At 72.9% G+C, this 43,054-nt stretch carries 39 protein-coding genes and 1 tRNA gene (1 of these 40 running past the window's edge); 25 read left to right on the top strand and 15 right to left on the bottom strand.

Going from position 1 to position 43,054, the window contains the following annotated elements; translation table 11 throughout:
* Window positions 1-1,641, top strand: the 3' portion of a protein-coding gene (locus ACIRO3_RS05555) for a PP2C family protein-serine/threonine phosphatase (RefSeq protein WP_404132770.1). The gene continues 78 nt to the left of window position 1, outside the view; the window shows 1,641 of its 1,719 coding nt (coding positions 79-1,719); its start codon lies beyond the left edge, outside the window; its stop codon occupies window positions 1,639-1,641.
* 82 nt (window positions 1,642-1,723) lie between these two features.
* Here ACIRO3_RS05555 and ACIRO3_RS05560 read toward each other — a convergent pair whose 3' ends face one another.
* The 3 genes from ACIRO3_RS05560 to ACIRO3_RS05570 form a co-directional block, all read right to left on the bottom strand.
* A complete protein-coding gene (locus ACIRO3_RS05560) occupies window positions 1,724-2,239 on the bottom strand; it encodes a DUF3618 domain-containing protein (RefSeq protein ID WP_404132773.1) in 516 nt (171 codons plus the stop codon).
* Window positions 2,236-2,664 carry a phage holin family protein gene (locus tag ACIRO3_RS05565; RefSeq protein ID WP_404132777.1) on the bottom strand — a complete coding sequence of 143 codons (429 nt, stop codon included), beginning with the start codon at window positions 2,662-2,664 and terminating at the stop codon, window positions 2,236-2,238. Before ACIRO3_RS05565 ends, ACIRO3_RS05560 begins: the two co-directional genes overlap by 4 nt.
* A gap of 143 nt (window positions 2,665-2,807) precedes the next feature.
* Window positions 2,808-4,007: a YihY/virulence factor BrkB family protein gene (locus ACIRO3_RS05570; protein ID WP_404132780.1), complete on the bottom strand. Its 1,200-nt coding sequence runs from the start codon at window positions 4,005-4,007 to the stop codon at window positions 2,808-2,810.
* A gap of 170 nt (window positions 4,008-4,177) precedes the next feature.
* Here ACIRO3_RS05570 and ACIRO3_RS05575 point away from each other — a divergent pair, with 170 nt between their 5' ends.
* Window positions 4,178-4,600, top strand: a complete 423-nt coding sequence (locus tag ACIRO3_RS05575; protein WP_361781824.1) for a secondary thiamine-phosphate synthase enzyme YjbQ — start codon at window positions 4,178-4,180, stop codon at window positions 4,598-4,600.
* A gap of 54 nt (window positions 4,601-4,654) precedes the next feature.
* Here ACIRO3_RS05575 and ACIRO3_RS05580 read toward each other — a convergent pair whose 3' ends face one another.
* Window positions 4,655-6,610: a protein kinase gene (locus ACIRO3_RS05580; protein ID WP_404132783.1), complete on the bottom strand. Its 1,956-nt coding sequence runs from the start codon at window positions 6,608-6,610 to the stop codon at window positions 4,655-4,657.
* A 302-nt stretch (window positions 6,611-6,912) separates the two neighbouring features.
* On the opposite strand from ACIRO3_RS05580, the gene ACIRO3_RS05585 reads away from it, so the two are divergent.
* Together ACIRO3_RS05585 and ACIRO3_RS05590 are read left to right on the top strand one after the other, a co-directional pair.
* A complete protein-coding gene (locus ACIRO3_RS05585) occupies window positions 6,913-7,674 on the top strand; it encodes a hypothetical protein (RefSeq protein WP_404132785.1) in 762 nt (253 codons plus the stop codon).
* Window positions 7,675-7,907: 233 nt separating this feature from the next.
* Entirely contained in the window at window positions 7,908-9,092 is a 1,185-nt protein-coding gene (locus tag ACIRO3_RS05590; RefSeq protein WP_404132788.1) for an epoxide hydrolase family protein, read from the top strand.
* 119 nt (window positions 9,093-9,211) lie between these two features.
* On the opposite strand, the gene ACIRO3_RS05595 is transcribed toward ACIRO3_RS05590, so the two are convergent.
* Window positions 9,212-9,460: a hypothetical protein gene (locus tag ACIRO3_RS05595; RefSeq protein ID WP_404132791.1), complete on the bottom strand. Its 249-nt coding sequence runs from the start codon at window positions 9,458-9,460 to the stop codon at window positions 9,212-9,214.
* A 111-nt stretch (window positions 9,461-9,571) separates the two neighbouring features.
* Here ACIRO3_RS05595 and ACIRO3_RS05600 point away from each other — a divergent pair, with 111 nt between their 5' ends.
* Both ACIRO3_RS05600 and ACIRO3_RS05605 read left to right on the top strand, forming a co-directional pair.
* On the top strand, window positions 9,572-10,165 hold the full coding sequence (locus tag ACIRO3_RS05600; RefSeq protein ID WP_404132794.1) for a TetR family transcriptional regulator: 594 nt from the start codon (window positions 9,572-9,574) through the stop codon (window positions 10,163-10,165).
* A gap of 156 nt (window positions 10,166-10,321) precedes the next feature.
* Window positions 10,322-11,839, top strand: coding sequence for a hypothetical protein (locus ACIRO3_RS05605; RefSeq protein WP_404132796.1), 1,518 nt, complete (start codon window positions 10,322-10,324; stop codon window positions 11,837-11,839).
* Between the two features lie 116 nt (window positions 11,840-11,955).
* On the opposite strand, the gene ACIRO3_RS05610 is transcribed toward ACIRO3_RS05605, so the two are convergent.
* Window positions 11,956-13,554 carry an FAD-binding oxidoreductase gene (locus ACIRO3_RS05610; RefSeq protein ID WP_404132799.1) on the bottom strand — a complete coding sequence of 533 codons (1,599 nt, stop codon included), beginning with the start codon at window positions 13,552-13,554 and terminating at the stop codon, window positions 11,956-11,958.
* 71 nt (window positions 13,555-13,625) lie between these two features.
* Between ACIRO3_RS05610 and ACIRO3_RS05615 the strand changes: the two genes are divergently transcribed.
* Complete coding sequence (locus ACIRO3_RS05615) at window positions 13,626-14,312, top strand: TetR/AcrR family transcriptional regulator (protein WP_404132802.1); 687 nt, start codon at window positions 13,626-13,628, stop codon at window positions 14,310-14,312.
* A 12-nt stretch (window positions 14,313-14,324) separates the two neighbouring features.
* Window positions 14,325-14,495, top strand: a complete 171-nt coding sequence (locus tag ACIRO3_RS05620; protein ID WP_404132805.1) for a hypothetical protein — start codon at window positions 14,325-14,327, stop codon at window positions 14,493-14,495.
* A 248-nt stretch (window positions 14,496-14,743) separates the two neighbouring features.
* Here ACIRO3_RS05620 and ACIRO3_RS05625 read toward each other — a convergent pair whose 3' ends face one another.
* Both ACIRO3_RS05625 and ACIRO3_RS05630 read right to left on the bottom strand, forming a co-directional pair.
* Complete coding sequence (locus ACIRO3_RS05625) at window positions 14,744-15,967, bottom strand: beta-ketoacyl-[acyl-carrier-protein] synthase family protein (protein ID WP_404132808.1); 1,224 nt, start codon at window positions 15,965-15,967, stop codon at window positions 14,744-14,746.
* 310 nt (window positions 15,968-16,277) lie between these two features.
* Window positions 16,278-17,108: a ribosome-inactivating family protein gene (locus ACIRO3_RS05630; RefSeq protein ID WP_404132811.1), complete on the bottom strand. Its 831-nt coding sequence runs from the start codon at window positions 17,106-17,108 to the stop codon at window positions 16,278-16,280.
* 444 nt (window positions 17,109-17,552) lie between these two features.
* Between ACIRO3_RS05630 and ACIRO3_RS05635 the strand changes: the two genes are divergently transcribed.
* From ACIRO3_RS05635 to ACIRO3_RS05655, 5 genes are read left to right on the top strand one after another with little or no spacing between them, the layout of a single operon-like run.
* Window positions 17,553-18,122: a bacilysin biosynthesis protein BacA gene (locus ACIRO3_RS05635; protein ID WP_361781795.1), complete on the top strand. Its 570-nt coding sequence runs from the start codon at window positions 17,553-17,555 to the stop codon at window positions 18,120-18,122.
* Complete coding sequence (locus tag ACIRO3_RS05640) at window positions 18,119-19,408, top strand: DUF6421 family protein (RefSeq protein ID WP_404132814.1); 1,290 nt, start codon at window positions 18,119-18,121, stop codon at window positions 19,406-19,408. Before ACIRO3_RS05635 ends, ACIRO3_RS05640 begins: the two co-directional genes overlap by 4 nt.
* A gap of 38 nt (window positions 19,409-19,446) precedes the next feature.
* Window positions 19,447-20,544, top strand: a complete 1,098-nt coding sequence (locus ACIRO3_RS05645; protein ID WP_404132817.1) for a DMT family transporter — start codon at window positions 19,447-19,449, stop codon at window positions 20,542-20,544.
* Window positions 20,541-21,827, top strand: coding sequence for an ATP-grasp domain-containing protein (locus ACIRO3_RS05650; RefSeq protein ID WP_404132819.1), 1,287 nt, complete (start codon window positions 20,541-20,543; stop codon window positions 21,825-21,827). The genes ACIRO3_RS05645 and ACIRO3_RS05650 overlap by 4 nt, the downstream gene beginning before the upstream one ends.
* Window positions 21,824-22,699, top strand: coding sequence for a branched-chain amino acid aminotransferase (locus tag ACIRO3_RS05655; RefSeq protein ID WP_404132821.1), 876 nt, complete (start codon window positions 21,824-21,826; stop codon window positions 22,697-22,699). The genes ACIRO3_RS05650 and ACIRO3_RS05655 overlap by 4 nt, the downstream gene beginning before the upstream one ends.
* A gap of 90 nt (window positions 22,700-22,789) precedes the next feature.
* Here ACIRO3_RS05655 and ACIRO3_RS05660 read toward each other — a convergent pair whose 3' ends face one another.
* A complete protein-coding gene (locus tag ACIRO3_RS05660) occupies window positions 22,790-23,398 on the bottom strand; it encodes a DinB family protein (RefSeq protein WP_404132824.1) in 609 nt (202 codons plus the stop codon).
* A gap of 150 nt (window positions 23,399-23,548) precedes the next feature.
* Here ACIRO3_RS05660 and ACIRO3_RS05665 point away from each other — a divergent pair, with 150 nt between their 5' ends.
* A complete protein-coding gene (locus tag ACIRO3_RS05665; protein WP_404132827.1) occupies window positions 23,549-24,622 on the top strand; it encodes a helix-turn-helix transcriptional regulator in 1,074 nt (357 codons plus the stop codon).
* A gap of 36 nt (window positions 24,623-24,658) precedes the next feature.
* Here the strand turns inward: ACIRO3_RS05665 and ACIRO3_RS05670 are convergent, their stop codons facing one another.
* Window positions 24,659-26,086 (bottom strand): amidase, encoded by a 1,428-nt coding sequence (locus tag ACIRO3_RS05670; protein WP_404132830.1) that lies wholly within the window; start codon window positions 26,084-26,086, stop codon window positions 24,659-24,661.
* Between the two features lie 137 nt (window positions 26,087-26,223).
* Between ACIRO3_RS05670 and ACIRO3_RS05675 the strand changes: the two genes are divergently transcribed.
* Window positions 26,224-26,862, top strand: coding sequence for a TetR/AcrR family transcriptional regulator (locus tag ACIRO3_RS05675; protein WP_404132832.1), 639 nt, complete (start codon window positions 26,224-26,226; stop codon window positions 26,860-26,862).
* A gap of 123 nt (window positions 26,863-26,985) precedes the next feature.
* Here the strand turns inward: ACIRO3_RS05675 and ACIRO3_RS05680 are convergent, their stop codons facing one another.
* Complete coding sequence (locus ACIRO3_RS05680) at window positions 26,986-28,443, bottom strand: sensor histidine kinase (RefSeq protein WP_404132835.1); 1,458 nt, start codon at window positions 28,441-28,443, stop codon at window positions 26,986-26,988.
* 85 nt (window positions 28,444-28,528) lie between these two features.
* Entirely contained in the window at window positions 28,529-29,206 is a 678-nt protein-coding gene (locus tag ACIRO3_RS05685; RefSeq protein ID WP_361781766.1) for a response regulator transcription factor, read from the bottom strand.
* Between the two features lie 135 nt (window positions 29,207-29,341).
* On the opposite strand from ACIRO3_RS05685, the gene ACIRO3_RS05690 reads away from it, so the two are divergent.
* Window positions 29,342-30,034 (top strand): hypothetical protein, encoded by a 693-nt coding sequence (locus ACIRO3_RS05690; RefSeq protein ID WP_404132838.1) that lies wholly within the window; start codon window positions 29,342-29,344, stop codon window positions 30,032-30,034.
* Between the two features lie 378 nt (window positions 30,035-30,412).
* Here ACIRO3_RS05690 and ACIRO3_RS05695 read toward each other — a convergent pair whose 3' ends face one another.
* Complete coding sequence (locus ACIRO3_RS05695; protein WP_404132840.1) at window positions 30,413-31,555, bottom strand: M20 family metallopeptidase; 1,143 nt, start codon at window positions 31,553-31,555, stop codon at window positions 30,413-30,415.
* A gap of 53 nt (window positions 31,556-31,608) precedes the next feature.
* Window positions 31,609-32,016: a RidA family protein gene (locus tag ACIRO3_RS05700; RefSeq protein WP_404132843.1), complete on the bottom strand. Its 408-nt coding sequence runs from the start codon at window positions 32,014-32,016 to the stop codon at window positions 31,609-31,611.
* A 125-nt stretch (window positions 32,017-32,141) separates the two neighbouring features.
* Here ACIRO3_RS05700 and ACIRO3_RS05705 point away from each other — a divergent pair, with 125 nt between their 5' ends.
* The 8 genes from ACIRO3_RS05705 to ACIRO3_RS05740 all read left to right on the top strand — a co-directional run bounded on the left by ACIRO3_RS05705 (window position 32,142) and on the right by ACIRO3_RS05740 (window position 40,421).
* Entirely contained in the window at window positions 32,142-32,522 is a 381-nt protein-coding gene (locus ACIRO3_RS05705) for a winged helix-turn-helix transcriptional regulator (RefSeq protein WP_404132846.1), read from the top strand.
* Window positions 32,523-32,719: 197 nt separating this feature from the next.
* Window positions 32,720-34,147, top strand: a complete 1,428-nt coding sequence (locus ACIRO3_RS05710; RefSeq protein ID WP_404132849.1) for a carotenoid oxygenase family protein — start codon at window positions 32,720-32,722, stop codon at window positions 34,145-34,147.
* Window positions 34,148-34,319: 172 nt separating this feature from the next.
* Window positions 34,320-34,394, top strand: a tRNA-Gly gene (locus ACIRO3_RS05715).
* 120 nt (window positions 34,395-34,514) lie between these two features.
* The gene (locus ACIRO3_RS05720) at window positions 34,515-34,760 is read left to right on the top strand and encodes a hypothetical protein (protein ID WP_404132852.1); all 246 of its coding nucleotides are present in this window, start codon (window positions 34,515-34,517) and stop codon (window positions 34,758-34,760) included.
* 286 nt (window positions 34,761-35,046) lie between these two features.
* Window positions 35,047-35,259, top strand: coding sequence for a hypothetical protein (locus ACIRO3_RS05725; RefSeq protein ID WP_404132855.1), 213 nt, complete (start codon window positions 35,047-35,049; stop codon window positions 35,257-35,259).
* Between the two features lie 469 nt (window positions 35,260-35,728).
* Window positions 35,729-37,111, top strand: coding sequence for an acetyl-CoA carboxylase biotin carboxylase subunit family protein (locus ACIRO3_RS05730; protein ID WP_404132858.1), 1,383 nt, complete (start codon window positions 35,729-35,731; stop codon window positions 37,109-37,111).
* Window positions 37,108-39,108, top strand: a complete 2,001-nt coding sequence (locus tag ACIRO3_RS05735) for a PEP/pyruvate-binding domain-containing protein (protein ID WP_361974982.1) — start codon at window positions 37,108-37,110, stop codon at window positions 39,106-39,108. Before ACIRO3_RS05730 ends, ACIRO3_RS05735 begins: the two co-directional genes overlap by 4 nt.
* Before the next feature lie 47 nt (window positions 39,109-39,155).
* On the top strand, window positions 39,156-40,421 hold the full coding sequence (locus ACIRO3_RS05740; RefSeq protein WP_404132862.1) for an MFS transporter: 1,266 nt from the start codon (window positions 39,156-39,158) through the stop codon (window positions 40,419-40,421).
* Here the strand turns inward: ACIRO3_RS05740 and ACIRO3_RS05745 are convergent.
* Window positions 40,412-41,494, bottom strand: a complete 1,083-nt coding sequence (locus ACIRO3_RS05745; RefSeq protein ID WP_404132865.1) for a helix-turn-helix transcriptional regulator — start codon at window positions 41,492-41,494, stop codon at window positions 40,412-40,414. The two genes, ACIRO3_RS05740 and ACIRO3_RS05745, sit on opposite strands and share 10 nt — an antisense overlap.
* A 312-nt stretch (window positions 41,495-41,806) precedes the next feature.
* Between ACIRO3_RS05745 and ACIRO3_RS05750 the strand changes: the two genes are divergently transcribed.
* Window positions 41,807-42,874, top strand: a complete 1,068-nt coding sequence (locus ACIRO3_RS05750) for a chitinase (protein ID WP_404132868.1) — start codon at window positions 41,807-41,809, stop codon at window positions 42,872-42,874.
* Window positions 42,875-43,054 lie beyond the last annotated feature (180 nt).

Consider the following 43,054-nt stretch of genomic DNA (forward strand, 5'->3'; position numbering starts at 1 on the left):
GCGCGACGCGCTGCCGGGCTGTGGCAGGACGGGGAGCCGTCGCGCCCCGCGGCCGAAGCGCCCGCGCAGCCGTGCCCCTGCGGTGGGGGTGACGGCCCCGGACACGGCTGCGGTGACGACGCCGACGGCCACGACCCCTGGGCCTGTGTCTGCGCCACCCTGCCCGCCATCCCCGTGTCGGCCGCCCTGCTCGCACCCGTACGGGACGCCGACGGCCGTACCGTCGACTTCACGGTCAAGGCGGGGAACCACGTGCGCTCCGCGCAGTGGCTCGACGCCCCCGACCGGCAGGTCGGCCGGCGCCTGCTGGAGGTCCAGCCGGGCGCCGCGGCGGGCGGGCTCCTGAGCGCGCTCGCGGGCGTACTGGGCACCGGACGCGCGCTCAAGGCCCATGCCGTGGACTACACCGAGCAGCGCAGCGACGGGCTCCACCGCACGAGGCTGTTGTACGACGCCGCGTCGTGCGGGGACCAGGTGCTGGCCACCTGGAGGGCCGCCCGCAACCCGTCGGAGCTGCTCTCGCTCGACGCGCAGTACATCGCCTCGATGGGCTGGGGCGCCTGGGATCTCCTCTCCGGCGTCGTCACCTGGTCGGAGGGCCTGTCCGCGATCTTCCGCACCGGTCCCGATCGGCAGCTCTCCCTCGCCGAACTCAGCGACTCGGTGCTGCTGGAGGACGTTCCGCGCTTCGGCAGACTGCTGACGGCCCTGCTCGACGGGGAGGAGCCGCCCGGCGCCGAAGTGCGGTTCAGCGTGCTCGGCGAGGTCCGCACCCTCCACCTGGTGGGGCATCCCGTCATCGCGACGGACGGGATGCCCTGGGCCCTGCACCTGATCGCGCGCGATCTCACGGCGGAGGTCCGCAGCCGACAGCGGCTCGCGGAGACCCGGCGGCAGTCCGAACAGTTGCGCAAGGAGGCCGCCGCGGAGCGGCGCGTCGCCTCGGCGTTACGGGAGGCCCTGCTGCCGACGCACTCGGCGGAACTCGCCGAGCTGGGAGTCACGGTCGCCGCCGCGTACCTGCCGGCCGAGGAGGACGCGGCGGTGGGCGGCGACTGGTACAAGTGCAGGCTGTTGCCGGACGGGCGGATCCTACTCGCCATCGGCGACGCCTGCGGTCACGGTCTGAGCGCGGTCGCCCGCATGGCCCAGCAAAGGCACGCCCTCGCGGGGCTGGCCCACGCGCCGCGTACCGACGCGGGACGGCTCACCACGTGGATGAACGAGCTGCTGTGCGGTGACCCGGCCGCCCAGACGGCGACCGCGATCATCGGCCACATCGACTCGGAGCGGAACCTCGACTGGGCCTGCGCCGGTCATCCGCCGCCCCTGCTGCTGCGCGGTTCCGAGGCCACGGCACTGGACACGGGACACCGGGGACCGCTGTTCGGGCTGCTGCCCGGCCACGAGTACACGAGCGCGACCGTCTCCCTGCGTCCGGGTGACCTCCTCCTCCTCTACACCGACGGCATGGTCGAGCGGCGCGGCGAGGACATCACGCGGGGAATCGAGGTCCTGCGCAGGACCTTGGCCACGTGCGAGGGGCTCGAAGCCGATCAGGCCCTCGATCGCATCATGGCCGCGTACACGCCCGAGGCGAACGAGGACGACACCTGTCTGGTGGCGATCCGCATCGACTGAGGGCGGCGGGGGGCCCGGAGCCGGACCGGGGGCAGGTCCGGGCCCGGGCCGCGGACCCGCGCGGACGGCAGCGTCCGGGGGGTCACCGCCCCTGGCGTCCCCTGTACCGGCGCACCAGGCCGTACGCGAGGACGGCGCACCCGGCCGCCACCAGCGCGGGGTGGCGGCGTGCGACCTCGGCGGCCCGGCTCGCCTCCGCGCGTCCCCTGTCGGGGGTGACGTCCCGGATCCCGGCTTCCAGGGCGCCGGTCAGGGACGCCGCCTTTCGTGCCACGGGCTCCGGGATCCTGTCCTGCGCCGCGTGGACCACGGCCGAGACCTTCTCCTGGGCGCCTGCCTTCACCTCGACGGCCGTGTCGTGGGCCCGGGCCTTGAGTTCGGCGGCCTTCTCCTGCGCGCCCGCCTTCACCTCGGCCGCCTTGTCCCGGGTTTCGGCCTTGAGCTCGGCGGCCTTGTCCTGGGCGCGGGCCTTGACGTCCGCCTTGGCGGCCAACGCCTCCACGGTCCGGCCCAACTCGTCACGGGTCGTCTCGATCTGTGCGCGCAACTCGTCCGGGGTGGCCGGATCCTTGTCCGCGTGGGTGTGGTCGTCGGTCATCGATGTGCCCTTTCCTTGATTTCGGCCACGTCGGCCTTCACGCTGTCGATGGCCTGCTCGGGCGCGGGCGGGGTGGCGCGGACCGCCTGCTTCTTGCCGGCCGCCGCCAGGACGGCCGCGATCACGGCGAGGACGCCGGTGACGATCAGGGCCGCGGCCCACAGCGGCAGGACGAGGGCCAGGGCGACGATGCCGGTCGCGGCGAGGCCCTGGAGCGCCAGGATGCCGAAGAGACCGGCTCCGCTGAGGAGGCCGGCGCCGAGACCCAGGCCCTTGCCCTTCGCGCGCATCTCGGCGGTGGCCAGGTTCAGTTCCTGGCGGACCAGCAGGGTCAGTTGCTCCGAAGCCTGCTTGACGAGGGCGCTCGTCGAGGCGGAAACGGTGTCGTCGTGGTCGTGGGGTGAGTGGTCGGCTGAGGAGTACATGGTCGGAGATCTGCCTTCCTTGCGCGGGCGGGCCGGTGGCGTCGCCCGGTACGTCGTGTGGCCTCGGTTTCGGTTGCGGAGGCGGCTCGTCTCGTACCGGTGGCGTCTTCCCCGTCTGGGGGCGCGCACTCGCCGGTGAGCGCTCAGACCCGGGCGCCTTCCGCGTGCCCGTCCGGCCCGTCGCCCGGCACCGGATGGTGCTCGGCGCGTTCCCGTTCCTCCCGGCTCCACGCGCGGGTGTCGCGGGGGCGTACGTAGGGCTCCTCGTCGGCCGGATGACCGCCCATGATGGCGCGCCGGCGGGACATCTCGGCGTCGAATTCCAGGCCGAGGAGGATGGCCAGGTTGGTGATCCACAGCCAGACGAGGAAGACGACCACGCCCGCGAGGGTGCCGTAGGTCTTGTTGTAGGAGGCGAAGTTCGCCACGTAGACGGCGAATCCGACCGAGGCGGCGAGCCAGATCAGCAGGGCGAGCAGACTGCCCGGCGTGATCCACTTGAAGCCGCGGCCCTTGGCGTTCGGGGTCGCCCAGTACAGCAGGGCGATCATGCTCGTGACCAGAACGACCAGGACGGGCCACTTGGCGATGGACCAGACCGTGAGCGCGGTGTCGCCGAGGCCCAGCACATCGCCGGCCCGGCGGGCGACGCCGCCGGTGAAGACGACGATCAGGGCGCTCGCGACGGCCATCACCATCAGCACGACCGTCACGCCGAGCCGCACCGGCAGCACCACCCAGACGGGCCGTCCCTCGGGCATGTCGTAGACGGCGTTGGCGGCGCGGATGAACGCGCCGACGTACCCGGACGCGGACCAGACGGCCACCACCAGGCCGACGACGGCGACCACGGACCCGATGCCGCTGCGGCCCTGCAACTGTTGCACCGCGTCGGCCACCACGTCGCGGGCGGAGGCGGGCGCGAGCTGCTCCAGCTGATCCAGTGCGCGCTGCGCCGTGGACGGGCCGGCCAGCCCGAGCAGGGAGGTGAGGACGAGCAGCGCCGGGAAGAGCGCGAGGATGCCGTAGTACGTCAGCGCGGCCGCCCGGTCGCCGAGTTCGTCGTCGCCGAACTCCTTCAGGGTGCCCTTCAGTACCTTGCCCCAGGCGTGCTTCGGCATCTCCGTGGGCCGGTCGGGCTCGTCGCGCTCCACGCTCGGATCCGGCCCGACCCGGCCACGCGCCGGCTCCTGCCCGGGCGCCCCGCCCGGACTGTCGCCGCGGTCGCCGGGCGGGGCCGCGGGGGGCGGTTCCCGGTCGACGTCCGCGGCCGCGGGCCGGTGCGGTAGCCGCCCGTCCTTCCGCTCCGGCTCGTGGTGCTTGCGTTCCCATAGCGCTGCCATACCGAGCGGATGTCCGCGATACGCGGCCTCAATCAGCGCGTCGGATCCCCGCCTGGGTGCGCTCCGCTCCCCCGGGCGGCCCGGGCCACGGACCGCCCGGGGGACGGGTTCTCGTACCGGAGGCGGTGGGGCGGCGGCCCGCGTTCGCGGCGGGGGGAGAGGATGACTGCGTGACAGACACCTTCACCACCCGGACCATCGACGTGACCACCGGCTCCGCGGAGACCGTGCACGACCTGACCTCGGCCTGCGCGGCCTTCCTCCGGGACGCCGCCCGTGGTCGCGACGGACTGCTCAACGTGTTCACCCCGCACGCGACGGCCGGACTGGCCGTCATCGAGACGGGCGCCGGCAGTGACGACGACCTGTTGGAGGCCCTGCGTTCGCTGCTGCCCGCCGACGACCGCTGGCGCCACCGGCACGGCTCGCCGGGGCACGGCCGTGACCACGTGTTGCCGGCCCTGGTACCGCCGCACGCCACGCTGCCCGTGGTGGGGGGCGAACTGGCGCTGGGGACCTGGCAGTCGGTGGTCCTGGTGGACACCAACCGGGACAACCCCCGGCGCACGGTACGGCTCTCCTTCCTGGCCTGAGACCGCGCCTTCTCCATCGAACCCATGGCGACCCGGCTCGGGAGCCCCACCGCCTCACCCGGTCTGCTTCGTCCAGCGCTGCGACGCGTCCCCGCCGCAGGTGCTCGTGATCAGACCGCTGCTCATGCCGAGGTCGAGGCAACCGCCGCCGTAGTCGCTGCGGAGGCTGCCGCCCGAGCCGGTACGCCACAGCCGGCCGATGTCCTGGGCGCAGTCGCCGACGAAGACGGCCTGGCCGAGGCCGTTGGAGTAGAGGCACTGGCCGCTCTGCTGGTTGACGAGTTTGAAGCTGCCGTTCGACGCGCTGCGGACGGTCCACCGCGCGGAGGAGTCGGAGCAGTCGCCGTGGTCCGACGCCCCGAAGACCTGGGTGATGCACTCTCCCTTGTTGCCGTTCCGGTAGCGGTAGGTGCCGGAGTCGGGGGTCTTGGGAGGTACGGGGGCGGTGGACGAGCCCCCACCGGGGGGACGCGGGCCGTCGGCACCGCCGGGGTTGCCGCCGTTCGCGGAGCCGCCCGCGCCGTTCACGGAGCCGCCGGCGCCGTTCTGTGCGCCGCCCCCGGGGCCCGGGCCGGGCACGGGGCCGGGTCCGGTTCCCGGGCCGGTTCCCGCGCCGCCGACGGCCGCGGGCCGGGGGGCGCCCGTTCCCGCCTGCCCGGCGTTGGCGGCCACCCCGCCGGGGTTCGCCTGGGCCGGGGACTGCCCTGGGGAGGCTTGGCTCGACGGGGCGCCGCCCGATGTCGGCGGCTTCCCGTCGGGGGACGCCGCGGCCGGGGCCGACCGGTCGCCCCGGGCGCCGGCCTGCGGCGGCGAGGACGTGTACGGCAGGTGTTGGAGGGCCAGTGTCGTGCCGCCCGCGACCACGACGACGGGGATGACGGCGAGCAGGACCCTGGTACGGCGCCGTGGCCGTTCGGCGGGCCGCGGGTCCTTCGCCGGCTCGACTTCGCCTTCGGGTGCGGGCACGGGCTCGGGGTCGGGCACGCGTTTCGCGTCCGCCTTCGGGGCGGTGTCCGCGCCGGGCTTCGCGGCGGGGTCCGTGGGCGGCTCCGGCTCCTGGCCGGTGAGCGGCAGCGTCGGTACGTCGATGTCCGGCACGTTGGCGGCGAAGGCGGCCCGCTCCCGCAGGCTCGCCGTGATGGCCGCGGGCCACAACGGCTCGACGAACGGGCCCCGGCGCACGGCACGTTCGTGCAGTTCGTCGGCGGTGGGACGGCCCTCGGGGTCCTTGTCGAGGCAGGCCGCGACGAGGTCGGCGAGTTCGGGGTCCCGCTCCCGCAAGGAGTCCAGTTCCGGTTCCTCGTGGACGATGCGGTACAGGACGCCGTGCCCCGACTCCTCGCCGAAGGGCGGCCTGCCGGCTGCCGCGAACGCGAGTACCGAGCCCAGGGCGAACACGTCGGTGGCGCCGCTGACCTCGCGCTTTCCCGAGGCCTGTTCCGGCGCCATGTAGGCGGGCGTGCCCACCACCATGCCGGTTCTGGTCAGTTGGCTCTGTTCGGCGGCCCGGGCGATGCCGAAGTCGATGAGGGTGAGGCCGGCCAGGGTCAGCATGACGTTGGACGGTTTGAGGTCCCGGTGCACCATCCCGAGCCCGTGTACCGACTTCAGCCCGGCGGCGGCCTCGCGCAGCAACAACCACAGCGCGTCGGCGGGGAGCCCGCCGCCGTACGACTCGACGGCCTTGCTCAGCGTGACCCCGGGAATGTACGCGGTCACGAACCACGGGGGCCGGGCGGTCCGGTCACTGGCCAGCAGCGGCGCGGTGGCCTCGTCGGGCAACCGGGAGAGGTTGTCCAACTCGTGCCCGAAACGGCGCAGGAAGTCCTCGTCCTCGCCCACGACGGAGGCCAGCAACTGCTTGACGGCGACGTACCGGCCGTCATGGACCCCGAGGTACACCCGCCCCATGCCGCCGGCGCCGAGTCGCCCCGCCAACGGAATGGAACCGATCCGCCGCGGATCCCCCGCCTCCAGCGGCCCGGCCCCACTCCCGCTCAGCTCTAACACGTCAGCCCCATCGAATTGGAATTGTTTCCAGAAACCTACCCGAGCGACCCGGACCGGCAACAGGTCAAGTCCCCCCGTCCGGCGGCCGTTCCGGCCCCGCGCCCCGGCCGGACCCGGCCACCCGGGACATCCCGGACTCGCCGTGTGGGGCGCCGTCGTCCCGGTGGCGGCCGAAGCGGGCGGCCGGAGCCGGGGGCGGCGGCGTGGGCGGCCGGGCGGGGGGGGCGGGGGGGCGGGTCCCGTGCGGTGCGGATACCTTCAGCGCACCGCGAAGCGAACGAGAGCACGACAGAGGGACGACCATGCCCGCCAGAACACACGCCACCACCACAGCGGTAGCCTGCCTCGCCGGGCTCGCCCTCGCCGCCTGCGGCCCGACCGGGTCCGACCCCCGGGCGGTCCCCGCGGCCCCGACCTCCGCTGCGGCGTCGCCCGACGTCCCCGCGTCCACGCTCCTGGTCCGCGGCTACGAGACCACGCAGCGGGCCCACCCGAAGAAGCTCCGCTCCGAGACGGTCGTGGAAGGCGTGAAGGTGACGGCCTCGCTCGCCCTGGACACGGACACCGACAGCGCGGGGGAAGTGGTGTACGCGGGAATCGGCCGGTCGGAGATCTTCGTGACGGTCGACCACGTCTACACCAAGAGTGACGAGGGCTTCATCCGGCACGGCTTGAAGGACTCCCCGCGGCAGGTCTCGGACGCGGCGGTCGCGAGGTTCGCGGGCCGCTGGGTGAAGCAGAGCCGATACACCGCGGCGAGCGCCGACATCGCGGCCGTGCGCGAACTGGCCCGACCGTTCACCGAGTTCCTGGAGGACCGCCGGGACCAGCCGACCGCCCGGTTCGTCCGGCGTGACGTCCTCGACGGCACGCCGGTCGACGTCGTCACCTCCCAGGACGCGCGGGGGAACACCGCGACGAGCTACATCGCCGTCGAGGGCCGTCCGTACCTGCTCAAGCGCACGGAGGCGGGCGCCGAGCCGGCGGAGTACTCCTACGGCGACTTCCTGGAACCCAACCCCGTCGTACCCCCCGCGGAGGAGGAGGTCCTGGCCGTCCGCTGAGGCGGTGCTCCCGGCCGATCGACTCCCGCCACACCGGCTTGGCCGGGCACCCGTCGGCGGAGCGGCGGCGTCGGCCACCATGGCCGTGGGGGCGTACGTCGGCGACTTCTTCGGCCTTCACCTGCGCGGGATCCCCGCGCCGCGCGTGGACGGACCGACGCCGGCCGGCCCGGAGGTCGTGTTTCCACCGCCGCTGCCGGCCGGGGCGTGGTGCGGCTCGTACGATGGGCCCCATGTCGGACGCCTCTCCCCGCCCCGAGCCGTTCGTCCTCCGGACCGCTCCGGCGGCGCTCGAGGACCTCGCCGCGCGGCTGCGCGCGACACGGTGGCCGGACGAAGCCGAGGACGCCGGATGGTCGCTCGGGACCGACCTCGGCTACCTGCGCGAGCTCGTCGCCCACTGGGCGGACGGCTTCGACTGGCCCGCGCGGGAGGCGGAGCTCGCCCGACTCCCCCACCACCGTGTGGCGCTCGGCGGGCTGGGAGTCCACTTCGTGCACGTCAGGGCCGTGGAACCGGCGGGTTCCGGCCGGCCCGCCCTGCCTCTCGTCCTCAGTCACGGCTGGCCGGACTCGTTCTGGCGCTACTCCAAGGTCATCCCCCTCCTCACCGACCCCGGTGCGCACGGCGCCGATCCCGCCGACGCGTTCGACGTGGTCGTGCCCGACATGCCGGGGTTCGGCTACTCGGACCGCCCCGTCGGGCCGCCCCTCGACGCCATCGCCGTGGCCGGCCTGTGGGCCGAGCTGATGGGCGTACTCGGTTACGAGCGGTTCGGCGCGGCGGGCGGGGACATGGGCAGCCACGTGAGCCGCTACCTCGGGCTCGACCACCCCGAGCGGGTCGTGGCCGTCCACCGCACCGACGCCGGGCTGCCGATCCACACCGGCGACCCGGCAGACCTCACACCCGAGGAACGCGCCTGGTTCCACGACGTCGCGTCCTGGGGCGCCGCCGAGGGCGCCTACGCCGCCCTGCACCGGACGAAGCCGCAGACCGCCGCGTTCGGCCTGACCGACTCGCCGGCCGGGCTCGCCGCGTGGATCGTCGAGAAGCTGCGGGGGTGGAGCGACTGCGGCGGTGACGTCGAACGGCGCTTCACGAAGGACGAGGTCCTGACGAACGTCATGGTGTACTGGCTCACCGGGACCATCGGCTCGTCGATGCGCATGTACCGCGCGAACGCCGCGATCCCGCCCGCGCAACACGCCCGCCGGGTCGAGGTGCCGTCCGGGTTCTCGCTCTTCCGGGGTGACATCGTCCGCCCGCCGCGGGCATGGCTGGAACGCACGGCGAACGTCGTGCGCGTGACCGAGCCCGCGCGCGGCGGGCACTTCGCGCCGTTCGAGGAACCCGAGCTGTACGCCGAGGAGCTGCGCGCCTTCTTCCGTCCGTACCGGGCGGCGGCGACGGGCTGACGGCGGCCGGCGGTTCCGTGGAGCCTGCGGACGACGAGCTTGCGGACGACGCCTCCCGCCGCGGGGTCGGCGGCGGGCGACGGCGTCCCGGTGGGGCCCCCGGGTCCTGTCGGTCCCGCTCAGTTCCGGCGGCGGGAAACGCGGGCGAGGAGCCGGACGCGGGCGACCTGGAGCCGGGGCATCAGAACGTAGACCACGGTCAGTACGACGATCGCGCTCAGCACGAGCGTCCGCAGGACCATGGGCAGGCGCTGGAGCCGGTCGTGCAGGAGCAGTTCCAGCACCGTGAGGGTGGGGAAGACCGCCATCCAGATCATGAGGGCCATGTGGTGCTTGGGGGGCGGGCCCGCGGGCGCGGTGTGGGACATGACGAATCGACTCCTTGCTCGTCGCGACAACTTCCAAACAGACGGTTGGAGATTAGGCACACCAACCGACGATCTCCAAACGACTGTTTGGAGATGGCGTAGGGTGGCCCCATGGCCTGGGACACCGCACGTACGCGACAAGCGCTGCTGGACGCCGCCGTCGACGAGTTCTCCGAGCACGGTTTCGATGGTGCGCGCATCGAGCGCGTCAGCACCCGGGCAGGAGTGAACAAGGAACGGATCTACCAGTACTTCGGCAACAAGCAGCAGCTTTTCGGGCACGTCCTGGAGGCGGAGCTGGAGCGGATCGCGACGGCCATTCCACTGACCGTCGACCAGGCCGCCGATCTGGGCGAGTACGCCGGCAAGCTGTACGACTACCACCGCTCCCACCCGCAGTTCATCCGGCTCCTGCACTGGGAGGGCCTCAAGGACGGCGGCGCCCCCGCCCTGTTGGAGACCGAGCGGACCGCGACCTACGGGGCGCGCGTCGCGGCCCTCGCCGAAGCCCAGGCCAACGGAACGCTCGACCCCTCGCTCGAAGCCGACGACCTCTTCTACGCGGTTCTCGCCCTGGGGGCCTGGTGGTTCAGCGTGCCGCAGGCCGTACGCATGATCTTCGGCGGACCCGCGGAGCCGGAGTCCGAACGCGCCTCGATGGTGCGGCTGGTGCGCAGGCTGGTCGGTCAGGAGCCGGTCGGCTGAGGGCGACCGGCCGGCTGAGGGCTACCGGCCGGCTCCGGCCCGACCGGCTCCACCGGCGCCGACCGGCGGGACCCGGCACGGGTTCGGTCGCAGGACTGTCAACTCCCCCCGCACGGAAGCAGAATGGAGGTCGGGGCAACAGGGGGAGGCGCGCCGATGGGTCGGGCATTGCGGGTGGCACTGGCCGTTTGCTTCGCGGGATTCGTGCTGTGGTACGCCTCGTACTACACCACGATCATGGTGTGGGAGGGCCGCAAGATCCTCTCGTGGCTGGCTCCGCCCGTGTTGGTCGCCGGGCTTGGCGCGCTGCCGTGGCTGGTGCGGTCGCTGCGCTCCGCGGGCCGGGAGGGGGCCGGATCCGCCGCGCGGGCCGTCGGCTGCGTCGGCGCCGTACTGGCCCTCGGCATCGCGGTCGGCTGGCTGGTCTACGGTTCGTACCAGCAGGACCGGGCCTACATGGAGAGCACGCGGATCGTCGCCGAGCCCGTCCCCGAACTCACCGCCCGCGCCCCGTACCTGGTCGGCAAGGCGCAGGCCGCCCCGAACCTGGGTGATGTGACGGGTGAGATAGCGGACGTCACCTACCTGCCCGACTCGGACCGGTTCTCCACCCTCGTGGAACGTCGCGGCTGGCTCTCGGGCTACGAGGTCGGCCTGGTCCAGGACGTGCCCCTCGGCGGCACCGGGCGCAACCAGCAACGCTGCGCCTTCGACACCGACGTCGCCGACGCGCGGATCAGCGGCTGGTTCACGCACAACCTCGGGCGGAAGATCTCCGCGAAGAAGCGGTGGGTCCGCTTCGAGGCTTCGGACTCCTACGTCACCTGCTCGGGCGACACACCCACGGTCGTGGTCCCGCTCAAGCGGCAGACCGGCTTCTTCGTGATCACGGAGCGGCCCGCCGGGGTGGCGCTGTACAACGGGCGCACCGGCGCGCTGACCGTCGTCGAGGACTCCACGGCCGTCCCCGGCCCCTCGTACCCGCTGAGTCTGGCGTCCCGGCAGCGCGAGGCCACGGCGGCGGTCGGCGGTTTCTCCGACTGGCTCTTCGAACGGAGCGGTTGGGACGAGTCCGAGGACGGCGCCAACGAGGGCAACGAGTCGGAGTTCACCCTCCGCTACCGTGACCAGGGCGGGCGCAGCGCCTACGTCACTCCCCTCACCCCGCAGGGCGAGGCGAGTTCGGTCGTGGCCGTGTCGACCGTCCCGACCCGCCACCGGGGCGGCGGGCTCGCCCCGCTGACCGTGCACCGGCTCGATCCGACCTGGTCCTCGCCGCAGACGATCGTCGCCCTCGTCAAGGCCGAGTACCGGGACGTCTGTTGCTACAACGACGACCGGGTCTTCGAGGTCGTCCCGACCGGCGGGAGCACCTGGACGGCCACGGTCGGCAGCGAGCAGAACATCCGCTACCGGGTGGAGGGCAGGGGCCAGATCGGCGGCCGCGAGGCGACCTGTCTCAAGAGCGCCGACGGCACGCTCATCCGCTGTGCGTACGCGGCGCCCGGCTCGCCGGAGGAGAAGGAACTCAAACGTCAGGAGGAGGAGAAACGCAAACGTGAGGCCTCGTCCCCACCCGCCGGCGAGGACCTGTCGAAACTCAGCCCCCAGCAGTTGGCGGAACTCCACCGGCGCGTGACCGAGGAGGTCAACCGCCGTCTGACGGGCGGGTAGGGCGCACCGGACCCCGGGCGGGAGCGCGCCGGGCCCGGCGTGCGCCGGCCGTCGACGCGGGCGGGCCCGGCGGGGACCCGGGCCCCCACCGGGCCCGCCCGTGGGTGGCCGGCGGGTCAGTCCAGGAGGACGCCCGGGTTGAGGATGCCGTGCGGGTCCAGGGCGCCCTTCGCCGCGCGCAGCGCGAGGGCGAAGGGTTCGGGGCGCTGGAGGTCGTAGCCCGGGCGGTGGTCGCGGCCGACGGCGTGGTGGTGGGTGATCGTGGCGCGGTGGCGGTGCAGCACCTCCCCGGCGACCTCCTTGAGGTGGTCCCACACCGCGACCTGATCGTCCGGGCGGCCCGCCGCGAGGACGGTGAAGTACGGGGCCGCGCCGTCCGGATAGACGTGCGTGAGACGGCAGTTGACGAGGGCGGGGTGGCCCGTCGCCTTGAGGGCGGCCTCGCCGACCTCGGTGCGCACGGCGTCGATCAGGCCCGGGACGCGGTCCCAGGTGGCCGCCGTCTCGAAGGTTTCCGCTATGGCGCCCATCCTGGCCAGGCCGTCACGCAGGTACGGCATGCGCAGGAACGCCGAGCGCCAGGCGCCCACCGCGTCCTGCCCGCCGTCGCGGGACCCGCCGGGCCGACCGCCGTGGGCGCGGGCCAGGTCGACGGCCTGTTCCAGGCGGGTGTCCACGGGGAAGTGGGCCGACTCGAACCCGAGGACCAGTACCGACGAACCGTCCTGGGAGGTGCCGGAGAGCGCGGCCTCCCCGGAGTCCAGGAGGCGGCAGTTCGCGGGGGCGAGATCGGACCCGGCGATCGCGCGCACCGCCTCCAGCGCGGCGCCGAACGAGGTGAAGGCGAGCGCGGCGGACGCCTTGTGGACGGGTCGCTCCTGGAGGCGCATCCACGCCTCCGTGATGACGCCGAGGGCACCTTCCGAACCGAGGAAGAGACGGTCGGGGGAGGGTCCGGCGCCGGAGGCGGGCAGCCGCCAGGAAGCGCCGGCGCCCGCCGGGGTCACCACCCGCAGGGACTGGACGAAGTCGTCGATGTGGGTGCGGACCGTGGCGTAGTGGCCGCCGGCCCTGGTCGCCAGCCAGCCGCCCAGCGTGGAGAATTCGAAGCTCTGCGGGAAGTGCCGCAACGTCAGTTCGTGCGGGCGGAGTTGGTCTTCAAGGGCCGGCCCGAGGGCGCCGGCCTGGATCCGGGCGGCCCGACCGACCCGGTCGACCTCCAGGACCCGGTTCAAGGCGGTCAGGTCCATGGACAGCACGGCCCGGTGCGCGTCGCCCCGGTACTCCACGCCGCCCGACACGGACGAGCCGCCGCCGAACGGGATCACCGCCACGCCGTGTTCGCCGGCCCACTCCAGCAGGTCGGCCACCTCCCTGTCGTCCTCGGGGTGGGCGACGAGGTCGGGGACGCGGCCGGGGCGGCCGCGCAGGGCGCGGACCACGTCACGGAAGGCCTTGCCCATCGCGTGCGCGGCCCGCGCCTCGGGGTCGGAGGTGACCGTACCCGCCAGGCTGCGGGGGACTTCCACGGCGGGGCGGCCGATGCCCAGGTCGGCTGTCCGGGGCACCGGGAGGGGCCGGGCGAGGGTGCCGGGCAGCAGTGCGCCCATGGCGGTGCAGTCGGCGTCGTCGGGGTGGGCGTCGGCCCATCCCCAGCCCCACCAGGATCGGCTGCGGGCGGTGGGGTGCGTCGTCGTCCGGGTGGCGCCGACCATGGGGGCTCCAAAGGATCGAGAGGATCAGGGAACTTACCTGGAGGTAAATTACCTACTGATAATATCGGTTCATGGCAACCCCACGTTCGAAAGCGGGCACCAAGGGCGTTCCGCGAGCGCTCCGCGAGGAGCAGATCCTCGCGGCCGCCACCGAGGAGTTCGGCGAGCATGGCTACGCGGGCGCGTCGCTGGCCGCCGTCGCCGCGCGCGTCGGCGTGACGAAGACGCTGTTGCACCAGTACTTCGGCACCAAGCAGGACCTCCACCTCGCCTGCCTGACCCCCGTCGGCGACCGGCTCGTGGCCGCCATGAGCGAAGCCGTCGCCGAGGACGGGGCCACCGCGCCCGGCACACCCTTGCGGGTGCTGCGCGCGATCTTCAACGCCCTCGAAGGCCGGCGCGAGGCCTGGTTCGTCCTCTACGACGCCTCGCTCCCGACGGACGGCGAGAGCGCCCGGCGGGCGGCGCGGTACCGCGCCTCGGTCGACCGGCTCGCCGAAGGCGGCACCGCCGACCTGTTGCGCGCCGCCGGGTCCGCCGACCCGCTCGACGCCGACGCCCTCAACCACGTCTGGCAGGGCCTGGTCGCGACGCTCGTCCGCTGGTGGATCAAGCACCCCGACCAGTCTCCCGACGCCATGGCCCGCCGCTGCGCCCGCCTCTTCGCGGTCGGGGCGGCCCTCGCCTCCGACGGGACGGACCGCGGGGTTCCGGCGGCGGGAGCGGGCGGTGGAGCGTCGGCGCGGCGGGTTCCGTGACATCGTGGCGCCGTGCCGATCGACGTTCGCCCGGCCTCCGTCTTCGAGCACGTCCGCGCCCCGCTCGGCCCCAAGCCCCCCGGGGTAGGCGTCTGCCGGTGCCTGAGTCACCGGATCCCGTACAAGCTCGACACCGCGCGCGAGCCCGCCGGCTGCGCCGACCACGCGGCCGCGCGTCCGTGACGGCCGCTCACGCGCCTTTCGCGCGCGGGGCCACGAGCGGCCCGGCGAACCGTGGGTCGTCCTCGCCGCGCCCGTCTACCGAACCTAGGCCGTCTCTTTCGGATCTTGCCGGGGCCGCGGCGCCCGGTACCGCCCCCGGCGGCGTTGTCGGGGCACCCGAGTACGTCCAGTACACGGGTGTCCCTCCGCCTTGCCGGGCACGGCACCGGACACCGCGACCCCGACCGACAAGATCCGAAAGAGACGACCTAGTCCTGGTCGCGGGTGAACACGAGGCTGACGTTGTGGCCGCCGAAGCCGAAGGAGTTGGCCAGGGCCGCGCCCCGGCGGCCGGTTCGGCTCTCCCCCCGGACCACGTCCAACTCCACGCGCGGGTCCTGTTCGTCGAGGTTGCGCGTGGCCGGCACGGCGCCGTCCCGGAGGGCGAGCACCGCGGCCAGTGCGCCGACCGCGCCGGAGGCGCCCATCATGTGGCCGGTCATCGACTTGGTCGCCGTGACGGCGGCGTGGGTGCCGACGGCCCGGCCGATCGCCTCGGCCTCCGCCAGGTCACCGGACTCGGTGGACGTGGCATGGGCGTGCACCACCCCGATGTCCCGCGGGGCCACGTCGGCGTCACGCAGGGCCAGGGTGATGGCGGCGGCCTGTCCGTCGGCGTCGGAGGCCGTGATGTGGCCGGCGCTGGAGCCCACCGCACCACCCGCGAGCACACCGTGGGCGCGGGCCCGCCGCGCCCGGGCGAACTCCTCGCGCTCCAGGACGAACATCGCGGCCCCCTCCCCCATGACGAAGCCGGACCGGCGCACGTCGAAGGGGCGGGAGACCGACTCGGGGTCCTCGGAGGCCGTCGACAACGCCTTCATCTGGGCGAACGCGGCCAGGGTGAAGGGGTGCAGGCAGGCTTCGACCCCGCCGGCGACGACCACGTCCACGCGTCCCGCGCGAATGAGGTCCAGCCCGAGGGAGAGCGCCTCGGCGCCGGACGCGCAGGCGCTGACCGTGGTCCGAGCACCGCCCTTCGCGCCCAGGTCCATGCTGACCCAGGCGGCCGGCCCGTTCGCCATCAGCATCGGAACGGCGAACGGTGACAGCCGACGCATCCCGGAGTGTTCGAACAGGTCGTCCTGGCCGAGGGTGGTCAGCACACCGCCGGTTCCGGTGCCGATGACCACGGCGAGACGCTCGGGTTCCACGCCAGGTGCGCCGGCGTCCCGCCAGGCCTCCCGGGCCCCGAGGATCGCGAGTTGCTCGCCCCGGTCCAGCCTGCGCGCCTCGGTGCGCGGGAGCATGGAGGCGGGGTCCACCTGTAGCCCGGCCGCGACGTGCACGGGCAGGCCCGGCGCCCAGTCCTCCTGGAGGAGCCGCACCCCCGATTTGCCGGCCAGCAGTGCGGACCAGGTCGACGGCGCGTCGGCGCCGACCGGCGTGATGGCACCGGTTCCCGTCACCAGCACCCGGGGTTTGCCCGTCATCCCTGCCTCCTGCGATGTGTAGAGATCCCACAAGGCCGATTGCGGCCCGGTATCGATCATCACAAGGCCGGGCAAGGATCGTCATGGCCGACATCGATGGATTCGGGAAGCGAATCTCTGTGACATCCCCATAAAACCGCGCCGGCGGCCGCCGTTTTCGCGCGGCCGCCGATGACCCGGGGCGAGGGGCGGGGTCGGTCGGCCCCACGGGAGACGCCCCCTCGGCCGGGTACGTGGACGGGGGGCGTCGCCGCTGCCGCTCCGGAATCCGGGTCCCGGTCGCGGCGCACGGCGGTTCACGGACGGGGCGTCACAGTCGGGCCTGGGAGCCGTTGAGTTCGACGAAGCCCAACAACTGCCGCAGCGCGGCGAAGCTCGTGATCACCCGACCGAGGATGTTGATGGAAGCCGGGTGTCCGTGCCGCAGGTTGTACGCGAACTGGGAAATGGCCCCCCACTGGTTCTCCAGTCCCGCGTACCCGTCGCCCAGGGCGTTCTGCTCGTGGCTGATGATGTTGCCGTAGACGTGGTTGCGTATCGGCGCGAAGCGCGCGGACTCCGAGAAGATCTGGGCCGCGACGAGCAGCGAGCGACCGACGTTGTCGTTGTACGAGGTCACGTCGTGCAGCTGCCACATCGCGTTGAACATGCTGTTGGGGGTCAGCACGAGGTTCTGCCTGTTGTTGCCTCCGGGGAGGCTGTTGTAGTTGCCGGTGCTCGGCATGAAGCGGGCCGTCACCCCCAGGGCCTGCTGGAACTGCTGCTCGCGGTCGTGGAAGGCCCAGTGCGTGTTGCTCTGGGGCGAGTAGAAGCCGGCGACGTAGAGGTTGTCGGCCCAGAGGTAGACCGAGGCGACGTGTTCGTTGTTCGTGTCGAGCACCCTGACCTGGATGAGCCGGCCGGCTTCGGTGGTCGTCTGCGTGACGTTCTCCTCCTCCGTCGGCTCACCGTAGGAGCGCCGGTGGATCTCGTCCATCACTCGGAAATAGCGGGTGGCGTGTTCTCCTCCGCCATCGGTGATTCCGGAGATGTTCCAGTCGATGACCGAATAGTTCGTCGCGGATGCCGTACCGCTCAGCGCGGTGACCAGCCCCATGGCCATGGCGAGCGACAGGAGCGCGGAGCACGATCTCTTGAGCATGTTTCCCTTCTCTCCCGGCACGCAAATGCGGGATCGAGGACGGATGACGGTTCTCCGGGCGAGTGGGTGACGATCGCCCGGGAGAGACGAACGTACGAGGTCCCGCGCCTGCCGCGTTTCCACTGCGTGCACGCCCACTTGCCCCTCGACGCACGGCGTCGAGGCGACCCTCGATCGACGGTGTCCGCGCGCACGACAATTCGGAGTTTCCAATTCCGCATCAAGAGCGAATTCAGGCAAGGCCGGCTGATTTCATTCGGTCGAACACAACACCGCGGCCAGGGAATGCCGTGCGACAACCCGCCCCCGCCGCCCGGGCATCCCGACATGAGTGATGCGGTGATAGAAAAGGATCTTGTCTCTCGCTTCCGCGATCGCCGTCCTGATCCACCGCTTTCCGGAAGCAGCAATTCCGCACCACCACAGGAAGGTCCAGGGCAGACGATGTATGCGCGCCCCGACGAGGTCCGTCACCTGCACACGCTTGGCCCCCACGGCACCAATCTGGAAGCCGCCTCCCACGAATGGTTCCGCAGACGGGGTGTCGAGGGGACCGTCGAACTCCACGCCTCGATCGAGTCCGCGCTGGAGGCCGTGCCCGAGGACGGACGGCACGCGTTGACCGCCTGCGCCGTCTACCCGGCCCTGCACACCCTGGTCTTCTCCAACCTGCACCGGCTGCACATGATCGACAGCTTCGTGATGCCGACCCACAACATGGTGCTCGCCAGCGGCGGTACGCGGGAACCGGCCACCGTCGCCTCCCACCCCGCGCCCAAGGGGCTCGTCCCCGGGTCCGCCCGGATCCAGGAGGTGCTGAGCAACTCGCAGGCGGCCATCGACTGCGCCGAGGGTCTCGTCGAGGGCTGCATCACCACCATCGTGGCCGCGCAGCGGCACGGACTGCGGGTCCTGCGGGACTTCGGCCCCGTGCCGATGGTCTTCACCGTCCACCAGGTGCTGGCCGTCCGGGCCGCGGACGAGCGGCCGCTCGCCGTGGGGGCCGCCCGATGAGCACCGGACACTTCAGCGACGCGACCGCGCCCGTGCCGGCGGACCTCCTGGCCGAGGCCGACCTGTTGACGGATGTGCTCATCCCGATGGTGAATCGTTTCCGCGACCGGCAGCGGGACGACGGCACCCTCGCCGATCCCACCCCCGACGACGCCGAACTGCTGGGCCGGATACGCGACGAGGCGACATCCTGGTACCGCCGGCACGGACTCGACGGGCAGGCCGACGCACTGGTGGAGGACGTCGACGGCTGGCTGGAGGCCGGACTCGACTCCCGCCCCCACTTCGCCCGTTCCCGGGACGCCCTGCGGGTTCCCGCCGACGGCGAGCCGGTCTTCTTCCTCGCCCCGTTGCAGAGCACCAACAGCGCCCCGCCCGTCGGCAAGCGCCTCGACTGCTTCCTCGCGCTGCGCAAGGAACCCGACGCACTGGCGGGCATGGCGGCGGACTTCCCGCACCCGAAGAACAACTGCCAGTCCCTCGTGCTCGTCACCGGCAGCGCCGGGTTCGCCCAGGGCTCCTGCCTCGTCTTCTTCCCGGAGAACGTGGCGGCGCACGACAAGGTGACCGACCAGCCGTACGCCATGTTCTTCTACAACAAGATGCGGAAGATCCACGAGACGTACGCGCTGCCCGCCGCGGCGGCCGTGCTGACCCCGGACTCGCTGCCGGGCGCCTCCACCGGCCTCGCCCCCGACGTGTGCTTCGAGGCCCGCGCCATCTGGGGCTACCTCCACGACTCGATGCACTACCAGGGCCTGTGGCCGTTCGACGAGAACATCTCCCTGAAGATGAACTGGTTCGTCGGCCTCCTGGAGGAGATCAAGGTCGACGCCAAGACCGTGCTGGCCTGCGCCGACAGCGGTCTCGTGCCCTTCGCGGAGCAGCAGATCGACATGGTCCTGCTGGAGCGGGTGTTCCGCTATCCGCAGGCGGACGACGCCACCCGCAATTTCGACTCCGGCACGGGTGTGTTCCTCTACTCCTGGTTCCGCGAGCACGAGGCGCTCGTCGGGTCCCCCGCCGACGGCGGGCTGTTGCGGTTCGATCGCGCCAAGGCCCTGGAGGCCCTGCGCGCGTTCGTGACGAGCGTGGAGAAGCTGGAGGCCGATGTGACCGACGACGACGAGTACCGCGCCGCCGCCAAGGAGTTCGTGCGCCGGTACCTCCCCGAGGGGGAGCCCCGGCAGCGGTTCTCCTTCACCGCCGACCAGTTGGTACTGCGCCGGGCGAAGAGCGACCTGGACCGCCTGCCCCCGCTCGCGTTCGCGCGGGCGCAGTGGTGACTCCCGCCCCGACCGGTCGCGGGGGTGGGCGGCTGGTCGTGCCCGCCCTCGCGGTGTGCATGGTCCTCCTGCTCGCCGCGGGCTGGCTGCTCTCCGGTCACCTGGTGGCCGGCGTGCCGCCGCTCGGGGTGGCTGCGGGCCGGACCGCCACGGCGTTCGTCGTGATCATGCTGATCGCGCTGCTGACCCCGCGCGGTCGCACCGGGGTCCGGACCGCCGCCGCCCGGCCCCGGGCCGTGCTGGTCCTCGCGTTCCTCGGCTTCTTCGCCTACTACGCGGGAACCCTGCTCGGCACCCGGTACGTGGGGGCCTCCCGGGTCGGGTTGATCGTCTCCCTCCTGCCCTGCGTCACCTTCGTCATCGGCATCCTCGCGTTCCGCGAGCCGTCCTCGCGCCGCAAGGTCCTGGGGACGGCCCTCGCCGGGGCGGGTGCGATCGGCTTCCTGCTGGCCGACGGCGCCGCGAGCGCCGGGGCCGGTTCCGACGGCGGTACCGCCACCCTCCTCACGGGAGGCGCGCTCGCGTTCGGCGGCACCCTGACCTACGCCCTGTACGGCTACGTCTACCGGCAGCGCATGTCCGACGTGCCGGCCCTCGCCGCCCTCCCGGCCATCACCGGGGCCGGCACGCTCATGCTGGGCCTCACGGTGCTGCTGTTCGTGCCGCTCGGCGGGGTCTCCGCCGCCGACTGGGGCGGCGTCGCCGTGCTCGGCGCGGTCCTGACCGCCCCCGTCTTCCTCATCTCCCACGAGCTGATCCTGCGCAAGGGGCCGCTGTTCACCTCGGCCCTGGGACTGGCCGTGCCCTTCCTGGTGCGGGTCGGCGAATGGGGTCTGGGGTCGGCCGCCGCACCGGGCGCGCTCCCCGTCCTGCTGATCGTCGCGTCCGCGGCCGGTGTGTGGCTCACCGTCGGCGGTCGCCGGCGCGACCCGGCCGCCGCACCCGCCGCACCCGCCGCGCCCGCCGCGCCCGCCGCGCCCGCCGGCCCCTCCGAAGACACCGGGACCGGGACCGACACCGGAACCCGGACCGGAACCGAGACCGGAACCCGGACCGGGACCGACACCGGGATCGACAGATCCGATCACCGTGCCTCCGTCACCGCCGAGGCCCTCCCGCCAAGGAGCACATCGTGACCGCCCCCCGCCCGACCCTCGTCCTGCTCCACCAGCGCGTCGGCCTGCCCTGGCTCTTCGACGCCGCGGTGCGCGCCGGCATCGACCTGGTCCTCGTCCCCCGGCTCGACGAGCGGGTGGATCCGGACCGACTGCCGCCGGCGGTCGTGGAGTTGTTGCCGCTCGACGTGGCCGGCGACCCGGCGGGCGCGCTGAAGACCCTGCGTGAACGGCACGAGGCCACCCCCTTCGACGGCATCGTCACCCTGTACGACCCGTTCGTGCCGTTCGCGGCGGACGCCGCCGAACTCCTCGCGCTGCCCGGCATCGGGCCGACGGTCGCGCGCAACGCCCAGGACAAGCGGATCATGCGCGAGCGGCTCGCGGAGGCCGGCCTGAACGTGCCGCGCTTCGTACGGCTCGACCCCGCCGACGACCCCGCCGGGACGGTGGCGGAGGCGGGCCTGACCTTCCCCGTGGTGGTCAAGCCCGCCCTCGGCATGTCCAGCCTCGGCGTGACCCGGGTCGACTCCGCCGACGCGCTCGGCGCGGTCGTGACGGAGGTCCGTCGGGTGTCCGCCGGCACCGCCGACAAGGGCGCCGGGCTGCTCGTCGAGGAGTACCTCGACGGACCCGAGTTCGCCGTCGAGTCGCTGGTCCACGAGGGCCGGGTGCAGGTCCTGTCCATCGGCTACAAGGGCGACCCCCGGGGCCCGTACTTCGAGGAGAGCGTCTACCGGGCTCCCGCCGCGCTGCCCGAGGCCGTCCGGGCCGACGTCGTGCGCGAGGTGATCGCCGCCCACGCCGCCCTCGGCATCACCCTCGGCCCGACCCACACGGAACTGCGCCTGCGCGGCGGCTCCACCCCGTACCTCCTGGAGATGGGGGCGCGGATCGGCGGTTCCGGGGTGTCCCACTACATCGCGGAGAACGTCACCGGCGTCGACCTCGCCGGTGAGGCACTGCGCATCGCGGTCGGCCTGCCGCCCACCCACTCCGTCGAGCAGGGCTTCACCGAGCCCGTCGCCGCGTCCGCGAACTACATCGTGCCGTGCGGCGGACACGGCACGATCACCGCCCTCCACGGCCTCGACGAAGCGGAAGCCGACCCCAGGGTCGACCACGTCGTGCGGATGCTCGCCCCGGGCGACGTGGTCCGCCCCTATCCGGACTTCACCGGCTACCCGGCGTTCATCCTGTCCCGGCACCGCGACCTCACGGAGGCGGAGGAGTTCCACAGCCACCTGGAGCGGGCCATCCGCATCGACTACGCCCCCGCGACCTCCGAGGAGAACCCTTCGTGACCACCCTCCCCTTCGACGACCGCGACGGCACCATCTGGCTGGACGGGCGGTACGTGCCCTGGCGCGAGGCCCGGTTGCACGTCCTCAGCCACGGCCTGCACTACGGCGGAGCCGTCTTCGAGGGCGTGCGCGTCTACGGCGGCCGGATGTTCAAGTCGCTGGAACACGCCGAACGACTGCGCTCCTCCGCCCGGGAGCTGAACTACTCGCTGCCCTACTCGGCCGCCGAACTCGACGCGGCGGCGCGGGAGATCGTCCGGCGCGAGGGCATCGTGGACGGGTACGTCCGACCCGTGGCCTGGCGGGGCAGCGAGCAGATCAGCGTCTCCGGCGCCGGCAGCACCCCGCACGTGGCCATCGCCGCCTGGGACTGGCCGCACGTCTTCTCCGCCGACGCGGCGCGTGCCGGCATACGCCTGCGCACCTCGAAGTGGCGCCGTCCCGATCCGGCGACCGCGCCGGTCCGGGCCAAGGCCGCCTCGTTGTACAACATCTGCACCCTGGCCCGCGACGAGGCCGAGGCTGCGGGCTACGACGACGCCCTGCTCCTCGACCTGCGCGGCGCACTCGCGGAGGCCACCGGGGCCAACCTCTTCCTGGTGATCGACGGCGCACTGCACACCCCGACGCCGGACGAATTCCTCGACGGCATCACCCGGCGGACGGTCATCGCCCTCGCCGCCGACCTGGGCATCGAGGTGGTCGAGCGCCGCATCGAGCCCGCCGAACTCGACCGCGCCGAGGAGGTCTTCCTCACCGGCACGGCGTACGAGGTCCAGCCGGTCAGCGGCGTCGACGAACGGACGTACCCGGTGGGCAAGGTGACATCGGAGCTGGCCGCGGCGTACGCGCGACTCGTCCGTTCCCGCTAGGTCTCGGTTACTCGGCTGCGCGGCGTACTCGGCTGCGCGGGGCGATCGAGGCGGAGGGGGCCGGACGGGCGCCGGCCCGCCTTCGCCGCGTCAGGTCGACTTCTGGCCGTCGAGCGCCTCGCGCAGGATGTCGGCGTGACCGGCGTGCTGGGCGGTCTCGGCGATGACGTGCAGGAGCGTTCCGCGGACGCTGAGCACTCCGCCGGGCTCGTTCCACGGCGCGTCCGGAACGGGTTGCGTCGCCGACAGGTCGGGAACGGCGCGGACGATCTCCTCGGTGCGGGCCGCGACCCGCTCGTAGCGGGCGAGGATCCCGGCGGACGTCTCCCCGGGCAGCACCCGGAAGTCGTTGCCGTGGTCGATGACCCACTGCGGGAACTCGCGTGCCGTGCCGGCCACGACCTCGGCCCACGTGACGCCGTCGGGCAGGTCGAACCGCATCGCCGACGGCCCCTCGACGACGAACCGCAGCCATCCCTCCTCCATGGACGAGACGTGCTTGATCAACCCGCCCAGGCACAGGTCACTGGCCGTCGGTCGCTCGCCGAGCCGGTCGTCGCCGAGTTCCCGCACGGTGTGGACCAGGGCGGACCGAGCGGTCCCGAGCGCGGCGAGGAGGTCGGCACGCTCGGCGTCGAGGGCCGGGGGCGGCGTGGTCGCGACGGGCTCGGTGGTGAGGGGCGTGCTCTTGGTGGTCACGGTGAGTGGTCCTTCCGGTCATGCGTCTTGGCGTTCGCGTTCCACGTTCGCGTTCGGCGTCCGCGTTCGGCGTCCGCGTGCTCGGTACGGGACAACAGTCGCCGATGTAGAGGACAGGGTGTGTCCGCTGTTCGGGGCATCATGGAAGACATGCAGAAGACCTCCGCGCGACTGCTCTCGTTGCTCTCGCTCCTCCAGGCCCGCCGGGACTGGCCGGGAGCGCTGCTGGCCGAACGGCTGGACATCAGCGCCCGTACCGTGCGTCGGGACGTCGACCGGCTGCGCGAGCTCGGCTATCCCATCGTGGCCTTCAAGGGCCCCGACGGCGGGTACCGGCTCGACGCCGGCGCGGAGCTTCCTCCGCTGCTGTTCGACGACGAGCAGGCCATCGCCCTCGCCGTGGCACTGCGGATCGCCACCACCAGCGGCGCCGGCATCGAGGAGGCCGCGGCGCGGGCGCTGAACACCGTCCGGCAGGTCATGCCCGCCCGGCTGCGCCACCGGATCGACGTCCTCCAGGTCACCGCCGTGGAGCGCTCCGCGAGCGGGCCCGGGACACGGGTGGACAGTGGCGTGCTCATGGCGCTCGGGGCCGCCGTCCACGCCCGCGAGGTACTCCGCTTCGACTACACGACCGCGACCGCGCCGGAAGCCGGCGAGGGCGGGCGCGACGTCGAGCGACCGGCGCCCCCTCCCCGTCGGGCGCAGCCCCATCACCTCGTCACCTGGGGCGGTCGCTGGTACCTCGTCGCCTGGGACCTCGACCGCGAGGACTGGCGCACCTTCCGCGTGGACCGGATCACCCCGCGCGTCCCCACGGGGCCCCGTTTCACTCCGCGCGAGGTGCCCGGAGGGGATGTGGCCGCCTTCGTCGCCGGCAGGTTCAACGGCTCCCCTGCCTCCGGGGACTGGCCCTGCCGCGGTGAGGTGATCCTCGACCTGCCCGCCGCCGTGGTTTCCCGGTACGCCCACGACGGTTTCGTCGAGGAACTCGGCCCGCACCGCTGCCGGCTCGTGCTGGGCTCGTGGTCCTGGCCCGGACTGGCCGCCACCCTCGGCAGGTTCGACGCCGACATCGAGGTGGTGGGGCCGACCGAGCTGCGGGAGGCCTTCGCCCACCTCGCCCACCGCTACGCGCGCGCCGCGACGAACACCCCCGCCGGTCCCGGCACGCCCGACCCGGCCACACCCACCGCACCGGGTGCGCCCACCCCGGGCCGCTGAGTCGCCCCGCGCCCCGCGCGCCTCGTCGCCGGCCGCTCAGCCCCCGTTCCTCCCCCGCGGGTCGATCGGGGCGAGGACTCCCAGCCGGTCCTCGATCGCCTGCGCCGCCGTCAGGCACAGGTCTTCCCGGAAGGCCCGTCCGACGACCTGTACGCCGGTCGGCAGTCCGTCGGCCATCCCGGTGGGCACGGCCACGGCGGGCACGCCCGCGAAGCTGGTCACGGTGCACAGTCGCATGGCCGAGGCGACCCGGTCCCGTCCCGCCCTGTCGCGCGACTCCAGTCCCGGCTCCACGGGCGGTTCGGTGAACACGGGCCCGAGCAGCAGTGGGTACGCGTCGAGGAACTCGGCCCACGAGCGGCGGATGTTCAGCCAGGTGCCCATCAGCTTCATGAACTCCTCGGCGCTCGCGGGAGGCGTCCGTTCCATGGTCATGTCGATGTAGCGGTCACCCCCCTCTCCGAGCAGCCCGCGCACCACCGGCCAGGTGGGGGCGAACTCGGTGACGACGATCCGGCCGTACGCGTCGAGCGCCTCGTCGAGCCTCGGTACGTCGGCCACCTCCCGTACCTCGTACCCGGCGTCCCGCATCGCCTCGGCCGCGTCCTCGACGGCTCGGCGCACCGTGGGGTGGACCCCGTGGCCGCCGGGGTCCGCCACGACCGCGACCTTCAGGGGGCCCGGGAGCGGCTCGCCGTAGAGGGGCGCCGGCACGGCCCGCGGGTCTCGCGGATCGGTCCCGGCGAGTGTCTCGTAGGCGAGCCTCAGGTCACCCACACTGCGGGCCAGCGGGCCGTCGGTGACCAGGAACTGGGAGGCCGGGCCGGGGTCCTCGGGGCCCAGCACCCGGTGGTCCGCGGGGAAGCGTCCGCTGGTCGGCTTCAACCCGGCCACACCGTTGAACTGGGCCGGGATCCGGATCGATCCGCCCGAGTCGTTGCCGAGGCCGAGGGCCGCCATGCCGGTGGCGACGGCCACGCCGTCGCCTCCGCTGGAGCCGCCCGGTGTCCGTGCGGGGTCCCACGGGTTGACGGTATCCCCGAACAGTTCGCTCCGCGTGTGCATCCCCGCGAGGATCAGGGTGGGAATGTTGGCGTGCCCGAGGGGGATGGCGCCCGCCGCGCGCAGTCGGGCCACCGGTGGGGCGTCCGCCGTCGCGACCAGGTCGCGGAAGCGTTCCACTCCGAACGTGGTCGGCGCCCCTTCCACGGCGGTGCTCTCCTTCACGGTGAACGGCACGCCCGCGAGCGGCCCCAACGCCTCACCCGCGGCCCGCCGGCGGTCCGTCCGGGCGGCGGCGTCGCGGGCGCGCTCGGCCAGGACCCGCGTCACGGCGTTCACCCGCGGGTTGACCTCGGCGATCCGGTCCAGGTGACTGTCGACCAGTTCGAGGGCGGAGACGTCCGCAGCGCGTACCGCCCGCGCCTGCTCGGCGGCCGTCATCTTCCACAACGCGTCCTGCACGACTCGTACCTCTTCCCGTCACGTTCCGATGCGTCTGCATCGAAACGGAACAGTAGCGTGGGAATCGATGCGAGCGCATCGCATAAAGTGGGTCGCGGACCCACCGGGAGCACCGGGGAGACAGGGAGGAGACGCGCGTGCCCAAGCAGGTGGACTATGCGGACCGCCGCCAACTCATCGCCGAGGCCGTCTGTCGGCTCGCCGACGAACGCGGGCTGGAAGGCGTCACCCTGCGCGACGTCGCCGCCCGCGCGCAGGTGTCGATGGGCGCCGTCCAGCGCTGCTTCCGCACCAAGGAGGAGATGCTCGCGTTCACCCTCGGGCGGGTGGGCGACCGGATCGGCGAGCGCATCCGGGCCCGAGTGGTCGCGAGCCCCGCGCAGTCGGCGGGCACCGCCCTGGGTCACGCGGCCACCGAGGTGGCGCTGCTCCGGGAGGAACACCGGGCCGAGGCCCGGGTGTGGCTCGCGTTCGTCGCGCAAGCGGCCGTCAACGAGGCCCTCGCGGACACCCTGAAAGCCAACTACACGGCCTTGCAGGAGGCGTTCACGCACCTCGTCGCGGAGGCGGCCGAAGGCGTCGACGGCCTCGCACCCCTCGACGCGTCCCTGGAGGCCCGCACCCTGCTGGCCCTCACGGACGGTCTCACCACGCACGTGCTCGTCGGCCACCTCTCCCCCCAGGCGGCGCGGGACGTCCTCCACGCCCACCTGGGCCATCTCTGGGCCCGGACCGCCGAACCCGCGGCGGACCCCTCCGACCGTCCCGACCACTGACCGGCCCGCCCGTCGTCGCCTCGTCGGCCGTCGATGCCGGGCGTTGACGGCCGACCGGCACCACACCACATCGCACCCTTGCCCAGGAGCGGGGTCCGACCCGGCTGTGGTGTTCGCGCCGCCCTACTCGGGTGTGCCGTCCGTACCGCCCTGCTCGGCTGTGGCGTCCGTACCGCGCCCGCCGGCGCGAGCACCCCGGCGCCCGGTCGGCGGCGGCGCCGGTGGGGGTGACGGAAGACGGACGACGAGACGGGCACCCCCGGGGTGCGGCTCCGCGGTCACGGAACCGCCGTGGTGGGCCGCCAGGTCCCGGGCGATGGCCAGCCCCAGCCCGGCCCCGCCCTGGTCCCGGCTGCGGGCGTCGTCGAGGCGGGTGAACCGTTCGAAGACGCGCTCCCGTTCCGCGGGAGGGATGCCGGGCCCGTCGTCCACGATCTCCAGGACGGCGACCGGCATGCCATCCGCGCCCGCCGCGGTGCTCAGCACCACGTCCACCCGCTCCTGCGCGAACCGCTGGGCGTTGTCGAGCAGGTTGGTGACGATCCGGGTCAGCCACAGTTCGTTGCCGGTGACCCGGACGCCGCCGGTGAGGGACGTGCCGACCCGGACCCGGTCGCCCGCACGGGCCGCCACGACGTCCCGCACGAGCCCGGTGAGGTCCAGGGGCACGGTCGGTACGGGCTGTGCGGCGTCGATCCGCGCGAGGAGCAGCAGATCGGCCGCGAGGTGCTGGAGCCGCTCGACGTCCTGCAGCGCGCCTCCGATCAGCTCGGGCCACAGGTCCGGGTCACGGACCGCCATGGCCACCTCCAACTGGGTCCGCAGCACGGTGATGGGGCTGCGCAGTTCGTGGGACGCGTCCGCGATGAACCGTCGCTGCCGGATCCCGGACGCCTCCAGCCGGTCCAGGGTCGTGTTCATCGTCTGCGCCAGGCGGGCGACCTCGTCGCGCGTGGCCGGCACGGGGACCCGGCGGTGCAGGTCGCGGTCGGAGATCGCCGCGACCTCGGCGCGGATCTCCTCGACGGGACGCAGTGCCCGGCCCGTGACGCGCCAGGTGACGAGGGCGACGGTCGCGAGGAGCAGGGGCACGCCGATCGCGAGCGCGGCGGTGGTGGTGTCGTCGGCGGCGTCCGCGACGCGCAGCGAGGCCCCCGCGTAGACGGTGACGATCCCGTCGGGGGTGTCGACGACGACCTGCGCCACTCGCACGCGCTGTTCGCGGCCGAACGGTCGGTCCTTCCACGTGTGCAGGCGCAGACCCGGGCGCTGTGGTGCGGGGGTGAGGAGGTCGGGTGCGGCGCGGACGGGACCGGGTCCGTCGAGCGGTCGCGGACTGGAGAACAGTACGGTGCCGTCCGCGGCGACCACCTGGAGGAACTCGACGCCGGGGGCGAGCGGTCGGACCCGCCCCAGATTGCCGGTGGCGGCGAGTGCGGCCACCGACTCGGCCTGCTGGCGGGCGTCGTTCTCCGCGTTGCGCAGCAGGTTGGTCTCCAGCAGGCCGATCAGGGCGAACGAGGCCGCCGTCAGGGCGGCGGCGACCACCACGCTCGCGCCGACGGTGGCCCGGGCCCGCACCGTGGTCGGCCACCAGCGCCGCGACCCGACCCACCGCGCCGCTCGACCCGGCGCCTTCCGGAGGCGACCGGGGGCCGGCTGCGGCTCAGCCACCGTCCACCGCCAGGCGGTAGCCCGCGCCGCGCACGGTCTCCACCGCGCCCCGACCGAACGGCGCGTCTATCTTGCGCCGGACCGCGCTCACATGGACCTCCACGACGTTGGGATCACCGTCGAAGGCGCTGTCCCACACCTGTTCCAGGATCTCCCGCTTGGGTACCACCTCGCCCGGTCGCCGGGCGAGGCACTCCAGTACCGCGAACTCCCGCGCCGTGAGCCGGATCTCCGTACCGGCCCGCGAGCACACGTGTCGGGCCGGATCGACGAGGAGGTCGCCGAATTCGAGGACCTGGGGGGTGCGTCGGCCGGTGCGCCGGCCCAGCGCGCGAAGACGCGCGACGAGCACGAGGTAGGAGAACGGTTTGGAGAGGAAGTCGTCCGCCCCCGTGTCCAACGCCTCCGCCTCGTCGTACTCGCCGTCCTTCGCGGTGAGCATCAGGATCCCGGCCTCGTTGCCGGCCGCCCGCAGACGGGAGCAGACCCGGTAGCCGTTCAGACCGGGCAGCATGATGTCGAGGACGATCAGGTCGTAGTCGTGCTCGGTGGCCATCCACAGTCCCTGCGGCCCGTCGAAGGCCACGTCCACGGAGAAGCCCTCGGACTGGAGCCCCCGTTGCAGGGCCACGGCCAGCCGTCGTTCGTCCTCCACCACCAGTACGCGCATGCCGAACAGGGTCTCAGGCCCGGCCGCGGTCTTGCTGAAGGGGTCTTCAGGCGGCTTCAGGTGGGCTTCAGGTCAGGGTGCGCAAGCTCTGGACGCACCGGCCGCGGTGGCCGTTCGTCTTGAGGAGTCGCAGGCATGTCCCCATCCGTCCCACCCCCGCACCAGCCCGACCCGACCGTCCGGCCCGAGCCCGGCGCCCCGACCGACCCGACGGTGGTGACCGACCGGTCCCAGGCATCCGCGAACGCCGCCGAAACCGCTCCCCGGGACCGGAAGGGGCTCGCCCGGGTCGTACCGCGGAGCAGGGGCGCCCGCTGGGCCGTGCTCGGCGCGGCCGTGGTGGTGATCGGCGGTGCGGCGGCGCTCACGGCCGTCGCCGTGTCCGAACACCACCGGGACCGGCGCCCCGTGGGCATGGTCGGGCCGTGGGTCCACGACGGGGGCGGCGACGAGCGAGCCGCCCCGGGGCCCGGGGAGCGGCGGGCCGGCGACCGGCCGAAGGGAAAGGAGCGCGGTGTCCCGCCGCTGCCCGACGGCGGCGAGGGCGCCGGCGGGTCGGTGACCGGCCCGAGGGCGGCGCCGGCGCCGTTGCCCTCACTGGCCGCGAAGGACGCGGTGGAGAAGGCGGCGGGCGCGGTGAGCGGCGGCTCGGTGGAGAGCCTGCGGGTCGTGGGCCAGCAGGGCGGCGGCAGCGCGTGGCTGGCCGTCGTCGTCGGGCCCGACGGTGTCCGGCACGCCGTCACCCTGTCCGGCACGGACGGCACGATCACCGGCAACACGGTCACCGGCCACAAAGCCACCGGCAACACGGTCACCCCCGGCCGCTGAACCCCCTGCCGGGCGGGTCGCGGTACTCCACGGGACCGCTCCGCCCGCGCCGGGGCCCGCCCCGCACGTGCGCTGACGAGGTCGTCTTGTTCGTCCCGGCCTGCACGGCAGGGGGTTGTCGTCTGCGTCATGGCGGGTGCCGCGTCCATGTTGCGGGCGGAGCGCCTCGGCCGTATCCCGACGGGCGCCCCCGCCGCCGCGTCCGCATGAGCAGCCCGGCTCCGAAAGCCCAGCCGCGTCCGAACGCGCAGCCGCGTCCGGAGCCGGGCTGCTCAGTGTCTCCGGGAGTCGGGATGTTCTCACTCGGGGCCGGTGAGGCGTACGACAGACCACGGGCCCCAGCCCACGAGCCACAGACCACGGGTCCCGGGGCGCGGGCTACGTGGCGTCGGTGCCGGTCGCCGAAGCAGGCTCGTCCCCGCGTGGGTCGCGGATCGCGTGGACCAGTCCGGCCACGAGGTGCGCCCGCTCGGCCATGGCGTCGATCACCAGATACTCGTGGTCCGCGTGGGCGCCGCCGCCGACCGCTCCGAGGCCGTCGAGCGTGGGCACCCCCAGCGCCGCCGTGAAGTTGCCGTCGCTGCCTCCGCCGACCGCCCTGCCCTCGATGCCGGGAAGCAACCGCCGTGCCACCGCGAAGAGTTCAGCCGATGCCGACTCGGGCATCGGGGGGCGGCCTACCGCTCCCTCGACCCTGATCCGTGCCTCGTCCAGATGCGGGGTGAGCGCGGCGAACGCGGCTTCGACGCGCTCCTTCTCGGCGGTCGACTCGACCCGGACGTCGACGACGACGCTCGCCTCCGCGGGAACGACGTTGTCCAGGGTCCCGGCGGCCGCGACCGTCGGGGTGACCGTCGTACCGAGGTCGGGTCGGCCGAACTCCGCTATGCGCAGCACCTGGTGCGAGGCTTCGACGAGGGCGTTCACGCCGGCCGAGGGTTCGAGGCCCGCGTGCGAGGCCCGGCCCGTGATGGACACCCGGAAGGTGCCGCAGCCCTTGCGGCCGGTCTTCAGTCCGCCGCCGTCGGCGGCGCCCTCGAACACGAGCACGGCGCCGCACGCGAGGGCTCGTTCCTCGATGAGCGCCCGGGAGGAGCCGGAGCCGACCTCTTCGTCGGCGGTCACCAGGATCTCGACGCCCGAACGGTCGGCGAGCGTCGCGAGGCCGTGAACGGCCTGCACCAGTCCACCGAGCATGTCGAAGACCCCGGGGCCCGTCACGTGCCCGTCCTCGACCGTGAACGGGCGGCGGGCGAGCGTGCCGAGGGGAAACACCGTGTCGTGGTGGCCGAGGATCAGCACCCGGGGTTCGCCGCCGCCCGACCAGTGGACATGCGGTCCGGCTTCGCTCTCCACGAGGACGGCCCGGCCGCCGAGCCGGCTCTCGACGACAGCCGCGACGGCGCGGGCCGATGCCGTCAGGGCGTCGACGTCGCGTGACGGGGACTCGACCTCGACGAGCTTCCTGAGGTCCTCGATCATCGCTTCGACGCTCACGTCCGCGGCCTGGTGCATGGTCATGTGGGCAAGGTTAGCCGGCCCGCCGAAGCGGACGGGAACGCCCCCGCGCCCGCTCAGTCGAGGACGGCGATGGCCTCGACCTCGACGAGGTGGTCGGGTACGTCCAGCGCCGCGACACCCACCAGCGTTCCCGGCGCCACCGGGGTGACTCCCAGTTTCGCCGCCGCCCGAGTCACGCCCTCCACGAACGAGGGCATCTTGTCGGGCGTCCAGTCGACGACGTGGACGTTCAGTTTCGCCACGTCGTCGAAGGTGGCGCCGACCTCGGCCAGGGCGGTGGCGACGTTGAGGTAGCACCGCTCGACCTGCGCGGCGAGGTCACCCTGTCCGACCGTGACGCCGTCGGCGTCCCAGGCGACCTGCCCGGCGATGAAGACCAACCTCGAACCGGTCGCGATCGAGACCTGCCGGTAGGCATCGATCTTCGGCAGTCCGTCGGGGTTCACCAGGGTGATGGCCATGCTGCCCGCCTCCTCGTCGCGCGAGCTCTCCGGCTCCCGCGTTCGCTCTCTTGTGGTTACTGGGGAACCGTAGGAGAGTGTGCGGTGACGTGGAAGAACGCACTTTTCGGTAACCGAGGAACCTCATGGTGACCCAGCAGTTCAGCGGCTCGCCCGACGAAGCGGACCTGACGCGCGCGGATTCCCTGGCACGCGAGATCTTCTCGGACATCGCCAACAAATGGGCTTTGTTGATCATCGACGTGCTGGCCGAACGGACCCTGCGGTTCAGCGAGTTGCGCGGCGAGATCCAGGGCATCAGCCACAAGATGCTCACCCAGAACCTGCGCATGATGGAGCGCTACGGCCTCGTCGAGCGGTGCGTGCACCCCACCGTGCCGCCCCGGGTCGAGTACACCCTCACCGAGCCGGGCCGCGCCCTGCGGCAGACGGTCCACGGCATGTGCGACTGGACCCACCAGTACCTCGGTCACATCGAGGCGTCCAGGCACCGCTTCGACGCCTGACGGCCGCGGCCACGCGACCGCGGGAGCGGCCGGGTGATCGGCCCCGTGGTCACGGTCCCCCTCACGCGAGGGCGGCGCGGGCGACGACCGGGCCACCGCGCGGGGCCGCCGCCCGTCCCGGAAGTGGCAGCGCACCGCCCGCGGCGGTTGACTGGCTTCGAGGGCAGCCGACGCCTTCCGCCCCCTGGAGGTCCCCCATGACCACCCGCGCCACGGCCTTCGACCCCACGCGCACGGCCCACCTGGGCGGGCGGTTCGCCCCCGTCACCGAGGAGGTCGACGTCGTCGACCTCGACGTCGTCGGGGAGCTGCCGGCAGACCTGGACGGCCTCTACCTGCGCAACGGCCCCAACCCCCGCTTCACCCCGATCGGGTCCTACCTGTACCCCATCGACGGGGACGGGATGCTGCACGGCGTGTGGCTCTCGGGGGGCCGCGCCCGCTACGGCAACCGCTTCGTGCGCACCCCGGCGATCCTCGCGGAGGAGAAGGTGGGCCACGCCCTGTGGGGCGGGCTGGAGTCCATGATCATGCCCGGTCCGGACGTCGTCGGCCCCGACCTCGCCCACACGTTCAGGAACCTCCCCGACATCAATGTCGTCCGGCACGCGGGGCGCCTCCTGGCGCTGGCCGAGTCCGACTGCCCCTTCCGCATGGGTCCCGACCTGGAGACGCTCGGCAAGGAGACCTTCGACGGGCGACTCCCGGCCGGCATCACCGCCCACCCCAAGATCGACCCCGCCACGGGGGAAATGGCCGTCTTCTGCTACGCCCTCGAACCTCCCCACCTGACCTGGTCCGTCATCAACGCGGACGGGACGGTGGGACGCGGTCCGACCCCGATCGACGGGGTGGACGAGCCGGTGATGATCCACGACATGGCCCTCACCGCCCGCCATCTCGTCCTGATCCTGGCACCGGCGTTCTTCGACATCGCGGGTGCCCTGCGGGGCGGCTCCTTCCTGGCCTGGCGGCCCGAACGAGGCACCCGCATCGCACTCGTCCCGCGTGACGGTGGCCCGGTGCGGTGGGCGAGCGACGAGGCGTTCTGGGCCTGGCACACCGTGAACGCGTACGACACGGCCGACGGCCACGTCGTCCTCGACTACGTCCAGTGGCCCGCGCTCTCCCTCGGTCAGGACCCCGTCCCCGGCGCCACCGCGCACCGCGGGCTGACCCGAGCCGTCATCGACCCCGCGGCGGGCACGGTACGACGCACTCAGCTCGACGACGCCGACGTCGAGTTCCCCCGCGTCGACGACCGGCTCCTCACCCGACCCCACGGCACGATCGCCGTCGCGTCCGTCAGCGGACGCACCGACCGACTGCTTTCCGGCGAGTACGACGCCCTGCGGTGGTACACCGCCGACGGCGCGGGCCTCGGTGTGCGGGACTGGAACGCGGGAGACCTCTCGGTGGGCGAACCCGTCTACGCGCCGACGCCCGGCACCCGCGACGCCGAACACGGCTACTGGCTGACGTTCGCCACGGACCGCACCGACGACTCCAGCCTGCTCCTCGTCATCCCCGCCCACGATCCCGGGCAGGGCCCGTGCGCGCGGATCCGCATCCCGGTCCGCGTGCCGCTCGGCCTCCACGGGGCCTGGCTGCCCACCGAGGAATAGCGGAACCCGGCGGAACCGACACCCCGACAGAAACCCTTCGGGTCCGCCTCGGAGACCTCACCGGTGAGCGACCACGCCTCACCGCGCGCCGATTTGCCAACCCACCCCGCTGATCCTCTAAGATGGTGATCATCTTGAAGGGGTTCGGCCACGGACCGGCCTCCTCATGCATGCGGATGTAGTTCAGTAGAAGAACGTCCCCCTTCCAGGGGGAAGACGCAGTGTGCGATCCCTGCCATCCGCTCCACCTCACCCCAACCCCCTGTGGACCACCCGGCCAGGCCGCCGCCCTTTCCGGCCCCTGGCGGAAGGTGGCGGCCCGCCGGGCACGCGTGACCATCCCGCGCGCCCGACAGTTGAATCACGTATGAAGACCGAACCGGCCGTGTTCTCGCGGGCACCACTCGACGGCGAACTCTGGCGCGACGCGTTGACCCACCAGGACACCTGTACCTGCCGGCGCCTGCCCCCGCCCGCGGCGTCGAGCCCCGCCTCCCCGGCCACGGGGCGGCCCGGCGCCGCCAACAGGGCGCCGGGGCTGGTGCGTCACGGCATGCTCGCCCTCTCCACGCTCACGATCGTCGCCGCCGTGCTCACCGTCACCACCAACTGAGCCTCGACCCCGCACGCTGTTCCATGAACGGGAGCCAACACGGTCCCCGCTGCCGGGCCGGCGAGTGGACACGGACCCGCGCCCCGGAGCCCGAACGGGAGGAACGGGCCGCTCACGCGGGGCGGACGCCCACATTCCACATCGCCGGGGCGTGTCCCTCCACCTCGCAGAATCGTTCTTCCGTCATGATCACCACGCCTCACCCGGCGACCTCCGCCCCCGGCGCCCCGCCGCCCCGACGGTCGCGACCCCACCCGCACGGCGTCGGCACTCCCCGGACCCGGGCGTGAACGGCCCGCCCGCCTGCCAGGGCTGCTCGCACCCCTTGTACACGGTCTGCACGCGCGAGTCCGGTGCGGGAACGACGGCCACCCAGTGGGAAGTCGACCACGCCTTTCCCGGCCGGTGCACGTACACCCCCATGTTTCCGCTGACCGGTTCCGCCGGCGACGTCCACGACCTGCCCTACGCGGAACACGTCCTGCGCCGGCGAGACTGAACGCCCCCGGGTGCGCCCGCCGACCGGTCCCGACCCCGGCAGGCGCACCCGGCGCCCCCTCACGCGAGATCCCGCCCGGCTCCGGGCGCGCGACGAACGTGCCCCCGGGGCCGTCCCCGTACGGCGCGCCCCTCGTCCGACCCGCCGCTTACAAGCCTCCTTTTGCCGGTCCCCGTCACGGACGCGCCCGGCACGGACGGTTCTCCCGGGCCTGGAAGGCACCGGTCCACGCGGAGCACCCGTGATCGTCCCCGGCTTCCGCACGGGTGGCCGAAACACCCTCATTCCACGCCCACTTGGCCGGCGCGGTTGTTTGGCGAACGCCTAACCGAGTAGGGGTACAGACGTGCGTCCACCGTTCTCCGTCGTGCTCTAGTTGCCCCTGGCCCGTCCGTGGCGTCACCGCGTACGGACCTCCGCCGACGACGCCGTTGCACCACGCGGCGTCTCCCTCGACCGCAGGAGCACCATGACCCCGATCCTCTTCGTCTACGCCAAGGGCGGCCCTCCGCTGGAGTACGCGCTGCCGAGAATGGCGGCCCACGCCGACGTGCACGTCCTGGCGCTCGCGCCGCTGCCTCGAACCACCGAGTCGGTCTGGCTGCCCGGGTGCGCGTCGGTCACCGAGGTGCGGCCGCACGAGGGGGTGGAACTGGTCGACCTGATCTGTTCCCACGCCCGCCGCGTCGGCGCCGCCGCGGTGCTGACCCTGTCGGAGTACGCGGTGGTGGCCGTGGCCCACGCCGCCCGAAGGCTCGGACTGCGCGGCGCCGGGGAGGGGGTCGTGGGGGCCCGGGACAAGCGTCTGATGCGTCGGATCTGGCGTGACGCGGGGGTACCGGTGCCGGGGTTCACGGAGGTGCACGCGCCGGAGGACATCGCGACCGCCTTCGCGCAGTTGACGCCACCGCTCCTCCTGAAGGCCGCCTGGAGCGCGGGCTCCACGGCCCACCTCACCGTGTGGAACGAGCAACAGGCCGAGGAGGCGTGGAAGACCGGTCGCTCCGTCATGGAGGCCTCGTCCGCGCAGGGCTACGCGGAACTGCACGCCGCCGACGAGGGCGTGAGTGATTTCCTGCTGGAGGAGATCGTGACCGGGAAGGCCTCCGACTGGTTCGACGGGGCCGGTTGGGGCGACTACGTGAGCGTGGAGGGGATCGTCGCCGACGGCCGCTACCACCCGCTGTGCATCACCGGGCGGATGCCCACCATCGCGCCCTTCACCGAACGCGCCAGCCTGGCTCCGGCGGCTCTCCCCCACGCCCTTCAGCGCCGGATCGAGGAGGTGTCGCGCGCCGCCGTCGACGCGCTCGGCCTCGACACCTGTGCCACCCACACCGAGATCAAACTCGGCGCGGACGGGGCCGTGTGGCTGATCGAGACCGCGGCCCGGTTCGGCGGGGTGATGACCACACGGCAGGTCGAGACCGTCTTCGGTCTCGACATGATCGGCATGCTGGTGCGCCAGTTGCTCGGCCGGGACGTCGACTACCCGCGGCGGATGCTGACCGGGGGCGAGGGGGCGGCCGGCTCGCTCGTCGTCCTCGCCGTCGACCCCGAGGGCCGCCCCTGGAGCGAACTGCCGGCCTGGGACTTCGATGCGGTCGACTGGTCCGCCCTGCTCACGCCCGGCTCCCGCGTCGAGTTGGTGCGGGAGCACAGCCTCCCCCCGGGCAGCCCGGTACCGGCGTACGAGGAGGCGGGGGGCGCCAATTCCATGGCGGCGCTGTGCTTCCTCACCGCCGCGTCCGGGCCGGACCTGCTCGCCGACTGCGGCCGGATCCTCGCCGCCCTGCCGCACGCCCTGGCCGCTCCGTCCGCCGACCGCCCGACGCCCGGGAGCACCGTATGACGAACGCAGGCACCACCCTCCCCGTACCGTCCCCCCGGGGCGCCGCCGTGGACACCCTGCTCACGCTGCCCCTCTTCGAGCAGCTGGCCGGGGTGCTGGGCGGGCACCCGTACGTGAAGGTCGTCGTGGACCGGGAGCAAGGCGTTTGGCACGTCCTCGACAGCGCCGTGCACTCCTTCCACGTCAACTACATAGCCACCGAGATCCAGGGGCTGACCCTCGAACAACTCGACGCCCGGCTCGATCAGTTCAACCACGACGTCTACCAGGACCCCGGGCGACGGTTCCTGCTCGGCGTCCTGTCGCTGCACTCCCGGGGAGGCCCTGAGCAGCACGAGCCGTTCATGGTCCTGGAGACCACCGAGGCCGACACCATGGGCGCCGACCTGCTGATCGAGTTCCACGCCTTCGTGCGGGCCCATCTCGATCCCGCGCTGGAGCTGCTGCTGAAGCCCGCCAACCACGGCCAGGAGAACGCCCTCGCGGCGGTGCCCGAGACCGTGGTGCCCCGCGCGCGGGGTCACGCGTTGTTCGCGACCGCGCCCTTCGTGCCGTTGACGCTCGCCTCGGCGACCGGCCGGCTGCGCGCCTTCGCCTCGGGCGAGGAGTACCGGGCCGCACGCGCGGACCTGACCTGGTACGACATCGTTGCCATGCCGGTCGTCCCCGACGACATCCCGCGCCTCGCCGGGCTGCTCAACGCACAGCCCACCACCCCGCTGTCGCACACCAACATGCTGGCGGCCGGCTGGGGCATCCCCAACGCCATCGTCCGGGGCATCCTCGACACGATCGCCGACGAGAAACTGGACGGCGCCTGGGTCCGTTACGAGGTCACCGCCGACTCCTTCGTCGTCGAACGCGCCGAGGAACCGGCGGATCTCGCCGAACCGACCTGGCACACGCAGCGGGTCCGCCTCGACGCCCCGCACGTGACGGACGTACCGCTCGTGCCGCTGTCCGCGTTGCGTGCCGGCGACCGGAACCGCTACGGCACCAAGGCGGCCAACCTCGGGGAACTGCACCACGTACTGCGCCACGGCTCCGGCCGGCTGACCGGCTACTACTCCGTGCCGCGCCCGCCCCGGGCGGATCTGCTCGGTCATCTGGGCGCCCGGCTGCGGATGCCCGCCGACGGTGATCTCGCCCAGTACGCCGGTGAGTTCCTGGCCCGACACGTCCGGGCGCCGGCGGGGATCGCCGTGCCCTTCTCGGTCCAGCAGCGTTTCCTGGACTCCTCGCCGGCGGTGCAACAGAGCATCGGCAAGCTGAAGATGGCGCTGGAGCTGAACGCGATGGACGCCGTGGACACGGTCTGCGTGCAGTTGCAGCACCTGGTGCGCACCCTGCCGGTGCCCGAGGACCTGGTGCGCGCCCTGGACACGCAGGTGGTCGAGCACCTGGCGGGCACGAGTCGCTTCGCCGTGCGTTCCTCGTCGAACGCCGAGGACCTGCCGGGCTTCTCCGCGGCCGGCATCTACGAGTCCCACACCAAGGTCACCGATCTGCCGGGGCTGTTGGACGCGATCCGTCAGGTGTGGGCCTCGCTGCTGTCCCCGCGCAGCGTGCGGCTGCGCCATCAGGCCGGCATCTCGCTGGACGACACGTACATGGGGGTGATCGTCCAGCGCTACGAGCCGTCCCCGCTCGGCGGGGTCATGGTCACCTGCAATCCCACCAACCGGGCCGACTTCCGGAACGTGTACCTGAACTGCGCGCACGGTTCCACGGCCGACGTCGTCGACGGCCGGACGATGCCCCTGCAGTACCTGTACAACACCGTCGAGGGCGGCGGTCGGACGATCTCCCTCGGCGCGGCCGAGGAGGACCTGGATCTGGAGACGCAGGCCCATCTGGGCCGGCTGGCGCTGGCGGGCCGTCTGCTCCAGTCCCATTTCGCCGCGGACTACACCTTCGCCGGACCGCTCGACGTCGAGTGGCTGCTCGGGCCGGGGGGCGCGCTCCACATCCTCCAGCTCAGGCCGTACAGCGCCTGACCCCGCCCGCACTCCCCCGCGTACCGCCCCACCCGAAGGTCTCCTCCATGCCCATCTCCCTGCGCGCACGCGTGAAGCGCCGCGTCCGCCCGCCCGCCGCGGTGCTCCGCGTGATCCGCCTGAACAACGGCTTCCAACTCCTGTTCAACCTGCTGTGGTGGATGCCGGTCTTCTACCAGTACCAGAAGCAGGCGGGTCTGTCGGACAGCCAGATCTTCGGCATCCAGAGCGTCTACTACGTGGCGTTCTGCCTGCTGGAGATACCCACCGGCTTCATCGCCGACCGCATCGGACAGCGCCGCTGCATGCAGCTCGGGGCGGCCGTGATGGTCGCCGCGAACCTCCTCCCGGTCGCCTGGCCCTCCTTCGTGGGTTTCATGGCGCACTTCCTGGCCATCGCCGCCGCCCGCTCGCTGGTGTCCGGCGCCTCCAGCGCGTACCTGTACGAGTACCTGCACGAGCACGGTGCGGGAGAGCACTACGTGCAGGCCGAGGGGACGGCCCGGGCGCTCGGCCTCTGGGCCAAGATCGCCTGCTGGCCGTTGGTCGGCGTCCTGATGCACGTCCGGCACGAGGCCCCGTACGTGCTGACCGCGCTCTCCACGCTCGGCTCGCTGGCCTGCGCGGCGGCCCTCCCGGCCATCGCGGAACGACACGGCGACCCGCGGGCGGCGGCGGAACGCCTCGGACTCCTCGCTTCCGCCCGCCAGGCCCTGAAGGTGCTCGGGACGTCGCGGTCGCTGGGGCCGCTGATGGTGCAGGGCGTGGCCGTCTTCACGCTCGCGCGGATCTGCCAGGTCAACCTCTTCCAACCGCTGCTCCTGGAGAAGGACCTCCCGGTCGCCGATCACGGTGCGGTGCTGTCGGCGATGACGGTCGCCGAGGCCGTCGGATCGGCCCGGACCGGCTGGTTGCGCGGCAGGCTCTCCGACACCACGGTGGTGACCGTCCTGAGCGTGGTCATGGCGCTCACCCTGGCGGCCACCACGCTGTCGGGGGCCCTGGGCACGATCGTGTGGCTGTGCGTGTTCGCCGCCGCGGCGGGCCTGGCGTATCCGGTGCAACGCAACCTGATCAACGCGGCCATCCCGCCGACCCCCTACCGGGCGACCCTGTTGTCGGTGGAGTCCATCATCGACCGCGGCGTGTGCGCGCTGGTGGCGCTGGCCGTCGGCGCCTACCTCGCGGCGGACCGCCTCGACGCGCTCCTCGTGCACGCGGCGGTGGGGACCTGCCTGCTGCTGCTCGTCGTGGGCGTCCTCCTGCGGCGGTCGCGCCGCGGCGAGGTACGGCAGGCCGTCGGTCAGCGCTGACACGGCGGGTCGGCGGCGCGCGGGGGCCAGGCCCTGGTGTCGAGGATGCCGAGGGTGTAGGCGCGGGCGACCAGGGCCGGGCGCGAGTCCGCGTCGAGTGCTGCGCGCAGTCGGCGCAGGTGGTAGTCCAGCGCCTGGCGGGAGAGTCCCAGGTCGGTGGCGATGGCCGCGTTGGACCGGCCGGCCGCCATCAGGGAGAGGACCCGCAGCTGTACGGGACTCACCCGGGCGGCGGCGCCGAACTCGACGCTCACCGAGGTCAGTACGGCCGACACCCGATCGGGAGCGCCCTGGCGCCGGACCACCGCGAGGTCGGCCCGCAGGACCTTGCTCTCGCCCGAGGCCGTGCCGCAGACCATGGAACAGGTGCGCCGGGACGCCTTGCCGGCGACCAGGTCCACCCACGCGCGGCGCACCGCCCGGGCGTCACCGCGCAGGTGCCCGATCGCGGGGGTGCCCTCCAGGGAGGCGCGGTCGCCCCCGAGCAGTTCCGCGACTCCCCCGCTGACCCGCTGTACGCGGCCGCGCAGGTCCAGGGTCACGATGGCCAGCCCCGAACGCTCCCACAGGGCGTGGAGTTCCTCGGCGGCCTCGGCCTTGTCCGCCAGGGCCTTGGCCTGGTCGGTGACGTCTGTGTAGATGCCGCCGACGCGCGGGCCCCGGCCGTGGTCCAGGACGAACCGGTGCCCGGTGACCTGGCGGGGCGTCCCGTCGGGATGCCGGAAGACGAGGGTGTGGCGGACCGGCCGGCGGGACGACAGCACCTCGCGGTCCAGGGCCCGGAACCTGGCCGCGTCGTCGGGGGCGTCGATCTCCTCCACGGTGCGGCCGACCACGGCGTGCGACTCCATGCGGTAGAGGTGGGCGTAGGCCGCGTTCACCCACAGGTACCGGCCCTGTCCGTCACGGATGAAGGCGGGCGCCGGGGCGTACGCGGCGAGTGCCTCGAACCATCGCGCCGCTTCGGGAACGTCCCGGTCGCCGCCCGCGCCCCGTGCCTCCGCGCCCCGTGCCGGCTCCCCGCCCCCGCCGGCCGCCGGCCGTACCTGCCCGTGTTCGTTCTTCGCGTACATGCCTGTTTCTGTCTCTCGGGTCTCCGCTCGCGACCCGCCCTCCCCGGGACGCGGTCGCTCCCGTCGGGCGTACGTGTGTGCGCTGCGCTTCGCGCGCCGTGGACGCTCCGGACGGGAGGTCAACTTAACCGGTTTTGAGCGAAGTTGCGGGGCCGGCAAACGGAATGTCCTGTTCCCGCCCTTCTCGAACTCCCCTTCATTCCCAGCGGACTTGGTCCAGACCTATTGACCGTCGCTGTGGACCTCCCTAGCGTCTGGACCACCACCCCACGCACCTCCCCGGGTTCCCCACAGTCCAGGAGGCACCTCGCCATGCTCTCTCGCGGTTCACGTCTGTTGATGGCCGGCCTGGCCACCGCCCTCGCCGTGCCGAACCTGATCGCGGCCGGCCCCGGCTCCGCCCCGGACCCGGCCCCGCGGGCCGACACCTGCGCCGTCAAGTCGAGGCCCGTGGGCAAGGTCCTGCAGGGCTACTGGGAGAACTGGGACGGGGCCGCCAACGGCGTACACCCGCCCCTCGGCTGGATTCCGATCACCGACAGCCGCATCCAGGGCCACGGCTACAACGTGCTCAACGCGGCGTTCCCGGTCATCCGCTCGGACGGCACCGTCCTGTGGGAGGACGGGATGGACTCCACGGTGAAGGTGCCCACACCGACCGAGATGTGCCAGGCAAAGGCGTCCGGTCAGACCGTCCTGATGTCCATCGGCGGCGCGGCGGCGGGCATCGACCTCAGCTCCAGTGCCGTCGCCGACCGGTTCGTCGCGACGGTCGTGCCGATCCTGCAGAAGTACAACTTCGACGGCATCGACATCGACATCGAGACCGGCCTCGTCGGCAGCGGCAGCATCACCACGCTGTCGGCCTCGCAGGCCAACCTCATCCGCATCATCGACGGCGTGCTCGCCCGGATGCCCGCGAACTTCGGCCTCACGATGGCGCCCGAGACGGCGTACGTCACCGGCGGCAGCGTGGCGTACGGCTCGATCTGGGGCGCCTATCTCCCCATCGTGAAGAAGTACGCCGACAACGGCCGCCTGTGGTGGCTGAACATGCAGTACTACAACGGCAGCATGTACGGCTGCTCGGGCGACTCCTACCCGGCCGGCACCGTCCAGGGCTTCACGGCCCAGACCGACTGCCTCAACAAGGGCCTCGTGATCCAGGGCACCACCATCAAGGTCCCGTACGACAAGCAGGTCCCCGGGCTTCCGGCCCAGCCGGGCGCCGGCGGCGGCCACATGGCCCCGAGCCTGGTGGCGCAGGCCTGGAACAGGTACGGGAACGGCCTGAAGGGCCTGATGACCTGGTCCGTCAACTGGGACGGCGCCAAGAACTGGACCTTCGGCAACAACGTGAAGGCGATCCAGGGCCGCTGACCACCCCCGGGCCGGCCCGACCCCGACCGCCCCGCCCTGCCCCACCCGCGCAAAGGGACGACGCTCGACCGCGGCGCCGCACGCGCCGCGGGGGGGGGGGGGCCCGTTGGGCGGGGCAAAAGGGCACCCACCGCCCCCCCCGGGGCCGGGGGGGCGGGCCGCAGGCCCCCCCCGGTGCCC

The organism is Streptomyces sp. NPDC102278 (assembly GCF_044766345.1).
In the GTDB taxonomy this organism is placed as follows: domain Bacteria; phylum Actinomycetota; class Actinomycetes; order Streptomycetales; family Streptomycetaceae; genus Streptomyces.

What these genes read in the sequence shown, in the direction of transcription:
- ACIRO3_RS05560 (WP_404132773.1), bottom strand. Translation starts at nt 2,239, where the DNA reads ATGACCGACGACCACACCCACGCGGACAAGGATCCGGCCACCCCGGAC.
- ACIRO3_RS05615 (WP_404132802.1), top strand. Translation starts at nt 13,626, where the DNA reads ATGGCAACCCCACGTTCGAAAGCGGGCACCAAGGGCGTTCCGCGAGCG.
- ACIRO3_RS05700 (WP_404132843.1), bottom strand. Translation starts at nt 32,016, where the DNA reads ATGGCCATCACCCTGGTGAACCCCGACGGACTGCCGAAGATCGATGCC.
- ACIRO3_RS05705 (WP_404132846.1), top strand. Translation starts at nt 32,142, where the DNA reads ATGGTGACCCAGCAGTTCAGCGGCTCGCCCGACGAAGCGGACCTGACG.
- ACIRO3_RS05750 (WP_404132868.1), top strand. Translation starts at nt 41,807, where the DNA reads ATGCTCTCTCGCGGTTCACGTCTGTTGATGGCCGGCCTGGCCACCGCC.
- ACIRO3_RS05605 (WP_404132796.1), top strand. Translation starts at nt 10,322, where the DNA reads ATGGGTCGGGCATTGCGGGTGGCACTGGCCGTTTGCTTCGCGGGATTC.
- ACIRO3_RS05665 (WP_404132827.1), top strand. Translation starts at nt 23,549, where the DNA reads ATGCAGAAGACCTCCGCGCGACTGCTCTCGTTGCTCTCGCTCCTCCAG.
- ACIRO3_RS05635 (WP_361781795.1), top strand. Translation starts at nt 17,553, where the DNA reads ATGTATGCGCGCCCCGACGAGGTCCGTCACCTGCACACGCTTGGCCCC.
- ACIRO3_RS05590 (WP_404132788.1), top strand. Translation starts at nt 7,908, where the DNA reads ATGTCGGACGCCTCTCCCCGCCCCGAGCCGTTCGTCCTCCGGACCGCT.
- ACIRO3_RS05740 (WP_404132862.1), top strand. Translation starts at nt 39,156, where the DNA reads ATGCCCATCTCCCTGCGCGCACGCGTGAAGCGCCGCGTCCGCCCGCCC.
- ACIRO3_RS05600 (WP_404132794.1), top strand. Translation starts at nt 9,572, where the DNA reads ATGGCCTGGGACACCGCACGTACGCGACAAGCGCTGCTGGACGCCGCC.
- ACIRO3_RS05585 (WP_404132785.1), top strand. Translation starts at nt 6,913, where the DNA reads ATGCCCGCCAGAACACACGCCACCACCACAGCGGTAGCCTGCCTCGCC.
- ACIRO3_RS05720 (WP_404132852.1), top strand. Translation starts at nt 34,515, where the DNA reads ATGAAGACCGAACCGGCCGTGTTCTCGCGGGCACCACTCGACGGCGAA.
- ACIRO3_RS05710 (WP_404132849.1), top strand. Translation starts at nt 32,720, where the DNA reads ATGACCACCCGCGCCACGGCCTTCGACCCCACGCGCACGGCCCACCTG.
- ACIRO3_RS05630 (WP_404132811.1), bottom strand. Translation starts at nt 17,108, where the DNA reads ATGCTCAAGAGATCGTGCTCCGCGCTCCTGTCGCTCGCCATGGCCATG.
- ACIRO3_RS05695 (WP_404132840.1), bottom strand. Translation starts at nt 31,555, where the DNA reads ATGACCATGCACCAGGCCGCGGACGTGAGCGTCGAAGCGATGATCGAG.
- ACIRO3_RS05640 (WP_404132814.1), top strand. Translation starts at nt 18,119, where the DNA reads ATGAGCACCGGACACTTCAGCGACGCGACCGCGCCCGTGCCGGCGGAC.
- ACIRO3_RS05730 (WP_404132858.1), top strand. Translation starts at nt 35,729, where the DNA reads ATGACCCCGATCCTCTTCGTCTACGCCAAGGGCGGCCCTCCGCTGGAG.
- ACIRO3_RS05565 (WP_404132777.1), bottom strand. Translation starts at nt 2,664, where the DNA reads ATGTACTCCTCAGCCGACCACTCACCCCACGACCACGACGACACCGTT.
- ACIRO3_RS05735 (WP_361974982.1), top strand. Translation starts at nt 37,108, where the DNA reads ATGACGAACGCAGGCACCACCCTCCCCGTACCGTCCCCCCGGGGCGCC.
- ACIRO3_RS05685 (WP_361781766.1), bottom strand. Translation starts at nt 29,206, where the DNA reads ATGCGCGTACTGGTGGTGGAGGACGAACGACGGCTGGCCGTGGCCCTG.
- ACIRO3_RS05570 (WP_404132780.1), bottom strand. Translation starts at nt 4,007, where the DNA reads ATGGCAGCGCTATGGGAACGCAAGCACCACGAGCCGGAGCGGAAGGAC.
- ACIRO3_RS05690 (WP_404132838.1), top strand. Translation starts at nt 29,342, where the DNA reads ATGTCCCCATCCGTCCCACCCCCGCACCAGCCCGACCCGACCGTCCGG.
- ACIRO3_RS05610 (WP_404132799.1), bottom strand. Translation starts at nt 13,554, where the DNA reads ATGGTCGGCGCCACCCGGACGACGACGCACCCCACCGCCCGCAGCCGA.
- ACIRO3_RS05595 (WP_404132791.1), bottom strand. Translation starts at nt 9,460, where the DNA reads ATGTCCCACACCGCGCCCGCGGGCCCGCCCCCCAAGCACCACATGGCC.
- ACIRO3_RS05625 (WP_404132808.1), bottom strand. Translation starts at nt 15,967, where the DNA reads ATGACGGGCAAACCCCGGGTGCTGGTGACGGGAACCGGTGCCATCACG.
- ACIRO3_RS05745 (WP_404132865.1), bottom strand. Translation starts at nt 41,494, where the DNA reads ATGTACGCGAAGAACGAACACGGGCAGGTACGGCCGGCGGCCGGCGGG.